46 protein-coding genes and 1 tRNA gene (1 of these 47 cut by a window edge) are annotated in these 50,223 nt (G+C 59.1%); 29 read left to right on the plus strand and 18 right to left on the minus strand.

All coding sequences use genetic code 11. From position 1 onward, the window contains the following. The 5 genes from BLW21_RS04655 to BLW21_RS04675 all read left to right on the plus strand — a co-directional run. Nucleotides 1-1,164: the 3' portion of a site-specific integrase gene (locus BLW21_RS04655; RefSeq protein ID WP_139255080.1), read on the plus strand. The gene continues 69 nt to the left of window position 1, outside the view; the window shows 1,164 of its 1,233 coding nt (coding positions 70-1,233); the start codon falls outside the window, past its left edge; its stop codon occupies nucleotides 1,162-1,164. A gap of 301 nt (nucleotides 1,165-1,465) precedes the next feature. Next, on the plus strand, nucleotides 1,466-1,765 hold the full coding sequence (locus BLW21_RS04660; protein WP_092738270.1) for a helix-turn-helix transcriptional regulator: 300 nt from the start codon (nucleotides 1,466-1,468) through the stop codon (nucleotides 1,763-1,765). A 28-nt stretch (nucleotides 1,766-1,793) separates the two neighbouring features. Then, nucleotides 1,794-2,162: a hypothetical protein gene (locus BLW21_RS04665; RefSeq protein WP_092738271.1), complete on the plus strand. Its 369-nt coding sequence runs from the start codon at nucleotides 1,794-1,796 to the stop codon at nucleotides 2,160-2,162. Beyond that, complete coding sequence (locus tag BLW21_RS04670; protein ID WP_092738272.1) at nucleotides 2,159-3,277, plus strand: AAA family ATPase; 1,119 nt, start codon at nucleotides 2,159-2,161, stop codon at nucleotides 3,275-3,277. Before BLW21_RS04665 ends, BLW21_RS04670 begins: the two co-directional genes overlap by 4 nt. A gap of 394 nt (nucleotides 3,278-3,671) precedes the next feature. Continuing rightward, nucleotides 3,672-4,409, plus strand: coding sequence for a hypothetical protein (locus BLW21_RS04675; RefSeq protein ID WP_139255081.1), 738 nt, complete (start codon nucleotides 3,672-3,674; stop codon nucleotides 4,407-4,409). Nucleotides 4,410-4,471: 62 nt separating this feature from the next. On the opposite strand, the gene BLW21_RS04680 is transcribed toward BLW21_RS04675, so the two are convergent. From BLW21_RS04680 to BLW21_RS04705, 6 genes are all read right to left on the minus strand, one after another. Then, nucleotides 4,472-7,690, minus strand: a complete 3,219-nt coding sequence (locus tag BLW21_RS04680) for a type I restriction endonuclease subunit R (protein WP_092738274.1) — start codon at nucleotides 7,688-7,690, stop codon at nucleotides 4,472-4,474. 22 nt (nucleotides 7,691-7,712) lie between these two features. Further along, nucleotides 7,713-8,966: a restriction endonuclease subunit S gene (locus BLW21_RS04685; RefSeq protein WP_217633835.1), complete on the minus strand. Its 1,254-nt coding sequence runs from the start codon at nucleotides 8,964-8,966 to the stop codon at nucleotides 7,713-7,715. Nucleotides 8,967-8,971: 5 nt separating this feature from the next. Next, nucleotides 8,972-10,561 carry a type I restriction-modification system subunit M gene (locus tag BLW21_RS04690; RefSeq protein ID WP_092738275.1) on the minus strand — a complete coding sequence of 530 codons (1,590 nt, stop codon included), beginning with the start codon at nucleotides 10,559-10,561 and terminating at the stop codon, nucleotides 8,972-8,974. A gap of 74 nt (nucleotides 10,562-10,635) precedes the next feature. Further along, entirely contained in the window at nucleotides 10,636-10,986 is a 351-nt protein-coding gene (locus tag BLW21_RS04695; protein ID WP_092738276.1) for a hypothetical protein, read from the minus strand. A gap of 9 nt (nucleotides 10,987-10,995) precedes the next feature. After that, nucleotides 10,996-11,274: a hypothetical protein gene (locus tag BLW21_RS04700; protein ID WP_092738277.1), complete on the minus strand. Its 279-nt coding sequence runs from the start codon at nucleotides 11,272-11,274 to the stop codon at nucleotides 10,996-10,998. A 217-nt stretch (nucleotides 11,275-11,491) separates the two neighbouring features. Continuing rightward, nucleotides 11,492-11,565, minus strand: a tRNA-Ile gene (locus BLW21_RS04705). Nucleotides 11,566-11,733: 168 nt separating this feature from the next. Between BLW21_RS04705 and BLW21_RS04710 the strand changes: the two genes are divergently transcribed. From BLW21_RS04710 to BLW21_RS04725, 4 genes are all read left to right on the plus strand, one after another. Further along, on the plus strand, nucleotides 11,734-12,372 hold the full coding sequence (locus BLW21_RS04710; protein WP_092738278.1) for an HAD family hydrolase: 639 nt from the start codon (nucleotides 11,734-11,736) through the stop codon (nucleotides 12,370-12,372). Then, a complete protein-coding gene (locus tag BLW21_RS04715) occupies nucleotides 12,356-13,645 on the plus strand; it encodes a site-2 protease family protein (RefSeq protein WP_245711810.1) in 1,290 nt (429 codons plus the stop codon). The genes BLW21_RS04710 and BLW21_RS04715 overlap by 17 nt, the downstream gene beginning before the upstream one ends. An 87-nt stretch (nucleotides 13,646-13,732) precedes the next feature. Next, complete coding sequence (locus BLW21_RS04720; RefSeq protein ID WP_092738279.1) at nucleotides 13,733-14,389, plus strand: hypothetical protein; 657 nt, start codon at nucleotides 13,733-13,735, stop codon at nucleotides 14,387-14,389. 17 nt (nucleotides 14,390-14,406) lie between these two features. After that, entirely contained in the window at nucleotides 14,407-14,991 is a 585-nt protein-coding gene (locus BLW21_RS04725; protein WP_092738280.1) for a hypothetical protein, read from the plus strand. Between the two features lie 76 nt (nucleotides 14,992-15,067). Here BLW21_RS04725 and BLW21_RS04730 read toward each other — a convergent pair whose 3' ends face one another. Then, nucleotides 15,068-16,267 (minus strand): phosphoglycerate kinase, encoded by a 1,200-nt coding sequence (locus tag BLW21_RS04730; protein ID WP_092738281.1) that lies wholly within the window; start codon nucleotides 16,265-16,267, stop codon nucleotides 15,068-15,070. 256 nt (nucleotides 16,268-16,523) lie between these two features. Here BLW21_RS04730 and BLW21_RS04735 point away from each other — a divergent pair, with 256 nt between their 5' ends. From BLW21_RS04735 to BLW21_RS04795, 13 genes are all read left to right on the plus strand, one after another. Further along, nucleotides 16,524-19,292, plus strand: coding sequence for a D-alanine--D-alanine ligase family protein (locus BLW21_RS04735; RefSeq protein WP_092738282.1), 2,769 nt, complete (start codon nucleotides 16,524-16,526; stop codon nucleotides 19,290-19,292). A gap of 170 nt (nucleotides 19,293-19,462) precedes the next feature. Beyond that, nucleotides 19,463-20,248, plus strand: coding sequence for a PASTA domain-containing protein (locus tag BLW21_RS04740; RefSeq protein WP_092738283.1), 786 nt, complete (start codon nucleotides 19,463-19,465; stop codon nucleotides 20,246-20,248). Between the two features lie 212 nt (nucleotides 20,249-20,460). Beyond that, nucleotides 20,461-22,335 (plus strand): hypothetical protein, encoded by a 1,875-nt coding sequence (locus tag BLW21_RS04745; protein ID WP_092738284.1) that lies wholly within the window; start codon nucleotides 20,461-20,463, stop codon nucleotides 22,333-22,335. A 109-nt stretch (nucleotides 22,336-22,444) separates the two neighbouring features. Then, nucleotides 22,445-22,744: a rhodanese-like domain-containing protein gene (locus BLW21_RS04750; RefSeq protein ID WP_092738285.1), complete on the plus strand. Its 300-nt coding sequence runs from the start codon at nucleotides 22,445-22,447 to the stop codon at nucleotides 22,742-22,744. A 123-nt stretch (nucleotides 22,745-22,867) separates the two neighbouring features. Next, entirely contained in the window at nucleotides 22,868-23,329 is a 462-nt protein-coding gene (locus tag BLW21_RS04755) for a MarR family winged helix-turn-helix transcriptional regulator (RefSeq protein ID WP_092738286.1), read from the plus strand. A gap of 31 nt (nucleotides 23,330-23,360) precedes the next feature. After that, a complete protein-coding gene (locus BLW21_RS04760; protein WP_092738287.1) occupies nucleotides 23,361-23,801 on the plus strand; it encodes an organic hydroperoxide resistance protein in 441 nt (146 codons plus the stop codon). A 162-nt stretch (nucleotides 23,802-23,963) separates the two neighbouring features. After that, nucleotides 23,964-24,959, plus strand: coding sequence for an NADP-dependent oxidoreductase (locus tag BLW21_RS04765; RefSeq protein WP_092738288.1), 996 nt, complete (start codon nucleotides 23,964-23,966; stop codon nucleotides 24,957-24,959). A gap of 102 nt (nucleotides 24,960-25,061) precedes the next feature. Next, nucleotides 25,062-26,219 carry an iron-containing alcohol dehydrogenase gene (locus tag BLW21_RS04770; RefSeq protein WP_092738289.1) on the plus strand — a complete coding sequence of 386 codons (1,158 nt, stop codon included), beginning with the start codon at nucleotides 25,062-25,064 and terminating at the stop codon, nucleotides 26,217-26,219. Between the two features lie 20 nt (nucleotides 26,220-26,239). Further along, entirely contained in the window at nucleotides 26,240-26,557 is a 318-nt protein-coding gene (locus BLW21_RS04775; RefSeq protein WP_092738290.1) for a putative quinol monooxygenase, read from the plus strand. A gap of 48 nt (nucleotides 26,558-26,605) precedes the next feature. Beyond that, nucleotides 26,606-27,286, plus strand: a complete 681-nt coding sequence (locus tag BLW21_RS04780) for a type 1 glutamine amidotransferase domain-containing protein (protein ID WP_092738291.1) — start codon at nucleotides 26,606-26,608, stop codon at nucleotides 27,284-27,286. Nucleotides 27,287-27,431: 145 nt separating this feature from the next. Next, complete coding sequence (locus BLW21_RS04785; protein ID WP_092738292.1) at nucleotides 27,432-27,662, plus strand: hypothetical protein; 231 nt, start codon at nucleotides 27,432-27,434, stop codon at nucleotides 27,660-27,662. 81 nt (nucleotides 27,663-27,743) lie between these two features. Further along, nucleotides 27,744-28,343, plus strand: coding sequence for a sce7726 family protein (locus BLW21_RS04790; RefSeq protein ID WP_092738293.1), 600 nt, complete (start codon nucleotides 27,744-27,746; stop codon nucleotides 28,341-28,343). A 291-nt stretch (nucleotides 28,344-28,634) separates the two neighbouring features. Further along, complete coding sequence (locus tag BLW21_RS04795) at nucleotides 28,635-30,119, plus strand: SDR family oxidoreductase (RefSeq protein WP_092738294.1); 1,485 nt, start codon at nucleotides 28,635-28,637, stop codon at nucleotides 30,117-30,119. Between the two features lie 101 nt (nucleotides 30,120-30,220). Here BLW21_RS04795 and katG read toward each other — a convergent pair whose 3' ends face one another. Further along, complete coding sequence (gene katG, locus BLW21_RS04800; protein WP_139255083.1) at nucleotides 30,221-32,434, minus strand: catalase/peroxidase HPI; 2,214 nt, start codon at nucleotides 32,432-32,434, stop codon at nucleotides 30,221-30,223. Nucleotides 32,435-32,873: 439 nt separating this feature from the next. On the opposite strand from katG, the gene BLW21_RS04805 reads away from it, so the two are divergent. Then, nucleotides 32,874-33,560 carry a DUF3885 domain-containing protein gene (locus BLW21_RS04805; protein ID WP_092738296.1) on the plus strand — a complete coding sequence of 229 codons (687 nt, stop codon included), beginning with the start codon at nucleotides 32,874-32,876 and terminating at the stop codon, nucleotides 33,558-33,560. A gap of 304 nt (nucleotides 33,561-33,864) precedes the next feature. On the opposite strand, the gene BLW21_RS21930 is transcribed toward BLW21_RS04805, so the two are convergent. The 8 genes from BLW21_RS21930 to BLW21_RS04840 form a co-directional block, all read right to left on the minus strand. After that, nucleotides 33,865-33,996, minus strand: coding sequence for a hypothetical protein (locus BLW21_RS21930; RefSeq protein ID WP_262490433.1), 132 nt, complete (start codon nucleotides 33,994-33,996; stop codon nucleotides 33,865-33,867). Nucleotides 33,997-34,056: 60 nt separating this feature from the next. Next, complete coding sequence (locus tag BLW21_RS04810) at nucleotides 34,057-35,055, minus strand: Brp/Blh family beta-carotene 15,15'-dioxygenase (RefSeq protein ID WP_092738297.1); 999 nt, start codon at nucleotides 35,053-35,055, stop codon at nucleotides 34,057-34,059. 166 nt (nucleotides 35,056-35,221) lie between these two features. Further along, nucleotides 35,222-36,019, minus strand: coding sequence for a bacteriorhodopsin (locus BLW21_RS04815; RefSeq protein WP_092738298.1), 798 nt, complete (start codon nucleotides 36,017-36,019; stop codon nucleotides 35,222-35,224). A gap of 643 nt (nucleotides 36,020-36,662) precedes the next feature. Then, a complete protein-coding gene (locus tag BLW21_RS04820) occupies nucleotides 36,663-38,573 on the minus strand; it encodes an ABC-F family ATP-binding cassette domain-containing protein (protein WP_092738299.1) in 1,911 nt (636 codons plus the stop codon). A gap of 270 nt (nucleotides 38,574-38,843) precedes the next feature. Next, nucleotides 38,844-40,340: a WD40 repeat domain-containing protein gene (locus tag BLW21_RS04825; protein WP_092738300.1), complete on the minus strand. Its 1,497-nt coding sequence runs from the start codon at nucleotides 40,338-40,340 to the stop codon at nucleotides 38,844-38,846. A 44-nt stretch (nucleotides 40,341-40,384) separates the two neighbouring features. Next, a complete protein-coding gene (locus BLW21_RS04830; protein ID WP_092738301.1) occupies nucleotides 40,385-41,323 on the minus strand; it encodes a cytochrome-c peroxidase in 939 nt (312 codons plus the stop codon). 229 nt (nucleotides 41,324-41,552) lie between these two features. Continuing rightward, nucleotides 41,553-42,062 (minus strand): peroxiredoxin-like family protein, encoded by a 510-nt coding sequence (locus BLW21_RS04835; RefSeq protein ID WP_092738302.1) that lies wholly within the window; start codon nucleotides 42,060-42,062, stop codon nucleotides 41,553-41,555. A 127-nt stretch (nucleotides 42,063-42,189) separates the two neighbouring features. Next, on the minus strand, nucleotides 42,190-43,839 hold the full coding sequence (locus BLW21_RS04840; RefSeq protein ID WP_092738303.1) for an amidase: 1,650 nt from the start codon (nucleotides 43,837-43,839) through the stop codon (nucleotides 42,190-42,192). A gap of 206 nt (nucleotides 43,840-44,045) precedes the next feature. Here BLW21_RS04840 and BLW21_RS04845 point away from each other — a divergent pair, with 206 nt between their 5' ends. The 3 genes from BLW21_RS04845 (at nucleotide 44,046) to BLW21_RS04855 (ending at nucleotide 46,409) form a co-directional block, all read left to right on the plus strand. Next, nucleotides 44,046-44,633 carry a 2'-5' RNA ligase family protein gene (locus tag BLW21_RS04845; protein ID WP_092738304.1) on the plus strand — a complete coding sequence of 196 codons (588 nt, stop codon included), beginning with the start codon at nucleotides 44,046-44,048 and terminating at the stop codon, nucleotides 44,631-44,633. A gap of 117 nt (nucleotides 44,634-44,750) precedes the next feature. Next, nucleotides 44,751-45,212: a hypothetical protein gene (locus BLW21_RS04850; RefSeq protein ID WP_092738305.1), complete on the plus strand. Its 462-nt coding sequence runs from the start codon at nucleotides 44,751-44,753 to the stop codon at nucleotides 45,210-45,212. Between the two features lie 165 nt (nucleotides 45,213-45,377). Then, entirely contained in the window at nucleotides 45,378-46,409 is a 1,032-nt protein-coding gene (locus BLW21_RS04855) for an N-acetylmuramoyl-L-alanine amidase family protein (protein ID WP_092738306.1), read from the plus strand. A 133-nt stretch (nucleotides 46,410-46,542) separates the two neighbouring features. Here the strand turns inward: BLW21_RS04855 and BLW21_RS04860 are convergent, their stop codons facing one another. Then, on the minus strand, nucleotides 46,543-46,884 hold the full coding sequence (locus BLW21_RS04860) for a hypothetical protein (RefSeq protein ID WP_092738307.1): 342 nt from the start codon (nucleotides 46,882-46,884) through the stop codon (nucleotides 46,543-46,545). Between the two features lie 135 nt (nucleotides 46,885-47,019). Here BLW21_RS04860 and BLW21_RS04865 point away from each other — a divergent pair, with 135 nt between their 5' ends. The 3 genes from BLW21_RS04865 (at nucleotide 47,020) to BLW21_RS04875 (ending at nucleotide 49,793) form a co-directional block, all read left to right on the plus strand. Further along, nucleotides 47,020-48,330, plus strand: coding sequence for a cystathionine gamma-synthase family protein (locus BLW21_RS04865; protein ID WP_092738308.1), 1,311 nt, complete (start codon nucleotides 47,020-47,022; stop codon nucleotides 48,328-48,330). Nucleotides 48,331-48,390: 60 nt separating this feature from the next. After that, nucleotides 48,391-48,741 carry a WapI family immunity protein gene (locus BLW21_RS22200; RefSeq protein WP_092738309.1) on the plus strand — a complete coding sequence of 117 codons (351 nt, stop codon included), beginning with the start codon at nucleotides 48,391-48,393 and terminating at the stop codon, nucleotides 48,739-48,741. 227 nt (nucleotides 48,742-48,968) lie between these two features. Next, on the plus strand, nucleotides 48,969-49,793 hold the full coding sequence (locus BLW21_RS04875; RefSeq protein WP_092738310.1) for a DUF3667 domain-containing protein: 825 nt from the start codon (nucleotides 48,969-48,971) through the stop codon (nucleotides 49,791-49,793). A gap of 101 nt (nucleotides 49,794-49,894) precedes the next feature. On the opposite strand, the gene BLW21_RS04880 is transcribed toward BLW21_RS04875, so the two are convergent. Continuing rightward, nucleotides 49,895-50,223, minus strand: a 329-nt coding sequence (locus tag BLW21_RS04880) for a transposase (protein ID WP_139255082.1), incomplete at its 5' end; no start/stop codon positions are given.

A 50,223-nucleotide genomic window follows, 5' to 3' on the forward strand; every position in this document is an offset into this window, starting at 1 on the left:
TATTTAAACGGCAAACGAAAGAAGCTCTACACACCTCTTTCGGTTTCACCCATCCAGTGGGATAGCAAAGCCCAACAGTTCCGAAAGAACTTCACAAGCTTCTCAGATGCCAACAAGCTGCTTAGACGCCTGATTGATGAGCTAGACGCGCATCACTTTGCCATGGCTGCCAAAGGCCAAGCGACAACCATTGACAGCCTGCATGGAATTATCGTGCGGGTGCTAACTGGCGCCGTTCCTGAACCAGTGACTTTTGTTGATCACATCAACAACTGGCTGGAGTCTAGCAAACGTGATATGAAACCCTCCACTGTTAAGGGCTATGTTACGTTCCGTAACCACTTAGTGGCTTTTAGTAAAGCCAAGCATTATAAGCTGGAATTCAGCACGCTGGATGTGGCGTTTTCCGAGACGTTTAAAAACTATCTGCTCAAGACCGTCAACCTGACAAATACATCGGTTAACAATGTTATTAAAAATCTCAAGGTGTTCTTGTCAGTAACGCACAGTCAGGGCTTGCACGAGTTCCAGTATCACACCCGGTTTAGAAAGCTAGATAGGATCGAGCCGGAAGTTGTGTATCTCACCACCGACGAAAAGGCAGCAATAGCTAATCTGAATCTAGATTATATACTCCGCTGGGAGCGAACTCGCGATGTATTTGTTTTCGAGTGCGAAACAGGTCTCCGCTTTTCAGATGTCGCTGCCTTACGTCCTGATCAAGTACACAAAGATCATCTCATACTAGTAACTCAGAAGACGGAAGATTTGCTCAAAATCCCTTTGTCTCCCTTAGCTCAATCTATTCTCAAAAAATACGCAGGGAAACAAGCCAAGGCACTACCAGTCAAAACAAATCAGAAGACTAATGCTGATCTAAAGCAGATAGCTAAGCTAGCAAAACTAGAAGCTCATACATCTACCTCTAAGCTGCGTGGCAAAGATAAAGTCATCACCGTTCAGCCGAAGTGGCAACTAGTTTGCACGCACACAGCGCGACGCACCTTTGTGACTCTGGCATTACAAGGTGGGATGCGTCCTGAAGTTGTAATGCGCATTACAGGGCACAAGAACATCAAGACCCTATTCTCCTACTTGAAAATAAACGATGTAGTCGTGATGCAGGAGTTTGGTGCATACCTCAATCGCGAAGCCAGATTGTAGCTGTAACATTCTCGGAAACGACTCAAAAGTGATGCCCACCTACGTGAGCATCACTTTTTTTCGCTCGAAAAAATTATTTTTTTTCAAAAACTTCTATTGTTATAAAAATCACATTTAAAACTCTCAAATGCACCCTCAGCATCACTAACACAAATATGTTCAAATCTAAGGGGACTACAGCTTAGTCCCGTTAAAAGGCACTTTGACTGCGTTGTTTAATGCTTACTCGATTTCTAGCTTGCTTCATATTTTTTAAATTTCCGTTTATAACCTAACCTTACATATCCTAAACCACAAAAACATGAATATCGAAATACCCGACACTTTCCTGACGCAGCTTCAGGATAAGGTTTTGAGCACGGTACTTAAGGCGTTGAATCAGATCTCTACAGGAAGCGCTCTTGCAGATAGTCCCGATACAAAGCGACTTTACACAAAAGACGAGGTTTGCCAGCAACTCGGCATCTCCAAAACTACGCTCACCGAGTGGATGAAGAATGGCACTGTTCCCTTTCTACGTCTCGGTCGCCGCATCTACTTCAAGCAAGACGAGGTCCTGCAAGCAGGTCGAAACCACGAGAAATATCAGCGTCGCAGATAGCATTTAGGCATACTCTAATCATTTTCCCATGTCCTCCTCCAGATTGCTGCTCGATGAAGAACAGCACCGTACTAACCTCGTCAGTTTTCGCCAAACGCTAGATTATAAAATACGTCAGTTCGAGCTGCTAAAAAGGCCTGCTAATAAAGCACAAGCACGACATATCGAAAAGCTAATAAGATTCTATGAGGGATATGAACTTCTCTTCACCAGCTTGGTCCTGGAGGACACGCTACTTAGAGTTGAGAATCGAGCCCTGAATATGGAAATCGGAAACTTGAAGCGCAGCTTGGCTTTCCGTCATTTGGATCAACCTTATGTAGGTAAGCTAGACAAGCACTTTGACCTCCTCATTGATCTCGTAATAGCTTCCTTAAGCCAGGAAAAACAGCGATGAACTATGAAGCTGATAACTGGAGGGAACGACTGCAGCACCTTGGTGCTGATGTAAGCGAACCAGCCCTGTTTACTGATGCAGCAGCAGATGAAATTCGCATTGATTCAAATATCCCTGACCTAATTCCTGTTGTCCGTATTGCTGGAGAAGTTATAGCCGTCCAAGGTGACATTTCCTTCATTGCAGGTAAGCCTAAGGCTGGTAAAACCGCAGTGTGCACATTCATCGCGGCCAGTGCACTACTGCGCGACAAATCGGGAATCGACACTCTCTCAATTCAGACGGATTACGCTTATGGAAAAGAAGTAATTCTCGTCGATACAGAGCAGCCAAAGGCTAACACACTGAAGCAAGTCAAGAATATCTGTAAGGTGCTGGATGTAGCCGACCAACCTGCCAACCTGCATGTTTTCAATTTTCGCGAGGACAACAAAGCCATTAAGCTGCTAAAAGTCAAACAGTTATTTGAAATCTACCCAAAGGCACACCTATGGATCATAGACGGCTTGGCAGATTTGATTGACGACGTAAACAGCGCGACGGATAGTGGCCGTATCGTGGACATGTTCATGATGTACGCCTCGAAATTGCAGACTACCATCTTGCTGCTCGTGCACGAGAACCCGGGTGGGGAAGGCAAGATGCGGGGGCACTTAGGTAGCGAAGCAGAACGCAAGGGTGGTGGTGTAATTGCCGTAGCCAAAGACAAGGCCAAGCAACTACATACTATCACTAGCCGGATTTTACGAAATGGGCCAGATTTTGAAACTGTTTACTTTCGATGGTCTGACAAGCGACACTTCTTCGTTACGGATGCAGATGCAGCGGAACAAGTAGTTACCGAAAAGCACGCGAAGGAACGGCAACTAGCGCTGGAATGCTTTCCCCTTGGCACAGACGTGCTGCGACATAAAGAAATAACAGCCCGGATTGAGCAATACGCAAAGGTTAAGACAACGAGGGCGGCCAGCTTACTCAAAGCCATGACGAATGCGCAGATGGTCGTCAAAGACAACGTGGAAGGGACTTACACCTTACACGAAAGCCTGACCGCTCTAGCCGGTCCGGACGCTGGAATTCAGACAGATTTGCTGCTTTCCAACCGCGCAGTATAGCGTACCACTCCACTCCAGGCGGGCCTATAAGGCAAGTGGTATGCTTATTCCGATATCAATTTTCACACTTGATCATTCCTTCCTAAACATGGCTCACCCTAATAATTGCCAATCATGTGGCGCCCCTTTTATAGGCAATAGAAATCGTCGATTTTGCCAAGATGCCTGTCGTAAATTCTACAAAGCGAATGGGAACTTGGGCCAGTCCAATGTCACTCCTGACCGGTCAACAATAAGCCGAAACTCCGGAGAAAGGCGGAAATCAGCCAACTCCGGCGTCGCCGGCTATGCCGCTAAACGGTTCATTGACCTCGCAGGAAAAATCGCGCATCATCAGCTCATCCCCTCCCCAACTGAGGCCTCAAAGCCCGGTACGGCGGGTTCAGCAATACCCTTGATTACCGCTACCCTTTCAGAACAAATCCCTGCGGGCAGGCAATCAGGCCAGCATCGACCTGATTTACCACCTGAGCTACGGGCATTTTTGGGCGAACTGATTCATCCGTTCCAGATGCTGATTTGGGGGTTGCCAGGGAGTGGCAAATCCACCATGAGCATGATCATGGCCAATCAAATGGCCTCATTCCGCAAAGTGCTCTACATATCCGGTGAGGAGGACCTCTCCAGCGCCACCTTGCGCCAAAAGCAGGCCCGCACCATTACGCGACCGGATCGTTTCGTTTTCGCCAACCGGTTACCCAACTCCAGGGTTGAATGGCGTCAGCTACTGTTCCCCGGCGCGACCGGTCAAACGTCCGGTCAATTAGCTGGAAACCGCGCTTTACCCGCCAATAGATTGCTCGCTGGCTCCGGTCAGTCCACCGGTCAATCGGCCGGTGGGTACCTGGAGCTTCGGACCATCGTGTATGACTCCATTACGGTACTTGGCATCCACCCTTTCCATGTGAAAGCCACCGCTAACGATTGCCAAATGCCCATGTTCCGCCAGCATATCAGCCACATCTTCATCAGCCACGCCCACAAAGACGGCAAGGAGTACCGGGGAGATGGTAGCTGGGGGCATGAGGTGGACATAATCATCCGGTGCCACGAAGGTGTAGCTACCATCCAGAAGAACCGGTTTGCCACGGCCGAGCAGGGCCGAATAGGCAGCGAGTATCGTATTTATTGAAGGCAGAAATCCCCGCAAAATTGCTTCTGCGGGGATTTCTGTTTTTGCATACGGCGAATCCTCTACTTCTTCGTCAGCTCGTTCGCAATAAGCTCCGCTTGCTTCAACACCGTTTCGGTGGCCAGCAACTCCATATCGGGTGGGTAGCCGAACTGGCGTAGGGTACGCTTCACGATGACTTTGAGCTTGGCGCGCACGCTTTCCTTGATGGTCCAGTCGATGGAGGCGTTGGTGCGGACCCGTTCGGTGAGGACTACAGCCAGCTCGCGCAGCTTCTCTTTTTCCATCAGTTCCTGGGCGCTGTCGTTGTTGGCGACGGCCGTGTAGAAGGCGTATTCGAAGGTGGTCAGGCCGAGGGCTTTGGCCTCGCTGTCCATGTGCACGATGTCCTTGCTCAGCTTGATGAGCTCGTCCATCACTTCGGCGGCGGTGATGATTTTGGCGTGGTAGCGCTTGATAGCGCTTTCCAGCATTTCCATCAGGCTTTTGCTTTTCACCAGGTTCTGCTTGGCGCGGGCTTTCAGCTCGTCGTTCAGCAGCTTTTTGAGCACTTCCAGGGCCACGTTCTTGTGCTCCATGCCCTTCAATTCCAGCAGGAATTCTTCGGAAAGGATGGAGATGTCGGGCTTCTTGATGCCGGCCGCGTCGAACACGTCGATTACCTGCTCCGATACTAGGGCCTTGTCGATAACCTGCCGGATGGTGGTTTCGATTTCCTCGTCGGTGCGGCCCGAGCCGGTGTGGTCGAACTTGGCTAGGCGGGCCTTCACGGCCTGGAAGAAGCCGATTTCGTCCTTAACCGCCAGTGCCCGCTCGTGCGGAATGGCAATGGCAAAGGCCTGCGACAGGGCCATTACCTCGTTGAGGTAGCGCTTCTTGCCATCGGGCAGACCCAGGATGTGCTCCTCGGCGGCCAGGATGGTGGCCAGCTTCTGGCTGGTGCCGGCCTCGTGGTAGTGGTCGTAGGCGAAGCCGTGGTAAAGGGCCTGCACCACTTCCAGCTTTTCTTCCATCAGCACCACGGCCTGCTCCTGGGCAATGGCGGGGTCGCCCTTGCCGCCGGCGCTGGAGTAGAACGACAACGCCTTTTTCAGCTCCGAGGCAATGCCGAGGTAATCGACTATCAGGCCGCCGGGCTTGTCCTTGTACACGCGATTGACGCGGGCAATGGCCTGCATCAGGTTGTGGCCCTGCATGGGCTTGTCGAGGTAGAGCGTATGCAGGCTGGGGGCGTCGAAGCCGGTGAGCCACATGTCGCGCACTATCACGAGCTGCAGCGGGTCGGCGGGGTCTTTCATGCGCTCAGCCAGGGCGCGGCGCTGCTGCTTGGTGGTGTGGTGCTTGGCAATTATGGCCCCGTCGGTGGCGGCGGAGGTCATCACCACTTTCAGGCGGCCTTGGGTGAGGTCGTCGGAGTGCCAGGCGGGGCGCAGGGCCACGATGGCGGCGTAGAGGTCGGCGGCGATGCGGCGCGACATGGCCACTATCATGCCCTTGCCCTCGAACACCTCCTGACGCTGCTCGAAGTGCGTTACGATGTCCTGGGCGATGGTGGCGATGCGCCGCTCGCTGCCGATGAGGGCTTCGAGCTGGGTCCATTTGGCTTTGGCCTTCTGGGTGTTGGTCAGGTCTTCCTGGTCCAGGTCGTCGTCGAGGTCGGCTACCAGCTGCTTGCCTTCCTCGCTCAGGCTTACTTTGGCCAGGCGGCTTTCGTAGTAAATGCGCACCGTGGCCCCGTCTTCCACGGCCTGGGCGATGTCGTAGATGTCGATGTAGTTGCCGAACACGGCGGGGGTGTTTACGTCGGTATGCTCGATGGGCGTGCCCGTGAAGCCGAGGTAGGTGGCGTGGGGTAGGGCATCGCGCAGGTACTTGGCGAAGCCGTACACCACTTTGGTGCCTACTACTTCCCCGGTTTCGTCCTTCACGTCCACGTTTTTGGCCTTGAAGCCGTACTGCGTGCGGTGGGCTTCGTCGGCGATGACGATGATGTTGCGGCGGGCCGACAGCTCTTCGTACACGTTGCCCTCCTGGGGCTGAAACTTCTGGATGGTGGTGAACACCACCCCGCCCGAGCCCACGCGCAGCAGCTCTTTCAGCTGCTCGCGGCTTTCTACCTGCCGGGGCTCCTGGCGCAGCAGCTGGGTGGAGGCGGCGAAGGTGTCGAAGAGCTGGTCGTCGAGGTCGTTGCGGTCGGTTATCATCACCACCGTGGGGTTGGCCATGGCCTGCACGATTTTGCCGGTGTAGAACACCATGCTCAGGCTCTTGCCGCTGCCCTGGGTGTGCCACACCACGCCGCCTTTCTGGTCGCCGAAGGGTTGGGACTGCACGTCGGGCAGGCCGTAGCGCACGGGGGCTTCCTGCACCAGCGTGGGTGCCTCAGGCGCGTAGCCAGCCGCCCGCAGCGTCGATTGCACGGCGGCGTTTACGGCGTAGTACTGGTGGTAGGCGGCTATCTTCTTGACCGTGGTAATGGCAATGACGCCCGTTTTGGGGTCCTCCTTCTTCGACTTCTCGAACACCACGAAATGGCGCAGCAGGTCGAGCAGGGTGGCGGGGGCCAGCATGCCGGTTAGCAGGGTTTCGAGCTGGCTTACCAGGGGCGAAGCTTCGGCCAGGCCGTCGGCCGATTTCCAGGCCATGAAGCGGCTGAAGCCTGCCGACAGCGACCCGGCCCGCGCCTCCAGCCCATCGGACACCACCAGCAGGCCGTTGTAGGTGAACAGGCCCGGAATCAGGGCCTTGTAGGTGTCGAGCTGCTGGTAGGCCGACTTGAGGGTGGCGGCATCGGCGGCGGCGTTTTTCAGCTCCAGCACCACCAGCGGCAGGCCGTTGACGAACAGCACCACGTCGGGGCGCTTGTGGTGGCCGTTTTCGATGATGGTGAGCTGGTTCACGGCCAGAAACTCGTTGCGGGCGGGGTGCTGGAAATCGACCAGCCACACCACCTCGCCCCGCTCCTGCCCGTCTTGCTGCTTGCCCACCGTTACGCCCTCGGTGAGCAGGCGGTGAAACGCCTCGTTGTTGGCCAGCAGCTCGGGCGAAGCAATGTCGCGCACCTGCCGCAGGGCGTCTTCGCGGGCCTCAGGCGGCACGGTGGGGTTGAGGCGCGCAATGGCAGCGCGCAGCCGCTCCAGCAGCAGCACGTCGGCGAAGGAGGCCCGCTCGGCGGCGGGCTCGCCGGGGGCCAGCGCCGGCCCGTAGCAGTACTGATACCCCAGCTGCTCCAGCAGCTCGATGGCGAGTTCTTCGATTGCGTTTTCGGTGAGTTTCGCCATGGGTAGCAGGATAGAAATAGAATTAGTAGGCCACGCGCACTTCGCCGCTCATCAGTTTCGGTAGCAGCGTGTCGCGGAGGGTGGAAAGGGTGCGAATTTGGGTTTGATTGATTCTTATCTTCTCAAAATATGGCTCAACTAAGACATCAAAATCCTCTATAAGTAGCTTAGGGGGAATAGTAAACTTCATCTCCTTAAAAGTAGATTTTGAGATTTCCTGAAATACTGAGCCGTTACCTTGACTTTTGATTTCTTCCAAATTCACCTTGCACCATAAGAACATGAAATAATTAGAAACCAGCTTATCGCATATAATGGCAATGTATCCTTGATTAATAGCCAGTGGAATATTTGTTATCGCCAGATATCCAATTGGTGCGCGGGACGACAATAAGACTGTACCGATTGGCAATAGACCAGAGCCGATTTTCGCTAGACCTTTTTCCGTAATTTTTCTTTCAGTATCAAACATGAATACTGAGGTATGATTTGACAAATCCCTTGGTGTTGTCCAGTGGACGTTGCCCTCCCAAAATTCCGATTCTTTAGTGCTTGGCGTTGTACCACCTTTCACGTTTATAACGTCGCCCAATTTTCCTTCCTCCCACTCCTCCTTCGCCTGCTCCACAAACCACTGCCGAAACAGCGTTTCCGCCAAGGCTTCTAGGGTGGCATTTTGCCGGTGCAGCAGGTCTATTTTGTCATTAAGACAACTCAGCACATTGGCAATTGCACGTTGTTCGGGTAAAGAAGGAACTGTGATTTTCAGCGCTGACATCATCTCATTGTTGAGACTGGCCCGCGTTGTCACAGATGACATACTTGTTACCTCCGCACGGAATTTGGGCGAACGGAAAAAGAAGCCTGCAAATTCTGGCAGAACTTCAATTGTACCTTTTGGGCGTAATCTTTTCGTAAATCCATTAAATGTCGCGTCCGGATAATCTTTCAGTGCCACCGAACTCATTCCTAGTTCCTCTTGGGTTTCACTTGTTCGAGTAAGAAATAGGTCCCCACGCTTTATAGAACCGCTTTTACGTTCCTTCTCGGTTGAATTTACAAGGTTCGACAAAGTCTCCGGCAGGAAGTAGTTATGGAACACATCCTTAAAGGCTAGAAAGCCGAAGCCGAAACCAAATTCTTCTCGTGGTTTTGAAAGCCCAGAAGCAAAATCATACACAAGGTTCAGGTTATACTCCGGCCACTCAGTTGCTTGAGCAGCTACTACTTTCTCTTTGGCTTCTTCCCCCCACATTATTTCTGTCTGCCCGCTCATACTTCCTACGCCGTTAAAATCTTCGCCAGGTTATCCGCAATCAGCTTGTTCAGGGCGCTTTCCTCGCTCAGCTGCGCCTCCAGCTCCGCCCGAAGCGTGGTAAAGCGCTCGGTGAAGTTGAACTCGTCCTCGTCGTCGGGCAGGCCCACGTAGCGGCCGGGGGTCAGCACGTAGTCCAGCTCCTGCACCCGCGCCAGGGGGGCGGCCATGCAGAAGCCGGACACGTCCTCGTAGCTGCCGCCAATGGTGCGCCACTGGTGGTAGGTGTCGGCAATGCGCCGGATGTCGTCGTCGCTCAGCTCGCGGGTGCGGCGGTTCACCAGGAAGCCCAGGTTGCGGGCGTCGATGAAGAGAATCTCGCCGCTACGGTCGCGGAAGCGGGCATCGCCCTGGCGGTTGCGGTTCATAAACCACAGGCCGGCCGGAATCTGGGTGTTCAGAAACAGCTTGGCCGGCAGGTTCACGATGCAGTCGATGACACCGCCCTCCACCAGCGCCCGGCGAATGTCGCCCTCGCCCGAGCTTTTGGAGGTGAGCGCGCCCTTGGCCAGCACCACGGCCGCCTGTCCCGTGGGAGCCAGGTGGTGCAGGAAGTGCTGCATCCAGCCGAAGTTAGCGTTGCCGGCGGGGGGCACGCCATATTTCCAGCGGCCATCGGTGCGCAGCAGCTCGCCGCCCCAGTCGCTCACGTTAAAGGGCGGGTTGGCAATGATGTAGTCGGCCTTTAGGTCGCGGTGGGCGTCGTTGAGGAAGGAGCCCTCGGTGTTCCACTTCACCTGCGAGCTGTCGATGCCCCGGATGGCCAGGTTCATCTTGGCCAGCCGCCAAGTGGTCTGGTTGCTTTCCTGCCCGTAGATGGAAATGTCGTTGACGCGCCCCTGGTGCTCAGTCACGAATTTCTCGGAGTGCACAAACATGCCGCCCGAGCCGCAGCAGGGGTCGTACACGCGGCCCTGGTAGGGCTCCAGCATTTCTACCAGCAGCTCTACTACGCTGCGCGGGGTGTAGAACTGGCCACCCTGCTTGCCCTCGGCCAGCGCGAACTCGCCCAGGAAGTACTCGAACACGGTGCCCAGCACGTCGGCGCTACGGGCCTTGGCGTCGCCCAGGGCGATGTTGCCTACCAGGTCAATCAGCTCGCCCAGGCTGGTGGGGTCCAGGTTCTGGCGGGCAAATACTTTGGGCAGCACGCCTTTCAGCGGGGCGTTGTCCTTTTCAATCCAGTCCATGGCATTGTCCACGGCCCCGCCGATGCCCACGGTGATGTCCTTACCCTCGGGGTCGCGCACCACTATCTGGCTGGCTTTGGCGTTGTTTTGCAGGAACTGCCAGCGGGCGTACTCCGGCACGAAGAAGACGTTTTCGGCTCTGTATTCGTCCTGGTCTTCGGGGTCAGCCCCGGCGTACTCGCCCTCGCCGGCCAGCAGCTTGGCGTAGTGCTCCTCGAAGGAGTCGGAAATGTATTTGAGGAAGATGAGGCCCAGCACCACGTGCTTGTACTCGGCGGCATCAATGTTTTTGCGGAGCTTGTCGGCGGTTTTCCAGAGCTGCTTTTCGAGCGGCTCTTCGGCAACTACTTTCTTCTGTTTGGCCACGGGGCGAAATGACTAAGGGGTAATGCAAAACTGCCCCGCACGGCTGTGAGGGGCAGCTTATTAAAACTACGGTGTCAGACTTTGAATTTCATCAGGAAGCCTTCCTGTACTTCAACGAAACCAAAGTTCTTCAGAGGGTGGTATTCGAAGCGGCGTGACTGGCCCATCCCATTCCAGACCTTATCGAGCAGGAAGGAGTTACCCAGCTTAAGCACGGTACTCTGGCCGTCGTTGCTGACGTCGAGGATATGATAGATTCGACGGATGCCGGGTTCACTGCCATATATCCAGCAGGGAGCCACGTACCGGGCATTCCAGTGCTTGAGCTTTGGGTTGCCCAGACTTAGGTTAATCAGAATCGTGTCTTCGTGCGAAACGGACTCCTTGAATTCGTCTATTTCGGGTACTACAAGTACATGAATCATGGCAGCTAATTATTTCAGCTTTTCAATAGTGATACCATCATCATGGAACAGATAGCTGCCGGGACGAAGGAAGTAGGCGTCGTCGGGTTCGGCTTGCTCTTTCTGGTTGGTGAATTGGTCTCTATCCCAGAAGATGTAGTTCTCTTCCTCGCAGCTGATGCTCCCCTCGAATTTCTTATCGATTACAAACGTCTCGCCTGGCTCCACTTCCATGGTGTCGATGTCGAACCCTCGCTGGTACAACGAGCCGGTAGTGGGCATGATTTGGACTTCTAAAACGTCACTCATAGGTTTTTCTATTAATTGGGGGATAAGCACTAGCTAAATCAGTGATAATAGTTAGCACCGTTAATGTTGAGGTCTGAAAGTAAGTTAAACCCAGCTTTTGGCAAGCAGGACACCCTAGAAAGTTGAGCAAAAGGATTTTTTTGTCCCGCCACCTGTCCCAGGAATAAAAAATGCCGTTGTAAACAACTGATAAACAGCTATTTACAACGGCATTTTGTGGGCCCAACTGGAATCGAACCAGTGACCTGCTGATTATGAGTCAGCTGCTCTAACCAATTGAGCTATAGGCCCGTTGCTTATTCAACTGCCAGGGCGGTTGGTTTCAGCCCTGCAAACTTCGACTTTTGCGGTTGCATTTGCAATTTTTTATCCGGCAAAGCTGGCGGCTACCTGCGTTATGCAGTGGGGCGCCAGCCCGGTCGCCTGCTTCTACGCATACCTTTGCTTCGCTCCAACCCTATGGCTGAAAAACTTCCGCACCTGCTGTTCGATTTCGGCGGCGTCATCATCAATATCGACTACAACCGTACGCTGGAGGCTATGCGGGCCCTGGGCAGCGGCATTGAATTCACGCAGGCCGCCCAAGCCGAGATGTTCGACCAACTGGAAACCGGCCACATTTCGGCGGCCGAGTTCCGGGACGGGCTGCGCGAGCATTACGGCCTGCAGGCCACCGATGCGCAGCTCGACGCCGCCTGGCACGCCATGCTACTCGACGTGCCGGCCGAACGGCTGGCGTTGATAGCCGATTTGCGCCGCCAGGGCTACCAAACGGCCTTGCTTTCCAATACCAACCACCTGCACATCACCGAAATCAACCGGCGGCTACGGGCGCAGTACGGCCTGCAGAACGGTATTGCCGACTGCCTCGACCGGGTATTTTACTCGCAGGAAGTGGGTTTGCGCAAGCCGGGCGAGGAAATATTCCGGCACGCGCTACGCGAAATGAACTGGCAGGCCGCCGATACGTTGTTTATCGAAGACAGCCCCCAGCATATTGCCACGGCCCGCCGGCTGGGGCTGCACACGCTTTTCCTGACTCCGCCCCTTACTTTGCAGGACGCCCTGCCCGCCGCTATCCGTGCCTTTTCCGCCTGACCCCACCCGGCCCGAACCTACCCCGCCGCCGGAACCACTGCTGCCCCTGCCGTTTCCCGACGCGGCCGGAACGCCCACCTTCACGGCGGCGGAGGCAGCGGCTGATGCGCAAGTAGCGTTCCGGCGCTATGAGCGGCCGTGGCCCCGGCCGGCCCGCTACGGGTTGCACCTGCTGCTGTTTCTGGTTACCCTGCTCACCACCACGCTGGCCGGCGTAACGCTCACCGACAACACCTTTCTGCAAACGATGCTGCCCTTCGAGCTGCTGGCGCAGCCGTTGGTGCAAGTGTGGGCAGCGCTGAAGCCGGGCCTGTGGTACGCGGGGCCGTTTCTGGCGGTGCTTACGGTGCACGAGTTCGGGCACTACTTCACGGCCCGCTACAACCGCATCAGCAGTTCGCTGCCCTACTTTATTCCGCTGCCGCTGGGCTTTGGCACGTTTGGCGCAGTTATCCGCATCAAGGAGCAGATTCATTCGCGGCGCGAGTTTTTTGATGTGGGGCTGGCCGGGCCGCTGGCGGGCTTTGTGGTGGCCGTAGGCGTGCTCTGGTACGGCCTCACGCACCTGCCACCACTGGAATACCTGTTTCAGATTCATCCCGAATTACGGCAGTACGGGGCCGAGTACGGCCGCTACGCCTACCAGAATATGCCGGCTGGCAGCGTGGTCACGTTGGGGCAGCCGCTGCTGTTTCAGGCTATGGCCGCGCTGCTGGCCGATCCGGCGCTGCTGCCCCACCCCTACGAACTGCTGCACTACCCAGTGCTGGTGGCGGGCGTGTTTTCGCTGTTTTTCACGGCCCTCAACCTACTGCCCATCGGCCAGCTCGATGGCGGCCATATTGTGTACGGGTTGCTGGGGCCGCGCCGGGCGGCGCGGGTATCCATCCTGCTATTTGTAGCCTTCATTTTCTACGCCGGACTCGGCCTGTTCATCCTGAATACCAGCACCGACGACTGGCTGACCTGGAGCCTGCCCTATGCGCTGTACTTATGGCTGGTGCTGCGCCGGGCAGTGCCCACGGCCCGGCGGGCGCTGCTGCTGGGAGCTTCCGTGTGGCTGGGGCAAATAGCGCTGGCCTCCGGATTTCCGGGTATACAAGGCAACCCCGGCTGGCTGCTGTTCGGGTTGCTGCTGGCCCGTGCCACCGGCATCTTCCACCCGCCTGCGCCCGACGAACGGCCACTCTCGCCGGGCCGTAAGGTACTGGGCTGGCTGATGCTGCTTATTTTTGTCCTCTGCTTTGCGCCTTCCCCTATCATTATCCAGTAATCGGCCTTCGCCCGCTTCATTCAGAAGGCTCCACTCCCATTCTGGGTGCTGCCCGGAACAACAGGTTTTATCGTTTTCTTTCTATAGATGACTTTCCCGCAATTCTCTCAAAAGCATATTTTTCGCGGTTCTTCGCTGCTGCTGCTGCGCCAGCACGGCCTGTACGTGAGCCAGCGCCGCCGCAACGGCACGCCGTGGCTGGAAACCGAGATTCCGTACGAGGAGCTGCTGCCGGTGGGGCTGGAGTTTGAGGCCCCGGCTCCGGTGCGGCTGCCGCCTTCCTGGCTGTGGCTGCTGGTCTGGTTCGGGTTTCAGGGCGTAAGCCGGTTGGTTACCGATAAGGCCGGCGCGCCCGTACCGCCCGAAATGTGGGCCGCCGGCCTGGGCTTTGTACTGGGCCTGGTCGGGCTGTGGCTGGCACGCCGCTACTTCGGCCGCACGGCCACGCTGGCCACCAACCGCATCCGCCTGAGCCTGCACGATAGGCCCGGCCAACGCGCCGCCCTCGACACCTTCACTGAGGCGCTACGCCTGCGCGCCCACGCCTACCTGCGCCAGGAATACGCCCAGGTCAATCCGTTGGGGCCCATTGAACTGCAGCTCCACCGTCTGCATTGGCTCCACAACCTCGATGTGCTGAGTGAGCCCGAGCTGCGCATTCTCAGCACCCGCCTCACCGGCCGCCCCTCCCTGGAGCCCCTCAAACTCATGGGCATGGACCTGGAAACGCCCTATCTGAATTAACCCGCCCTTCTTGCGCGATGGAACTCTACCAGCAGCACCCGATTCGAGGTTACACGCGCCTGACTACTACCGCCGACGGGCTGCTGGTTGACCAGCAGGGACTTTTCCGGCAACTGCGGCTGGAAATTCCGTACGAGCAGCTGCTGCCCGTACGTACGGCCGCTGAAACCTCGTTTCCAATTTACCTGACCTTCTTCGCGGGGGCGCTCCTGATCAGCTACTTTGCGCAGTGGGCCGAAAACCCATTGCCGGCCTGGTCCGAGCAGGTCGGTATGTCGTTGCTGGGCCTGCTGGTGTTGGGGCTCTGCTATTTCACGTATACCCGGTGGCGCTGGACCATTACCTTCACCACAGGCGCCGGCAGCATCATGCTGGGCAACCGCGACTCCGAGCGGGCAACGATTGAGGAGTTTGCAGTAGCCGTGCGCAATCATACCAAGGACTACCTGTGGACCCGCTACGCCCGGTTCAACTCCTATCTGCCCCTCCAACAGCAGCTCGAAGCCTACGCGACCCTATACGAGCAGAAGGTTATTACGCACGAGCAGCTGCTGGACCTGCAGCAACAAGCTAACCGGCCCGGTTCAGCAGGTTTTCGCTGAACCGGCTGCCCCAGACGCGAAACGGCCGGCCACTGGAAGCATCATCCAGTGGCCGGCCGTTTCGCTTGTTCCTGTCTTATGCCTGCTCCGCTTCCAGCGCCGCGACGCCGGGCAGTTCTTTGCCTTCCATGTACTCGAGCAGCGCGCCACCACCGGTGCTGATGTAGCTTACCTGATCGGCGAAACCAAGCTGGTTGACGGCCGCCGCCGAGTCGCCGCCGCCGATGAGGCTGAAAGCGCCCGACTCGCGGGTGGCGTCGGCAATGGCTTGGGCTACGGCCGTGGTGCCTTTGGCGAAAGTGGGCAGCTCGAACACGCCCATCGGGCCGTTCCAGAGGATGGTTTTGGAGTTGCGCACCACCTCGGTGAAGGCCTTGATGGAATCGGGGCCAAGGTCGAGGCCGAGCCAGCCATCCGGAATCTGGTCGTTGGCCGCTACTTTGGTTTCGGCGTCGTTGGCGAATTTATCGGCAATGAGGCTGTCGGTGGGCAGCAGCAGGTTGACACCTTTGGCCTTGGCCTTTTCGATGAGCTCCAGAGCCAGGGGCATCTTGTCTTCTTCGAGCAGCGAACTGCCGATGCTACCGCCCTGCGCTTTGGCAAACGTGTAGGCCATGCCGCCGCCGATGAGCAGGTTGTCCACTTTGTCGAGCAGTTTCTCGATGATGAGGATCTTGTCGGAGATTTTGGCCCCGCCCATGATGGCCGTGAAGGGGCGCTCGGCCTGCTCCAGCACCTTTTTGGCGTTGTCCAGCTCGCTCAGCAGCAGATAGCCGCCCACGCGGTCGGCGGGCACGAAGCTTTCGGCCATAACGGCCGTGGAGGCGTGGCGGCGGTGGGCCGTACCGAAAGCATCGTTCACGTACACGTCGCCCAGCTTGGCCAGCTTGGCCGCGAAATCGGCGTCGCCTTTTTCTTCCTCCTTATAAAAGCGCACGTTTTCAACCAGCAGCACCTGGCCAGGCTGCAGGTTTTTGGCTTGCTCTTCGGCCTGCAGGGCATCCTCAGCAAACTGCACCTGCTGGCCGTACTCCTGGCTCAGGCGGCTTACGATGTGCTTAAGCGAAAACTTGTCTTCGGGGCCGCCTTTGGGCCGGCCCAGGTGCGAGAGCAGCACTACGGAGCCGCCATCGGCCAGAATCTTTTTGATAGTCGGCGTGGCCGCCCGGATGCGGGTGTCGTCGGTGATGGCGAAGTCTTTGTCGAGCGGCACGTTGAAATCAACGCGCACCACGGCCCGCTTGCCGGCGAAGTTGTATTGATCGAGGGTTTTCATGGAATGGGAATAGGGTTGGCTTGGGGCGAAGGTAAGGCTTTGGGGGATGAAGGGCTGGGGTGACGGGGTGGGGAGATTGTCATTCTGAGCGGAGCGAAGAATCTCGCGTGCCAAAGTAATTCCCAATGATAGGGGTTAGCACTGCAAGCGAGATTCTTCGCTCCGCTCAGAATGACAACCTCCCCACCCCGTCACCCCAGCCCTCCTCACCCCATTACCTCCCTCCAATCACCCAAACCCGTACCTTTACCCTCGTATGAAAATAGGCATCTTCTTTGGCGGCCCGTCGCGGGAGCGGGAAATCAGTTTTGCGGGCGGCCGCACAGTGTACGACAACCTCGACAAGGCCCTGTTTGAGGCCGTGCCGGTGTTTGTCGACAGCAGCGGCAACTTCATCCTGCTCAACTGGGAGTTCATTTACAAGGGCACCATCCGCGACTTCTACCCGCCCGTTTCGGCGCTGCCGGCCAGCAGCGTACCGGTGCAGCTCTACTTCGAGAGCCTGGGTGAACTAAGTGCCGCCGAGCAGGACGCCATCATTGCCGAAGTGGGCCGCCGCGTGGAACCGCGCGAGCTAAGCCAGCTCATCGACTTCGCGTTCCTGGCCCTGCACGGGCCAGGCGGCGAAGACGGGGCCATCCAGGGCCTGTTGGAGTGGTACGGCATTCCATATTCGGGCTCCGGCATTCTGCCCTCGGCGTTCGGTATTGATAAGGTTGCCCAGAAGAAGCTACTCAAGGCTTTGGGCCAGCCCACCCCCGATTTTCGGCTGATTACGGCCAAAGAATGGGATGCTGCCGACCCGCAGGCCACGCTGGATTACCTGGTGCGCGAGCTGGGTTTGCCGCTGGTGTTCAAGGCTCCGCGCCAGGGCAGCAGCATCGGTATCAGCATTCTGCGCGAAGCCGACGTGGCCCAGTTCGCCGCGGCCATCGAGCGCAGCCTGTTCCGCAAAACCGTAACCCAGGCCGAGTGGCAGGGCCTGAGCGACGCCCAGAAAATCAGCTGGCTCCAGCGCCTCGTCGATATCCGCGACGGTATTGGCCTGCCCGTTGTTTTAGCTGATAGCGTGGAGCTGTTAGCTGACAGCTCCACGCTGAACGAAGCTAACAGCCAACAGCTAGCAGCTAATAGCTCAAGCATACTCTATCGGCCTGACGAGCTGTTGCATGCGCTGAATGAGCGGCTGGAAACGGCCGAAAGCGTGCTGCTGACAAGCGTGGAGGGCGAAATGCAGGTGTTGGTGGAAAGCTTCGTGCAGGGACGCGAGTTCTCGTGCATCGTGGTGGAAGACTCCAACGGCCAGCCGCTGGCGTTGCCGCCCACCGAGATTGTGAAGGGCGACGAGATGTTCGACTACCGCTCGAAGTACCTGCCCGGCCTGGCTCGTAAAATCACGCCCATTGCCCTGCCCGAGGCCGATATTCAGGCCATCCGCGACGCCTGCGAAACCATGTTCCGCACCTTCGGCTTCCAGGTATATGCCCGCCTCGATGGCTTTATTCAGGCCGACGGCACCCTTTTCCTTAACGACCCGAACACGACGTCGGGCATGTTACCGGCTTCGTTTTTCTTCCATCAGGCGGCCGAAATCGGGCTCAACCCCAGCCAGTTCCTGACTTACCTGATTCGTACCTCGCTGGCGGCGCGGCGGCGCGGCGGGCTAGGGCCGGTGAAGCTGGCGGCCCTGCTGGCCCGCCTCGATGCGGCCGTGGCCGCGCGGGCCGCGGGCGAGCAACAACGCATTCGGGTGGCCGTGATTATGGGCGGCTACTCCTCCGAGCGGCACATTTCGGTGGAAAGCGGGCGTAACATCTACGAGAAGCTCAGCTCCAGCATCAAGTATGAGCCGGTGCCGGTGTTCCTGACCGGCAGCAGCGCCGAATTCCGCCTCTATGTACTGCCCATCAACGTGATGCTCAAGGACAACGCCGACGACATCCGCGAGAAAATTGAGCACCACGAGGCCGGCCACGAAACCCACCCGGTTCTGGCGCGCATCCGCCGCGAGGCCGAGGGTATTACCAGCACCTACGCCGGCCCCGCCGCCACCCAGCCCCGCCGGGTAACGTTCGAGGAGCTGGCCGCCATGGTAGACGAGGTGTTTATTGCCCTGCACGGCCGCCCCGGCGAAGACGGGGCCCTGCAAGCGCAGCTGGAGCAGTTCGGGCTGCCCTACAACGGCTCGGGCGTGGCCAGCAGCCAGGTCACCATCAACAAGTTCGATACCAACCGCCGCCTGCGCGAAGCCGGCCTGCGGGTGGCCGGGCACCGCATGGCCGCCCGCCAAGAGTGGGCCGCCGACGCCGAAAGCTTCTTCCGCGGCCTCGAAACCCAGTTTCCCTACCCCTTCATCGCCAAGCCCGCCGACGACGGCTGCTCTTCAGCGGTGAAGAAAATCAAAAACCGCGCGGAGCTGGAAGCCTTCACCCGCCTCATCTTCCGCGACCAGGAAGATTTGCTGCCCGCCGAGGCCACCACGCTTAGTTTGGGCTTCAAGGAGGAATTCCCGCGCAAGGAGGCCTTTTTGGTGGAGACGCTGATTGACCGCGACGGCGCCGCGCATTTTCTGGAAGTAACCGGCGGCCTGCTTACCCACTGGGGCCCCGGTGGCGAGCTGGAAATCGAGGTGTTTGAGGCCTCCGAGGCGCTGGCGACGGGCGAGGTGCTGAGCCTGGAGGAGAAGTTTCTGGCCGGCGAAGGCCAGAACATTACCCCGGCCCGCTACGCCCCGGAGGCCGCCGAGCGGCAGCGCATTTCGGAGGAAGTGAAGCGGGAACTGCGCCGGGTGGCCGAAATCCTGCATATCCAGGGCTATGCCCGCATCGACGCCTTCGTGCGGGTGCGCGCCAACGGGGCGGTGGAGGTGCTCATCATTGAGGTAAACTCGCTGCCCGGCATGACGCCGGCCACCTGCATCTTCCACCAGACGGCGCTGGCCGGCTACACGCCCTACCAGTTCATCGACCAGATTCTGGAGTTCGGCAAGCAGCGCACCCAGCAGCAGGCCGTGCGCACGATGTAGGGGCAGGGCTTGCCCCCGCCCGCAGCTGAACGGACTCGTTGAATCGGCGCGAATGGTGAGCGGGGGCAAGCCCCGCCCCTACGTCAGGCGGTTTTGGCCTGGCACCGCGCCAATATCCTAACTTTGCCCTTCTGGCTCTCAGCTTCCAACTCCTAGCTTCTCCCAACTAAATGTCTTTTCTCCGCTCCGATACGCCGGCCGATTTGCTCAAGCACCTGCTCCTGATTCTGGTGCTTGTAGGGGCGCTGGGGTTCGGCTTTTTCTTCGTGTATCTGCCCATCACCACCAACCACGGCGAAACGATTGTGGTGCCCAAGGTAACGGGCATGAACCAGGCCGACCTGGAGGATTACCTCGACGAGCGGGACCTGGATTTTCTGGTCGATGACAGCACCTATAACGCCGGAATAAAGCCCGGCACGGTACTGCAGCAGGAGCCCAAAGCGGGCGAGCAGGTGAAGCAGGGCCGCAAGCTTTACGTAACGGTGTCAATGAAAAATCCGCCCGTTATCAAGATGCCCAAGCTCACCGACGGCTCGGTGAAAAATGCTCAGATGATTCTCAAAAGCTACGATCTGATAGTCGGCCAACTCAAGTTTGTGCCCAACATTCAGAAGGACGCCGTGCTGCGGCAGTCGGTGAACGGCAAGGAAATAGCGGCCGGCGACCCCATCACTAAGGGCACCCGCGTAGACCTGGAAGTGGGCGACGGGCTGGGCAACCAGGAGTTTCCGGTGCCCAACCTCGTAAATATGCCCGCCGACGAGGCCACCACCCTGCTCGTGGGCCAGGGCCTGCAGGTGGGCGAAATCTTCTACGAACCCGCCCGCAACGGCGAAACCGACGGCACCATCACCAAGCAGCGCCCCGTACCTGGCGCCGGCAGCACCATCCGCATGGGCCAGCTCGTAGATCTGTGGGTGGCCGGCTCGGGCCCGCTGAAGGGGGTAGAGTAGCTGTTAGCTGTTAGCTGTTAGCTGAATGAACGAAAGCTAATAGCTGTCAGCTAACAACTAATAGCTTTCATTCATTCAGCTGTCAGCGAATAGCTCAGAAAAGCAAGGTTCGTTGCACGCCAGCGGGCCTTGCTGCGTTTATACGCGTATGTGCTGGCGCGACGCGTTACGAAACATACTTCGCCCCGAAACCTGCCTTTACTTTTTTACTTATGAACTACCGCTACTGCTATCTGCTGGCCTCGTTGCTACTACTGATTCCCGCCCTAAGCCGAGCCCAGCAAGTCCGGCCGCTGGGCTCGGAGCCGGCGCACGCACTGGTGGGCGACGCCGGCGCGGCCCAGCGGGCGGTGGTGCTGCCGCTGCCGTTTTTCGATGACTTTGCGCGCCAGCCCGAGGGCCGGCCCGATGCCCAGCGCTGGGAACCAACGGGCGGCGCACTGGTGAACAACCGCTATCCGCGCCGGCCCATTTCGCGCAACGTGGCCACCCTCGATGGCCTCGATGGCCTCGGCCGGCCCCGCGGCGCCATCGGCCGGGTGGGCGACGCCGACTCGCTGACCTCGCAACCCATCGACCTGAGTGGCCTGCAGCCTACCGACAAGGTGTATCTGAGCTTCTTCTGGCAGGCGGGCACCCGGCGCGGCCGGCCCGAATCCAGCGGCACCCGGCCCATCGCGCTCTACGTCGAGTTCAAGCGCGAAGGCCAGGGCGGCACCTGGGATGAGGTGTGGCGGCTCAATAGTCCGGGTGATACGACCAACTTTCGCTTTAAGGCCCTGCCCATCGATCAGGCTGCTTACCTGCACGGCGCCTTTCAGTTCCGGATTCGTACCAGCGGCTACCTCTACAACGCCCGCGACGCCTGGAGCGTGGATTACGTGCGCCTAGACCGTAACCGCTCGGCCACCGACTCGACCTTCCGCGACATTGCTACCAGCCGGGCCCTACCCAGCGCCCTGCGCCGCTACACGGCTATGCCGGTAAACCAGTTCAATGCCAACGTCACCAGCGAGCTGGCCACAACGCGCACGCCTACCACGGCCAACAACCTCGACGGCGGCCCCGCTCCCACGCCCATTACCTGGTTGGGCCTGCTCGATGTGCTGCCTGATAACATCACCTCGCGCTTTCTGCGGGGCAACGCTTCGCTCGATGCCCAGGCCCGGCAGTACCCGATAGCCGGCGAAGCCAGCGTGCCCGCCGTGCCGCTTACACCCGCCCCCAAGCAGCTGCGGCAGCGGGTGGTGCTCATCACCAACGAAACCGACCCGCGCACGCTCGCCAACGACACCATTAGCCGCCGCACCGACCTGAGCGACTACTTCGCTTACGACGACGGCACGGCCGAGGCCTCGCTGAGCCTGGCCCCGGCCTCTACCGGTCCGCCCAGCTACTACGCCCTGCGCTTCGACCTCAACCAGCCCGACCAAGTGCGGGGTCTGCGTTTGTATCCGGTGCTGGCTACTGCTGCCGGGCGCACGCTCACGGCCGCCATCTGGGACGTTGCGGAGGGCAGCAGCCAACCCACAGCCCAGCCCAAGGCCACCAAAACCTTTACTGTGCCCCTCACGCTGCCAGCGGGCCAGCCCTACGTAGACGTGGTGTTTGATACGCCAGTGAAGGTGAGCAGCAACTTTTTTGCCGGTTACGGCCAAGCCCCTACCACGCAGTTCGTGGAGTTTGGCTACGATTTGAACAATGCTTCACCAGCCGATTACCTGTATTTCGGCTCGCAGGGAGTCTGGCAGAAATTCAACCCCGCCACCAATTACAGCCCTGCGGGTGCCCTGATGTTGCGGCCGCTGATGGGCGGCGGCGTGATAACGGCCACGCCCACCGCCGACGTGGCTGCCCGCTACCGCCTCGCCCCCAACCCTGCCCCCAACGGCCGGGTGCGGGTACCCGGCCCCTACCGCCACGCCACCGTGCTCGATGCCCTGGGCCGGGTGGTATGGGAGCAGCCCGTCGCCGAGGCTGGCCAGCCGGAGCTACAGCTACCACTAGCCGCCGGCCTCTACTTTGTGCGCCTGCTGCTGCCTGATGGCCAGATCATCACGCAGCGGCTGGCGGTGGGTGGACAGTAGGCCCACAATGCACTTGGCGCTTATTGTCTGGCTTTTTTGTTATTGTTGCGTTTGAAGCCCTACCACCTTCCTTTCCATGCGGGGCTTTTTCTGCTCTTTTTACTCTGCTATGACCGACATTACTGCCGTTGAACTTAAAGCCCGCTTAGTTCAAGGTACCGCCCCCGTTATCATTGATGTGCGCGAAACCTGGGAAAACGAAGAAAGCCACATTGCCGGTAGCCGCAATATTCCGTTAGGAGAGTTGCCCGGCAGAGTAGAGGAACTGGAAGAACTGCACGACCAGGAAGTAGTGGTGCATTGCAAGGGCGGCAGTCGCTCGGCCGTGGCCAAGGCCTTCTTGCAGCAGCAGGGTTTTACCCAGGTGCGCAATCTGATAGGCGGTTTTCAGGCCTACGAAAAGGCCTGAAGACGGCCTGACCTGCTTTAATAATTGATTGACCAGGTGTCGCTTGAGGCATCTGGTCAATTCTTTTTACATATTAATTGTGCACAATTAAAACTTGTACAACACTTTCTCCGTTTAACTAACATGACTGATTTCGCAGCTCCTCTGTCGCCCGATGCTTCCAACCCGCTGTTGCGGCTGAACAACCAGTTGTGCTTTCCGCTCTACGCCGCCTCCCGCATGCTCACCAAGGCATACCAGCCACTGTTGCAGGAACTGGGCCTCACGTATCCGCAGTACCTGGTGCTGCTGCTACTCTGGGAACACAGCGAACTGACGGTAAAAGAACTGGGCGAGCATTTGCTGCTCGATTCGGGCACCCTCACTCCCCTGCTCAAGCGCATGGAGCAGCGGCAGTGGCTTAGTCGCCGCCGCGCCCCCCACGATGAGCGGTCTGTCATTATCGGACTGCAGCCGGCGGGCGAGGCCCTGCGCGGGCCAGCCTGCCGGATTCCGGAGCAGTTACTAACCCGCCTCGATATGCCGACGGAGGAGTTCGTAGCCCTGCGCAACCAGCTCAATCACTTGCTTACCCGGCTTCAATAGCCCGCTTTTTTTCTCCTTTATTTTTTCCCGTATGAAACTCACCAACAAAGTATTCACGGCGCAGGCCAAAGCCAAAGGTGGCCGCGACGGCGCCATCAGCACCAGCAACGAAGTACTGAACCTGACGCTGAGCACGCCGAAGGAAATGGGCGGCCCCGGCAAAGCTGGCGCCACCAACCCCGAGCAGTTGTTCGCGGCCGGCTATGCCGCCTGCTTCGAAGGGGCCCTCGGCGTAGCCGCCCGTCAGGCCGGCGTGAAACTCCAGGACGTGACGGTGGAAGCCCTCATCGGCTTCGGCCAGGCCGAAGACGGCGGTTACGGCATTTCGGCTGACCTGCACGTGAACCTGCCCGGCTTCGAGCAGGCTCAGGCCGAGCAGCTGGTAGAGGCCGCCCACGGCATCTGCCCCTACTCCCGCGCCACCCGCAACAACATCGAGGTCAACCTAACTACGACCACCTACGCGGCATAACTACCGGGTCTTTTTGCGAGGGTTGACCAGCTGTCACCGCTTTCCAGCGGATGCGGCGGCCGGTCAACCTTCCGCTTTCACTGCCTCTGTAACCATCATTCGTCCCGCCGGCCACCCCTTGTTCCGGGCGCGGATTATCGTTCCTCCTTTCTACCCTCAACCATGCAAACCAACACCATTCTGCTAGCCAGCCGCCCCCAAGGCGAGCCCACCGAAGCCCAGTTCCAGTTTGAAACCCGGGAGCTGCCCGCCCTCAACAGCGGCGAAGTGCTGCTTAAAACCCGCTACGTAAGCGTCGACCCCTACATGCGGGGCCGGATGAGCAGCGCCAAATCGTACGTGGCGCCCTTCGAAGTGGGTGAGCCCATTGCGGGTGGCGTAGTGGCCGAAGTGATGGAAAGCCAGGAGGAGAAGTTGCCGGTGGGCAGCATCGTGGTGGGCAGCCTGCCCTGGCAGGAATACAGCGTGGCCCCGGCCAAAACGCTGCAGCAAGTACCCGCCGACCAGGCCCCCATCAGCTACTACCTCGGCCTGCTGGGCATGACGGGCCTTACCGCCTATTTCGGCCTGCTCGACATCTGCGACCCCAAGGAAGGCGAAACGGTAGTGGTATCGGGTGCGGCCGGCGCGGTGGGGATGGTAGTGGGGCAGCTGGCCAAAATCAAGGGTGCCCGCGTGATTGGCACGGCCGGCTCCGATGAAAAAGTAGCCTACCTCAAGGAACTGGGCTTCGATGAGGCCATCAACTACAAAACCGCCGATCTGCCGGCCGCTTTGGCCGCCGCCGCGCCCAACGGCGTGGACTGCTACTTCGACAACGTGGGCGGCCCCATCACCGATGCCGTGTACGACCTGCTCAACAAGCACGCCCGCATTGCCGTCTGCGGTCAGATTTCGATGTACAACGCTACCGAAGTGCCCATGGGTCCGCGCCCCGAAGGCAAGCTTCTTAAAACCAGCACTAAACTCCAGGGCTTTATTGTGAGCGACTATCTGAGCCAGTGGCCGGCGGGCGTGAAGCAGCTCGGCGAGTGGTACAGCCAGGGGAAGCTGCAGTTCGAGGAAACCGTCACCGACGGCTTCGAGCAGATTCCGGCCGCCTTCCTGGGCCTGTTCCAGGGCGACAACACCGGCAAGGCCGTGGTGAAGGTGGCCTAACGGCCCCTTGCTCACTGTTCTCCAACTTTTTCGCGGCTCTGCGGAGCTGCCACGGGCATACGCCGCCGGCCCGCGTAATGGCGCATCTTTTTTTCCTGACTTATGAAGAATTTCCAGTTTTATAATCCTGTCCGCATCCTGTTTGGCAAAGGTCAGATTGCGGCCCTCACGGCCCAGATTCCGGCCGGCGCCAAGGTGCTCATCACCTACGGCGGCGGCAGCATCAAGCAAAACGGCGTCTACGACCAGGTAAAGGCCGCGCTGGCTGACTTTGACACCGTCGAGTTTGGCGGCATCGAGGCCAACCCGCACTACGAAACGCTGCTACGGGCCGTGGAGCTGGGTCGGGCCGAGCAGGCTACCTTCCTGCTGGCCGTAGGCGGGGGCTCGGTGCTCGATGGCACCAAGTTCATTGCCGCCGCTATTCCGTTTGAAGGCGCGGAGCCCTGGGATATTCTGGCCGGCAAGGCCAAGGTGGCCAGTGCCGTGCCGTTTGGGGCGGTGCTCACGCTGCCCGCCACGGGTTCCGAAATGAACTCGGGCGCCGTGATTACCCGCGTTTCGACCCAGGAGAAGCTGGCGTTCAGCTCCCCGCTCACGTTCCCGAAGTTCTCGGTCCTCGACCCTGAAACGTGCTTTACGCTGCCCCCGCGCCAGATTGCCAACGGCATTGCCGACGCCTTCACCCATGTGCTGGAGCAGTACCTCACCTACCCTATCAACACGCCGCTCCAGGACCGGCTGGCCGAGGCCGTGCTGCTGACGCTGATTGAGGAAGGGCCCAAGGTGCTCGAGAATCCTACTGATTACGACGCCATGGCCAACTTCATGTGGAGCGCCACCAATGCCCTCAACGGCACGCTGGCGGCCGGCGTGGTTACCGACTGGAGCACGCACTACGTGGCCCACGAGCTGACCGCCCTCCACGGCATCGACCACGCCCGCACCCTGGCCATTGTGCTGCCCTCGATGCTGCGCTACCGCCAGGCCGGCAAGCTCGAAAAGCTGGTGCAGTACGGCCAGCGCGTCTGGAACATTACGGCCGGCACCGACGAGGAGCGCGCCGAAGCCACCGTGCAGGCTACCGTGGACTTCTTCGAGCGCCTCGACATCAAAACCCGCCTCAGCGACTACGACGTGGGCCCCGACACCATCCGCCAGATTGTGCAGCGCTTCACGGAGCGCGGCGTGAAAGACCTGGGCGAGCGGCAGGATATGCAGATTGCCGACGTCGAAAAGATTCTGACCTTGGCCCTCTAGGCCTGCTTTCCCTCCCGATTATGTCCGCTTCCCCCTCAACCATTATCTGCGTAGCCGCCGAGTGGCGCGTGCAGCCCGGCCACGAGGCCGAGGTGCTGCGCCTGATGCAGCAGGCCGCCGCCGCCGTGCGCCGCCTCGAGCCGGGCAACCTCCTGTACACCGTGCACGTGGACCCCACCGACGCCACCCACCTGTTCATGTATGAGCAGTACGCCGATGCCGAAGCCCTCCAGGCCCACATCGACTCCGACCACTTCCAGCAAATCGTAGTGGCCCAGATTGTGCCCGTGCTGACCGAGCGCACCGTTGCGCGCTACGCGCTGGCCCCCGTATTCTAATTTCTTCGCTTACCGCTCTTTTTTTTCAAAACCCTAAATACGATTCCCATGAATATTCTGATGGTGCTCACCTCGCACGACCAACTTGGCAACACTGGCGAAAAAACCGGTTTCTGGCTCGAAGAATTTGCCGCTCCTTACTACGTGTTCAAGGATGCCGGCGCGACGCTGACCGTGGCCTCGCCCAAAGGTGGCCAGCCGCCTCTCGACCCCAAAAGCGACGTCGCCGACGCCCAGACCGACTCCACTAAGCGCTTCAAGGCCGACAACGACGCCCAGAAAGTGCTGGCTTCGACCGTGAAGCTCGACTCGGTTTCGGGTGCTGACTACGACGCCGTATTCTACCCCGGCGGCCACGGCCCGCTCTGGGATTTGGCCGAGGACAAGAAGTCGATTGAGCTGATTGAAACCATGTACGCCGCTGGCAAGCCCGTAGCCGCCGTGTGCCACGCCCCCGGCGTGCTGCGCCACGTGAAGGCCGCCAACGGCGAGCCCCTGGTGAAAGGCAAATCAGTAGCCGGCTTCACGAACACCGAAGAAGAAGCCGTGCAGCTGACCAACGTGGTACCCTTCCTGGTGGAAGACATGCTGAAGGAAAACGGCGGCAACTACTCCAAAGGTGCCGACTGGGCCCCTTATGTAACCCAGGCCGGCAACCTCATCACGGGCCAGAACCCCGCCTCCTCGGAGCCGGCCGCCGAAGCACTGCTTCAGCTACTCAAGAAATAATCGGCTTTTCTTGCAACCGTTTAACGGCCCCAGCTACTCCAGTCGGAGTAGCTGGGGCCGTTTTTTGTGGTGGCGGCCCGCTGGCGGCGTGGCATAACTGCGCGCATCTTTCTATATTTCCTCCGCATACCCGTCCTTTTGAGCTATGAGTAAGATTTTGGAAGAAATTGACCAGGCCCTGGCCATCTTCGATTCTGACCAGGGCCGCCCGGTGGCCATTGAACTGGGCGAGCGGAAGTATACCCAGCTGGTGCTCGACGTAGCGCATCTTTACGAAAACGACGGCCTGACTCACAACACCGGCCGGCCGCTGGCTTACAAGGGCCTCGAAATCCTGCGCGACGACACCCACCACGACCGGGTACGGGTGATTTAGCTGTTAGCTACTAGCCAATAGCTAACAGCTGCTAGCCACAAGCTGATGTTAAACGTCAGCCAATAGCTAATAGCTCCTAAAATGAACGACGCGGATATCCGCCCTTTGCTGTACCCGCTGCTGGCCGGTGGGGTATTTATTGATGAGTTGCCCACCGGCACCACCCGCGCTGACGTGGTGCACATTACCGAGCAGTTCATGCACGGCTACGAGCTGAAGGGCGATGCCGACACACTGCAACGCGTGCCGCGGCAGCTGCCCTGCTACGGCCGGGCCTACGATTTCGTCACATTCGTAGTCACCGAAAAGCACCTGGCCAAGCTGCTGCCACTGTTGCCCGAGTGGGTGGGCATTTTGGTAGCCTCGCCGGCCGGTTTACGCGTTTATCGGCCGGCCGAGTACAACGCCACCGTCGAGCGCCCCGCCGTAGCCGGGCTGCTGCGGGTGTCCGAAATCAAGCAGTTTCTGCTGGCCCAGGGTCTGCCGGGCGTCAGCGTGCTGCGCCGCCGCGACATTCTCAGCTTCCTGCGCACCACCCGCCTGGTTTCGCTGGCCGATCTTGCCCACTTTGTGCGCCGCCAGCTGCTGGCCCGCTATGAGGAGCGCCTGCTGCTGCGCGCCGAACGCAAAGCCGAGCGCGACCGGGTGGCCTGCCGCCGCCAGCGTCGTCCGAGGCATTGATTTTTAGCTGTTAGCTGAGAGACATTAGCTGTTAGTTTTTTTTGCCGGACGTGAGCGTCATTCAGCGCGTAGCGAAGAATCTCGCTCGGACTTATTGCACGGCTGTATCAACAAACCCGGGCGAGATTCTTTGCTATGCGCTGAATGACGTGCTGGATTTTCCATTTTCTATAAATAACCTCTGCCCCATATTACCAGTTGAACTGTAGGAAGCACTTGTCCGCCAGCAAGTCCCGTAGTTGTCAGCCTAAAAAGCTAATAGCTATTAGCTTTCAGCTAACAGCTTGAAATATGCATATTCTACTCACCGGAGCCACCGGCTACATCGGCCAACGCCTGCTGCCCCTGCTCGTCGAGGCAGGCCACCACGTTACGTGCCTGGTGCGCGACGCCCGCCGTTTCGAGTTTCCCGAGCGGCTGCGCGCCAGTATTACAGTGGCCGAGGGCGACCTGTTGCGGCCCGACTCACTGGCCCATATGCCGCTCGATATCGACGTGGCCTACTATCTGGTGCACTCGATGAGCGGGCACGACAAGGACTTTTTCCGGCTCGAACAACTCTCGGCCCGGCGCTTCGGCCGCTACCTGAGTCGCACCGGCTGCCGGCAGGTCATCTACCTGTCGGGCATCGCCAACGACCGGGCGCTAAGCGTGCACTTACGCTCTCGCAAAGCCGTGGAAAAGGTACTCAGCCGGGTAGAAACCACCCAACTGACAGTGCTGCGGGCCAGCATTATTATTGGCTCGGGCTCGGCTTCGTTCGAAATCATCCGGGATTTAGTGGAGAAGTTGCCGGTGATGGTGACGCCGCGCTGGCTTAACTCGCGCTGCCAGCCCATCGGCATCCGCGACGTGATGTTCTACCTGATGCAGGTGCTCGACAACCCCGCCTGCCTGGGCCGCTCGTTCGATATTGGCGGGCCCGACATCCTCACGTACCGGCAGATGCTGCTCGGGCTGGCCCAGGCCCGGGGTCTGCAGCGCTACATCGTTACGGTGCCCGTGCTCACGCCCCGCCTCTCATCGTGGTGGCTGTATCTGGTTACCAGTACTACGTTTTCGTTGGCCCAGAGCCTGGTGGAAAGCTTGCGCAACGACACCGTGGCCGACCCGGCCCGCAGCATTGAGGCCGTAGTGCCGCACGCGTGCATGAGCTACGATGCGGCCGTGCGGCTGGCCTTCCAGCGCATCGAGCAGAATGAAGTAGTGAGCAGCTGGAGCGACGCGCTGAGTTCGGGCGTGATGGAAAAACAGTTCATGGACCACATTCAGATGCCCCAGTTCGGCCTGTTTCGCGACCGGCAGACGGTGTGCTTTACGCGCCCGCCCCAGCAGGTAATCCAGAACGTGTGGAGCATTGGCGGCGAGCGGGGCTGGTACAAAGTGGACTGGCTCTGGCGCATTCGGGGCCTGCTCGACAAGCTGGCCGGCGGCGTGGGCCTGCGCCGGGGCCGCCGCTCCCCCACCGACCTGCGCGCCGGCGACCCGCTCGATTTCTGGCGCGTGCTGGTCGCCGACCGCGCCAACGGCCGCCTGCTACTCTACGCCGAAATGAAGCTTCCTGGCGAGGCCTGGCTGCAGTTCCGCATCCTGCCCGACCCGCTCAACGACGATGTATACACGCTCGAACAACTGGCCGCCTTTCGCCCCCACGGTCTGGCCGGGCGGCTTTACTGGTACGCCATGGTGCCCTTCCACTCCATCATTTTCAAGGGCATGATTGAGAACATCGTACACTATAACGGTCCTAAAGCAGTGGCTAAATCGGTCGGTTAAGCAGTTGAACAGCCGGAGCTTCGCGCTACAACCGTTCTACTGCTTCAAAAAAAGGGTGGCCCATTTCCGGGCCACCCTTTTTAACTTAGAATGCAAACAGCTTACCGATGCAAATCGAAACGGTCGGCTTCCATCACCTTGTTCCAGGCGGCTACGAAGTCGCGCACGAACTTGGGCTCGGCCTGGTGGGTACCATACACTTCGGCAATGCCGCGCAGCTCCGAGTTCGAGCCGAAGATGAGGTCGACGCGGGTGCCGGTCCATTTGACCACGCCGGTTTTCCGGTCGCGGCCTTCGAAGAGCTGGTCTTCCTTGCTGGTGGCTTTCCAGGTGGTGCCCATGTCGAGCAGGTTCACGAAGTAGTCGTTCGTGAGCTGGCCCGGCCGGTCGGTGAACACGCCGTTGCGCGAGGAGTCGAAGTTGGTATCGAGCACCCGCAGGCCACCGATGAGCACGGTCATTTCGGGGGCGGTCAGCGTCAGGAGCTGGGCCCGGTCGATGAGCATGGCTTCGGGCGACGCCTCGTGGCCGAGCTTCAAGTAGTTGCGGAAACCGTCGGCATGGGGCTCCAGGGCGGCAAACGACTGCACGTCGGTTTGCTCGGAAGTAGCGTCGGTGCGACCGGGCCGGAAGGGCACCTGCACGCCCTCGTGGCCCGCCTGGCGGGCTGCTTCCTCGATGCCGGCTGCGCCACCCAGCACGATGAGGTCGGCCAGCGACACGCGTTTACCGCTGGTCTGGCCGTCGTTGAACTCCTGCTGGATGCTTTCGAGCGTGTCGAGCACGGTGCTCAGCTCGGCGGCGTTGTTCACTTCCCAGTACTTCTGGGGGGCCAGGCGCAGGCGGGCGCCGTTGGCACCGCCCCGCTTGTCGGAACCGCGGAACGTGCTGGCCGATGCCCAGGCCGTACGCACGAGCTGGGGCACCGATACGGCCGAGGCCAGCAACATGCCTTTGAGCTTGGCCACATCGGCCTCATCAATCTGCTCATAATCGGCTACCGGCACCGGATCCTGCCACAGCAGCTGCTCGGCGGGCACTTCGGAGCCGAGGTAACGCTCGATGGGCCCCATGTCGCGGTGGGTGAGCTTGAACCAAGCGCGGCTAAAGGCATCGGCGAATTCCTCGGGGTTCTCGTGGAAACGGCGCGAAATCTTCTCGTAAATCGGGTCTTCGCGCAGGGCGATGTCCGAAGTCAGCATGAAGGGCGCGTGCCGTTTGGCCGGGTCGTGGGCATCCGGAATCAGGCCTTCGCCAGCATTACCCTTGGGCTTCCACTGGTGGGCGCCGGCGGGGCTCTTGGTCAGTTCCCACTCGTACTCAAACAGGAACTTGAAGTAGTCGTTGCTCCACTGGGCGGGCGTCGAAGTCCAGGCACCTTCGAGGCCGCTGGTAATGGTGTCTTCGGAGTGCCCCTTGCCAAACGAGTTCAGCCAGCCCTTGCTCTGCTCGGCAATACCGGCGGCAGCGGGCTCGTGCTCGATGTACTTGGCGGGGTCGGCGGCGCCGTGGGTTTTACCGAAGGTGTGGCCGCCGGCAATCAGGGCCACGGTTTCCTCGTCGTTCATGGCCATGCGGCCGAAGGTTTCGCGGATGTCGCGGGCCGAGCCGAGCGGGTCGGGGTTGCCGTTGGGGCCCTCGGGGTTCACGTAGATGAGGCCCATCTGCACGGCGGCCAGCGGGTTTTCGAGCTGCCGGTCGCCGCTGTAGCGCTTGTCGCCACCCAGCCACTCGCGCTCCGAGCCCCAATAGATTTCGTCAAGCGGCTCCCACACGTCGGCCCGGCCGCCGGCGAAGCCAAAGGTGGGCAAGCCCATAGATTCGAGGGCACAGTTACCGGCCAGAATCATGAGGTCGGCCCAGGAAATCTGCTGGCCGTACTTCTGCTTGATGGGCCAGAGCAGTAAGCGGGCCTTGTCGAGGTTGGCGTTGTCGGGCCAGCTGTTGAGCGGGGCGAAGCGCTGCATGCCCGAGCCGGCGCCCCCACGGCCATCGGCGATGCGGTAAGTGCCGGCGCTGTGCCAGGCCATGCGGATAAAGAACGGACCGTAGTGGCCATAGTCGGCGGGCCACCAGTCCTGGGAGGTGGTCATCAGCTCAAACAGGTCGTTTTTAACGGCCGGCAAATCGAGCTTTTTGAACTCCTCGGCGTAGTTGAAGTCCTCCCCCATCGGGTTGGAGAGGTTCGATTGCTGACGCAGGATGTTAAGCCGGAGCTGGTTGGGCCACCAGTCGCGGTTGCGGGTTCCGCCGCCGGCCGCCTGCGTGGTCGAGCCCCCGGCAAAGGGGCATTTGGCCACGGAGGTATCGTTCATGAAGTACTCGGTGGTGTTGTTTTCGGGCGCGCGCCCTTCTTGCTCGTGAGCCATAAAAGTCAGGTTGATGAGTAGAATTTGGTGAACAGGCCAGCGTTGCGGCCGATTTCGGCCAACCGCCGCCGCGCCTTGCGAAGCTGCTGATGTTGTTTTTGCCTTCTGTAAAGGTAGGCAACACTTTCTAGATAAGAATTATTCTCATCTAGAAAAATTCGGGCCTACTACCGCTCTTCCCTATTGTGCTTGGCCGGGCCCGGGAACCCGTAATGCCACTGGAAGCATGTAGTTTCCGGTGAAGCGCTGTATAATTGGGGGCTTGATAGGGAGTGGCAGTATCGCTGCTACTGCAAGCTAAGCGCCCAACTCGCCCGCCTGTCTTCTTCGTTCGGTAAGTTGGGCTGTAAGAAGCCGGCGTTTCGTTTACCATACCCAAATCGGTATGATAAACGAAGGTTTTTTGCGGATAGAAGGCGGGTTAGCGAAACTCGCACTTTCGCTAACCCTAATGTTGGCAGTAATTGTAACAGACCTCATGACAGCAGAACAATTCAATAATTTTTGGAAGTCTACTTACCCCGACACAACTCTTATTCAACATCACTTCAGACACGACTTTGCTGACAGATGGTTTAGAATTCACAGTTTACCAGAATCAAAACGTTATGCCGAGGACGACAACGAATGGAGCATATTACTTGACAGACAAAATGAAATTATCTCCGACATATTAAATGGTCATTCAAATTTCTTATTAGTAACAGGCGGACATACTTCTGAAGGTTATACAGAGTTACATCCAATAGATGAAGTAAATTCAATTAAGGAATTTGCTTTTATTTCATTAGACCCAATCGACTTAAATAAAATTAGCCCAGACGAATATGACCAGGGGCAATTTTATACGCCTATGTTTAGTGACCAAATCTGGCAAGCAAAAAAGTTTGACAATTTACTTAAAGACATCGCCGAAGACAATTTGAGAGCATTTTTCATTTCAGTAGACAAAGAACTTATAATAGCACCTTATGACGGCGGAGTTGACTTTATACTTAAAGACACTAAAACAAGGAATTTCTATAAACAAAAATATAGTGGTTGGCTATCGGGAAGACAAGATGGATTGTAAAAGAATATGGACACAACTACTGCCAACATTGGGTTTTATGCAAGTTGGGCTTGACCAACAAACATCAGCCAATTGCAAATCCAAGCTGTGGTTCGGGCTCGACGAATAAATCTCAACTTTAGTTCTTAAATTCAACTTTATATTTTCAATCAGCAGCGGTTGTCGGCAGACGGAATACTAATTCCCAACCTGCATAAAGCCCTGCTCGTCGCGCCGCCGCCGTACCCAAAATCACCACCACGAAAAAGCCTCTCCCGAAGCACTATGCTTCAGGAGAGGCTTTCGACTTTAAGCGGTGTCGCGGCTATACTTCGGCCAGCATTTCCCACCGGTCGTTGAGCCGGGCCGACTCCTTTTTCACCTGCTCGAACTTGAGAGTAGGCCACCCTGCCATACGACCAGCGCGCCGCCCAGGGAGCAGCAGTTCTGACGACATAAACCAAGGGCAGAACTATTGTCGAAACATGCTCAACCGGTTGGTGCAGCCGCCCCGGGCCTAATGTCGGGTGTGTCGGGTCTTCCACTGCGCCGCATCCATGCCCAGCGTGACGAGCAAGGCGTGGGGCAGCGTGACGACGGAAGCGGCCAGCAGCGCCAGGCTCACCAGCACCGGTCCGCTGGCTGTTTGGGTCCAGGCCAAGCCAAACACTACTACCAGCCCGGCCAAGCTGATGAGTAGCAGCGGTGCCGAGCGGCGCAGGAAGAAGCGCAGCTCGGCCCACAAGCTACGCTTAGGTGCGGTTGGGCTATGGTCCATCAGCTGGTTCATGCGCAGCACATGCTGCAGGCTGTGCCAGAAAACGAAGTACACGCCCGCCGCCAGCACCGGCGGCAGCACCACCAGCAACACAATTAATAGTCCGGTTTCCAGCGCGTCGGTACGGGCCAGCTGCCCCTGCTGCTGCCAGTAATAGCTCAGCCACAGCAGCACTAGTCCCGCCAACACCACGGGCAACAAGCCAACGCTTAAGATACCGGGCGTGGCGGGTAGGTTGGCGGCCCCGACCAGCGCCAGCAACCCCCGCACAATATCCAGGGTTTCGGTGGGCCAATGCCAGAGGGGCACGGCAAACAGTAGCGTGCCCCGCAGCAGGCTATGGGCCAGCCACTGGCTGCGGTGGTGTGCCTGAGTCGGGGCATCGCCCGAGCCCCAGTGCCAGGCCGTAAGCCCGAAAAATAGGGCTACCGCCGCCGCCGGCTGCCACCACCACAACAGGCCCACGGCAGCAGCCAACCCCAGGTAGCCCGCCAAAAAGCCCGCCCAGTAGCGGCTCCGGCTCCGGACCAACCCCGGGTGCGTGGCCGGCACCACAAACTGGTCGCAGGCGCCGTGGGCCACGCCTAGCACCACCATACCGCCCAGTAGCACCGGAGCCAGCAGCCAAGCGGCGGCCCCGGGGGCCAGTAAGCCCACGGCTACCGCCCCCAACACCGCCGCGTAGGAGTAGCGTCGGTCGGGGCCCGACGTGGCCGTAGCAGAGGTTGATGGAGTCATGTTGATAAGGAAAGTATTTCCAGGTACGTGGCTGGAATGCTACGGGCCGGGTCTAAAAAAGACATTCCCGCCCCCCTGCATCATGCTGGTGGAGGGCGGGAATGGGTGAACCAGTCGGGACATCCAGACCCTACGAAATGGGCCTGCAATCAACCCCGCGCCAAAATCAGGCGGGCAACGTAGTACCTTTGGTGGGAGCAGTAGGCATGGTTTCGTTCACGGCAGCAGCACTCTTACCCGACACGGCAATACCATAGATTACCAAGCCAAAACCGATTTTATTGATAACATCGGCAATGTTGTAGAACAGGTCGACGCTCGACGCCTCCCAGCCCAGACCCGTGTTCAGCCAGCCGCCCTTCATGCACATGTAGCCGATGGGGTAAATGGCCCAGCCTACCAGCACGAACCAGCCCAGCGCCCGGATGCCCTTGATAACAATTGGGTCGCCCGTGGATTTTGCCAGTTGAGCGACTTCGCCTACCCAGGCCGTGTACAGGATGTATACATAGCCAATTGTGGAGATGCTACCCCACAATACCGAGTGGAAGGTCGAACCGTCGGTGAAGGCCTCACCGATGTAGCCGGCCACCAGCATCAGCACCGAAGCAGCAATCAGCTTCCACAGCAGGCCGATTTTAGCGCCGGCCGCTTTGGTGAGCAGGTAAAACTCAACGCACATCAGCGGTACGGTCAGCGTCCAGTCGATGTAGCGCAGGGCCGTGGGAGTTTGTTGCGTGGCCAGGTAGTAGTCGCGCATGTAGTAATAATGCACGGCGGCGATGCCCGTAATCAGGGCCGACACAAGCAAGGACAGTTTCCACTTGCCCTCCACCGCGCTTCGCTCGGCGAAGAAGAACACAGAGGCCGCCAGCATGGCCATGTAGCCAGTGAAGAAGGTAAAGGCAATGGGGTCGTCAACCCGGATGTCAAGCATTTCGGCTAGAAACAAAGGATTTGCCATGGGGAATGTGGGTTTGGGGAGTGAGAACTGTTCAACTTTTGCACCTAAATATATAAACAACAATTTTCAATATTTGATAAAGCTTTTTTTAGATATGTGTTCATTCTGCTCCTCATACTGAGAAGCTTAGTGCCCTTCACCGCTTATGGCAGGGGTAACAATGTGCACGAAAAGGCCATTAATGAGCTACAAACCCAATCTATTGAGCAGTATCCAGTAACAATGCCCACTCCAGAACACTCCTGATGAGACTGTAGTGAATGCTATAAAAAATGTGGATGCCTGACACTTTTCCCTTCAAAGCTCCGAGCACCCTTAAATGCACCGCGGGTTCCCAGTTCGGTATACAGGTCGTAGGGGTACGCCCATACAGCGCCAGGACTGGACCTGTAGCGTGTGGACGCTTAGTGAGAAAAGCAGCCATGCGCTATCTGGCTGCCGCACGCAATAGGTAGCAGCAACGCAACCGGCCAAACCGATATAACGACTTGATAATTAATATGTTTATAAGGCAAAGAGAATATCATGCTGATTGATTCCGGGAATTTTGTAAAAAGCTTCAATAGGAAAAGACCCAACGGAAAAAGCCTCTCCTGAAGCACTACGCTTCAGGAGAGGCTTTCGATTTTAAGGGGTGGAGCGGCTACATTTCCGCCAGCATTTCCCACCGGTCGTTGAGCTGAGCCAGCTCCTTTTTCACCTGCTCGAATTTGAGGGTGGCATCCTTGAGTTGGGCAGCGTTGTCGTAGATTTTGGGGTCGGCCAGCTGCTTTTCGTACTCGGCCAGCTCCTTTTCGCGCTCATCGATTTTCTTCTCTACCTCAGCCAGCTCTTTGAGGGCCTTCTTCTGGTCGGGCGAGGGGGTTTTGGCGGGCGTGAGGTCGGCTTTGGGCTCCTCTTTGGGCAGCGGCTTGTTGGCCGAAGGGCTGGGCAGTCCGGCTTTTTTGGCGTCCTTCTCGCGGTCTTCCTGCCACTGCTCGTACTCGGCGTAGGTGCCGGGGTACTCCTTGAGCTGGTAGTCCTCGATAAACCAGATTTTGTTGGCCACATTCTCCACGAAAAACCGGTCGTGGCTGATGACGATGTAGGTGCCCTGATACTGCTCCAGCGCCTGAATCAGGATATTGACCGACTGCATGTCGAGGTGGTTGGTCGGTTCGTCGAGCAGCAGGAAGTTGGCTTCCGAAATCAGGGTTTTGGCCAGCGCCACCCGGCTTTTCTCGCCGCCGCTCAGCACCTTGATTTTCTTGTACACTTCCTCGCCCGAGAACAAGAACGAACCCAGCACCGAGCGCAGCTCCATTTCGTTGCGCTTCGAGCCGGCCTCAATCATCTCCTGCAGAATCTCGTTTTCGATGCGCAGGCTTTCGAGCTGATGCTGGGCGTAGAACGACATGATGACGTTGTGGCCCAGCTGGTGGTTGCCGTTAGTGGGCGCCTCTTGGCCCGCCACCAGCCGCATAAGCGTGGATTTGCCCTTGCCGTTGGCCCCGATAAGCGCGATTTTGTCGCCCCGCTCGATGTGCACGGTGGTGTCGCGGAAGATGATTTTCTCGCCGTACTTCTTACCCACGTGCTCCATGCGCAGAATGTGGCGGCCGGGATGCACGGTGAAGTTGAACTTCATATTCACCCGGGCATCGGCGCTGGCCACGTCCTCCACGCGCTCCAGCTTGTCGAGGGCTTTCACGCGGCTCTGGGCCTGCTTGGCCTTGCTGGCCTTGGCCTTGAAACGTTCAATAAACCGCTCGGCCTGCTTTATCTGGGCCTGCTGGTTCTCGAAAGCACCCTTCTGAATGGCATTGCGCTCCTCTTTTTCTTCGAGGTAGTAGCTGTAGTTGCCGGCGTAGGGAACGAGCTTGCCGCCGGCCACCTCTACGGTGGTGTTGGTGGTGCGGTCGAGGAACTCACGGTCGTGGCTCACGATAATTACCGCGCCCTCGTAGCCGGCCAGGTAGTTCTCAATCCACTTGATACTCGGGAGGTCCAGGTGGTTGGTGGGTTCGTCGAGCAGCAGCAACGAAGGCTGCTGAAGCAGGATTTTGGCCAGCATCACCCGCATCCGCCAGCCGCCCGAAAACAGCTTCAGCGGCCGCTGCAGCTCCTCGGTGGTGAAGCCCAGACCTTCCAGAATCTCCTCGGTGCGGGCCTGCATAGTATAGCCGCCCAGCAGCTCGAACCGCTCCTGCGCGTCGGCCAGCTTCTCGACCAGCTCGTCGGAATAGTTGGTTTCGAACTCCAGCAGAATTTCGTCAATCTTCTTCTGGATATCCAGCGCCTCCCCGAAGGCCTGCATGGCCACCAGCAGGATGGACTCGTGCGAGTCGTAGCTGAGCAAATCCTGGTTCAAAAAGCCCAGGCTCACGTCCTTGCTCATCGAAATAGAGCCGCCGTCGGGCTTGTACTCGCCCACCAGAATGCGCAGCAGCGTGGATTTACCCTTGCCGTTGAGCCCAATCAGCCCGATTTTGTCCTTGGGCTTGATGTGCAGGCTGGCCTTGTCGTAAAGGGCGCGGGAGCCAAAATGGAAATCGAGGTCGGAAATGGAAATCATCTACTATCTATGCGAAGGCGCTATGAGGCCGCAAAGGTACGGGTTTGGGCGCGGGGTTATGGATGAGCGAAGATTTTTTCGCAGATGCCCGCCCTAGCCGCACTTGCCAGCCTTGGCCGTAACATACGCGAGCCACCCCGCCAACACGCTTTGCTTACGAACGGCGAAACCCCGGCTGCTGGCGCAGGCCGGGGTTTCGGAAACGGTAGCCGGAGCGGTCGGACTTTTCCTTTATTGAGAAAGTACCATTCAAACCCCAGCCAACTCTTTTTAGCGCACAATGGTGTACTGGCGGGCCGGGCCGCTAGTACCGGGCACCGAGGCGCTGACGTTATCGAGTTGAATATTTCCTCCTCCGTACGTGAAAATCGGTGTTCCATACGACACCCGTGCGAAGTTGCTGCGGAACTGCTCGGCCTCGCGCGGTGCTACCTTAACGCGGAAACTGGCCGTTGGGAACAGCGCCGAACTGAGCGCATAGTATTCGGTATCAGCATTGTACTCCTTCAGCGTGAAGTTCGACCAATCGGCCGCGTTGCCGTAGCCTTTTAATATCAGGTTCAGTCCTTCCTGCTGAAACGCTTTGAGTTGATCGGGGGAACGCGCCATGCGGGCATCAAATTCAGCCGTTTTCTCGAATTCGCCTTTGCGGCTCCATTTCTCGAAGTTGTACTGCACGTAGGCACCAATGCGGACGGCAGTGCCCGGCACCTTCCAGATTTTCAACGTTCCGTCGCGACTGACACTCGCCAGGCTGTTTCCATCGGGGCTGAAGACCAGGTTTTCTACTTCGGCCGTGTGCAAATCGCCCGACAAGTCCTGCACGAGCATTCCCGTCACTACGTCCCAAATCCGCACTTTCCGGTCGCCGCCGCCAGTGGCCACCAGCTGCCCATCGGGGCTGAAAGAAGTAGCCCAGACGTCGGATACGTGCGCGGGCAACACACGCACGGTTCGCTGGGTTTTGGTTTCCCAGATGCGGGCCGTATTGTCCCAGGCACCGCTCACTATGTACTTTCCGTTGGGAGCATAGCGGGCATCCCACACTTCGTCGGTGTGGCCGGCCAACACCATTTTCGGGGCCCAGGTAGCTGTATCCCAAATGCGCAGCATATGGTCGCCGCTGGCCGTGAGCACCTCCGTACCGTCGGGACTGAACGCAACCGACGTGACGTTGCCTATGCGCCCTTTCGTTGTTTTGGCCCGGTCGTAGGCGGCCGGTACGGGCGGCGCATCGGCTAATGCAGGGGCTTTCAACGACGCCAGGCGCTGGCCGCTGAACGTTTCGAAAACCAGGGCCTGCCCATCCCAGCCGGCGCTGGCCAAGTACTTACTATCGGGGCTGAAGGCAACATCCCGGACGTAGTCTTTGTGGTCCGTGTTTTTACGGATGAGCTCCCCCGTAATGGCGTCCCACAGAATCAGGGCCCGGTCCACTCCGCCAGAGGCGATATAGCGTCCGTTGGGGCTGAACTTTGCGCTTACCACATCGTCGGTATGGCCTTTCAGCGTTAGCACCGGCTGTTGGGTAGCCGCGTCGTAAACCACAATATCGCGACCCAGCCCGCAGGCTACCAGGCGCTTACCGTCCGGACTGTAATCGACGCCCAACAGCGCCGCTTTCGTCTTGATATCAGTCCGCAGCCAGGAGGAGTTAGCGTCAGCATCCGGGGCGGCCATTTGGGCGTAGGCGCCGGCCGTGCTGTGAAAAAGAACAACGCCCAGGGCGGCGGTGCGTAGCAGAGTAGAGGAAGCGGTGAGGCGCATAGGTAAGCGACAAAAAGGCGTGATGGTGAATAAAAGGCAAAGGATTAGTACAACCCTCCCACCCGGCGGTCGGGCAAGCTAGGCAAGTCGGGCAGGGAAGCGGGCGCCCGGTGCTCGTAGGAAGTTGTATCGGTAAGCGTCTGCAGAAAAGCAACCAGATGGTCCTGCTGCTGCGGGGTCAGGGGCTGAGCCAGCTGCCGCCGATGAAACGGCGTGTTCAGCGCCTGCGCCAGCGTTGCCGCCTGGCCATCGGCTCCGTAAGGGGGCGTAACGGCTACATTGCGCAGGGTCGGCGTTTTCACCCATTCTCCGGGCCGCACCTCGTGGCGTTGCCCGTCGCGGAAGAGGGGGCCACTGTGGCAGCTTGCGCAGCCCAGCGTGCCCGCAAACAGCTGCTGACCAGCTAATGCCGGCTCGGGCAACAGACCTTCGCCGCGCCGGGCCACATCATAGGGGGCGTTGCGGCTGCGCAGGCTCTCCAGATAAGCTACCAGGGCCGCGTTGATGCTGGCCTCACCGATGGGGGCCCGCAGTGCCTGCTCAAACCAGCGACGATACTGCTCGCTCCGGTTCAGCCGCTCGGTAATCAGGGCGTAGCTGCTGCCCATCTCCACGGGGCTGATAATCACCTGCCCGATAGCTGCTTCCAGCGTGCCGGCCCGGCCATCGTGAAAGTAGTACGGCTGGCCGGTGGCGTTGAGCAGTGTTGGCGCGTTGCGGGTGAGGTTGGCGGTAAAACGCAGCGCCCGGGACGTAATGCGGTGGTCGGTGAAAGCCTTGTCGGGCCGGTGGCAGGAAGCGCAGCTACGCTTGCCGTTGATAGCCAGCGCAGGCTCAAAAAACAGAGCTTCACCCAAATCCCGAGTCAATTCGGGGTTGCCCGGCCGGCCAGGGCCCGAGGCGGAAGCAGCGCAACTACTGAAGCCCACCGCCAGGATAACGCCTGATAGCCAGAGCAGCAAGGCAGGGTAAAGCTGCATCATTTGTTTAAGTTTTTATGCCACAAACTTAAACAAACAACCTAAACAGGTGAGCTATTTTCGCCAGAAGGCGCTTTCAACCAAGCAAGCAGGCGTATTTACCGGATGGACCAACCGTCAGGCCAATACCCAAATGATGCCAACGGTTCTGCTGGTATGCTAACTGTAACGCACCAACGGCCCGGCAGTGCGAAACTGCCGGGCCGTTGGTGTATTGGTACGACAACCGGGGCTATGCTTCGCCGCGAGCCGGGTACTTCTTCTCTTTGACGAACTTGAGGCCACCGAGCAGGTCCTCAAAATCGGGACGGGTAAAGGGCATGGTCTGGATGGAGGAGGCGTAGAGTGTGCCGTCGGGATTCACCAGAAACAGGCCGGGCTCACTGAACTCGGCCGGCTCCGAGTCGCTGATGCCTTTGGAAATGTACAGGCCCCACTCGCGGGCTTTTTCGATGGACAGGCCGTAGCCCAGCGGTACGTCGGCAATGGTCCAGTCCTGCTTGGTTTTCTCGGCCAGCTCCTGGGTGTTGGTTGAAATGGCCACGGCTTTGATGCCGAGGGCCTCGAAGTCGGCGAGCTTGGTTTGCAGCTGCTGGATATTCTTTCTGCAAACGGGGCAGTGGTGGCCCCGGTAAAAGACCAGCATGGTCATAAACTCGGGTTGGGCGTCGGCAAGGCTGAAACTGCCGCCACCTACCAAATCGACAGTGAGCGTGGGTACCTGGGTTCTGGGCTTAGTCATGAGGAAGTGTTTGGGGGTAAATATGGATGTAGCTACATGTGTATACTATACCGCCCCCGGATTGTTCCATCGGCATCCTCCCAGAGCCTCGGCCCGGCTCGCCCCCTGCCACCAGCGGCCCGCTCCCCTACCCCACAAACGGCCCCTTGAATTGCGGGGCGGCACGCTTTTTCGAGGCCTGCTCGTAGGCGTAGGCCAGGCCCAGCAGCGGGCCTTCCTGCCAGGCCGCCCCCACAAACGAGAGACCCACCGGCAGCCCGTAGGCCTGGCCCATGGGCACCGTTACGTGGGGGTAGCCGGCCATGGCGGCCGGCGACGAGAAGCCGGGCCCGCCGCCCGAGTCGCCGTTGATCAGGTCGATGCAGCGGGCGGGGGCGTTGGTGATGGCTACGATGCCGTCGAGGCGGTTTTTGCTCAGCACGCCGTCGAGGGCGGCGCGGGCTCCTTCGTGCGACTTTTTCAGGGCTTTCAGGTAGGCGGGGGTTTTCAGGTCGCCGAGCTTTTCGGAGGCTTCCAGAATTTCCTGCTGGAAGAAGGGCATGGCATTGGCCTTGTTGTCGGTGTTGAATCTGATGACGTCGGCCAAAGTCTTGACCGAGGCATCGGTGCCAGCCAGGTACTGGTTCACGCCGTCCTTGAACTCGTAGAGCAGCACATCGTACTCGGCCTGGCCCAGCGGGTCGGTGAGCTTCTCGACTTCCACTTCTACAATAGTCGCGCCCTGGGCCTTGAGCACTTCCAGCGCCGCCAGCAGCAGTGGCACGGCCTCGGATGAGCCCGTGAGGTGGCCTTTCTCCACGCCCAGGCGCTTGCCCTTCAGCGCGTCGGTCTTGAGGAAGGTGGTATAATCGGCGGCGGCCTTGCCCTCGCCGGCCCTGGTGGCGGGGTCGCGGGGGTCGGGGCCGGCGAGGGCCGCCAGCAGCAGAGCCGCATCGTGAACCGAGCGGGTCATGGGGCCAGCCGTGTCCTGGGTGGCCGAGATGGGGATGATGCCCGCGCGGCTCCAGAGGCCCACCGTGGGTTTCACGCCCACCAACCCACTGCACGAGGCCGGCGACACAATGGAGCCATCGGTTTCGGTGCCAATGGCGGCGGCGCAGAAGTTGGCCGAGGCCGCCGCCCCCGAGCCGGCCGACGACCCGCTGGGCGTGCGGTCGAGGATGTAGGGGTTTTTGGTCTGGCCACCCACGCTGCTCCAGCCGCTGGTGCTGCGCGTAGAGCGGAAGTTGGCCCACTCGCTGAGGTTGGTTTTGCCCAGCACCACGGCCCCGGCGGCGCGCAGCTTCTGCACAATAAAAGCGTCCTGCTTCGCCTTGTGGCCAGCCAGGGCCAGCGAGCCGGCCGTAGTGGGCTGCTGGTCGGCGGTGTCGATGTTGTCTTTGAGCAGAATAGGGATGCCGTGCAGGGGGCCGCGGATTTTGCCTTCTTTCCGCTCCTGATCGAGGGCGTGGGCCAGGTCGAGCGCGGCAGGGTTGGTGAGCAGCACCGCGTTCAGCCGGGGGCCCTGCTTATCGAGCGCTTGGATGCGGTTGAGGTAGAGTTCAGTGATGCCGCGCGACGTCATTTCGCCGCGGGTCATTTTGTTCTGCAATTCGGCCAGCGTGAGTTCAAGCAGCACAAAGTCGGGGGCTTCGGGGGCAGTTTCGGCGGCGGCCGATGGGGCGGTTTCGGCAGACGGCGCCTGCTCGGCTGTGGGCGTGGAGCAGGCGGTCAGCGAGAAAACAGACAGACTCAGACCAGTAAGCGAGCCTTGACGCAGGAAGATTCGACGGTTCATAGAGGGGTGGGGTTTGGGGCTTCAATATAAGGCGGACGCGGCTTGTAACCGGGCGGAAATTTGTGGCGAGTATCTTCGTTGCCGCGACCAGCAGGCTGCACCGCCACATCCGCCGCATTCTACGTAGTAGGTGGTCGACTTTTCTTCTGCCCTTTCCCCATACGCCGCCGGCTACTTCCTTGTCCGTGTTTTCAGCCCCTTCGCCGATGCTCGCCATAACCTCGCTGCTCAATCCGCAGAATGCCGACCGCATCAACTCCATTATCCGCAGTCTGGAAACGGAGTTCGGCCTCGACGATGTGCAGGCCACACCCGACCCGCACATCACCTACCAGCTGGCGGGCGTGCGCAAGGGGGCAGCCCTGCAAGAGGTGCTGCGCGACGTGGCCCGCAACACTCGCCCGTTCGAGGCCCATACCACCGGGCTGGGTATCTTTCCAGGGCCCAACCCCGTCATTTACATTCCGGTGCTGCGCTCCGACGCCCTCAACCAACTCCATCACCGCGTGCGGCAGGCCACTGAGCCGCTATGCCTGCGCACCGATAAGTTTAGCGGCCACGACTGCTGGCTGCCCCATATTTCGTTGGCCCTGCACGACACCACGCCCGAATTGCTGGGCCCGGTGATGCAGTATCTCAACCAACAGACCTTCGATTTAAAGCTCACCATCACCAACCTGGCCATTTTGCGGCAAGAGGGCGAGAAGTTTACAGCTGAAAAAATCTTCCGTTTCGAGGGCCACAAACAGGAACCGGCTCCATCGTTGTCCGGCTCCGAAAACCAGCACCTGTAGCGCCCGGCTGCTGGCCGAAAACCCGCTTCTGAGGGGTACGGTATGCCCCCGTAATGCGTAGTTGCGCAAAACTCCTGCGTATCTCCGACCTTTGCCCCGTCATCATTTCTGCTGCTTATGTATTCTGCCCTACTTCTTGTCCATTCCTGGTCGCGCTGGCTCGTGCTCGTTTTTGGTTTGATTGTCATTTTCCGCGCCTTTACGGGCTGGCAAAACCGCCGCCCCTACGTTGGTGCCGACAATGGCATGGCCGCCTCGTTCGTGGGCTCCATGCACCTGCAGCTGCTGGTAGGCCTGATTCTGTACTTCATCAGCCCGGTGGGCTACAAGGCGATAGAAACCGGCGGCGCGGCAGTTATGAAGGATGCCACGGGCCGCTTTTTCGCCATGGAGCACATGGTGATGATGCTACTGGCCGTGATTATTGCGCAGGTGGGCCGCATCATATCCAAAAAGGCAACCGACCCGGTGCTCAAGCACAAAAAGGCCTTTATCTGGTTCACCATTGCGCTGATTATCGTGCTGTTGATGATTCCGTGGGGCATCTGGAACCCGGCCCGGCCCTTTTTCCGGTTCTAGCGGAACGCGCGGAGTGAATGCGTTGCACGGCGTTCTGCAGTCCGCTTTTTGAGTGGCGCTCCGCGCCGGGTTGCCTGCTTGGGCCATCCGGTACGGAGCGCTGCCGTTTTACCCTGGCCCCGTTGTTGCGGGCCGGGCAGGTTTTTGGTCCGATACTTCTTTGGTTTGCGTTTAGTCGTTCTGTTCTTTCTGCTGGTGCTGGCCAGTTTTCCGGCCTTCAGTCAGCGGGCCGCCACGGTGGTAGCCCGGCCCGGCGACGGGATTCATAGCCTGCTACGGCGCCACGGCCGGTCCGCTTCGGGCCATTATCAGCAGTTTCTGGGGCTGAATAAAGGCCGCCTGACGCGCGGCAACGGCCTGGTAGCCGGCCGCAGCTACCAGCTGCCCCCGCAAGGCCCGCCGCAGAATCAGTCAAAAAAAACCACCCCGAAAGCTGCCTCGGTAGCCGGCAGCTCCGCTTCCGTGCTGCACGTTCCCCTTTTCGGGGCTGGCCACAGCCGGATGCGGGTGCTCGACCGCACGATGCGCGGGGCCGTGTACTACCTCTCGCCCGGCCACGGCGGGCCCGACCCGGGGGCAGTGGGCAAGTATGGCACGCATAAGCTGGCCGAAGACGAATACGCCTACGATGTAACGCTGCGCCTGGCCCGAGTGCTGATGGAGCACGGCGCTACGGTGTACATGCTGGTGCAGGACCCCAACGACGGCATCCGTGACGAGCAGTTTCTCAAAATCGACCGCGACGAGGTAACATACCCGCGCCAGCGCATCCCGCTCAACCAGCTGGCTCGCCTGCGTCAGCGCATAGCTCAGGCCAATAAGCTGTACACCCGCCATAAAGGTGCTTACCAGCGCTTGCTGTCGCTGCACGTGGATAGCCGGAGCCAAGGCCAGAAAATCGATGTTTTTTTCTACCACCACGCCAATAGCGCGGCGGGTTTGCGCACGGCCCGCAATATCCACCAGGTATTCACCAGCCGCTACGCCCGCTCGCAGCCCAACCGCCCCTACTCGGGCAACGTGCTACCCCGCAGTTCGCTCTACGAAGTACGCACCAGCCATGCCCCGGCCGTCTTTATGGAGCTGGGCAACATCCACAACGCCCGCGACCAGCCCCGCTTCCTGCTCCCCGACAACCGCCAGGCCCTGGCCAACTGGATTTACGAGGGCCTGCAGGCAGATTTTAAAGGACGGTGAGAAGTGAGTTGCCCGTGTTCAGCCAGCCAAGAGTCCCAGGGCTAAAGCCCTGGGCTACGGAGAGAGCGGCTGGGGTAACATACTGACTAGCCCAGGGCTTTAGCCCTGGGACCCTCGGGCTCCTGGCAATACCCTACGGGTTCATCAGCAGGAACAGCAGGTTGTGGTAGAGGATGCCCTGCTCGCCGTCGTGGATGCCGTCGAGGCCGGCGTCTTCCAGGATGGCTTCCACTTCTTCGTAGTCGCGCAGGAAGTCGGTTTCGGGCTCCTGTTCGCCGGGGATTTGCGTGTGCGTAAGGTAGCGGCGGGTAGGTTCGAGAGTAATGTAGAGCTTCTGGTGCTCGGTTTGGGCAATGAGCAAGGCGGAGCACGGAATCAGTACCTCGTCGCCGTCTTCATCCTCGCCGCGCGTGTACACGGTCGTCTTTTCGGCGTCGGTGGTGTGCTGCAGGAAGGTGTGGGTATCGAGGGACATGGCGCGGCGCTAAAGGGTCGGTGGTAGGCCAAGATACGCGTTTAGGGCCGGAAATGATGGGTTTTCGGGGAAGGTTGACAGAATCGGTACCTTTGGGCTACCCACACTTTCCCCCCACCCTTCAATTCCAACCCCATGACGAACCCCGCCGACCACGCCTGTATCAATGGCCAGCGCCTGAATCCGGAGAGCCTGATGATGAGCTACGGCTATACGCCCGCCTGGAGCGAAGGCGCCATCAAACCGCCCATTTTCCAGACGTCCACGTTCGTGTTCAAGAACGCCGAGGAGGGCAAGGCCTTCTTCGAGCTGGCCTACGGGCTGCGCCAGCAGAGGCCCGATGAGGAAATGGGCCTCATCTACTCCCGCCTCAACAACCCCAGCCTCGAAATCCTCGAAAACCGCCTGACGCTGTGGGACGAAGCCGAGGAAGCTGCCAGCTTCGCCTCGGGCATGGCCGCCATCAGCACCACCCTGCTGGCTTTGCTGCAGCCCGGCGACGTAGTGCTGCACTCCGAGCCAGTGTACGGCGGCTCCGACTTCTTCCTGAAAAACGTGCTGCGCAAGTTCGGCATCGAGGCCGTGGGCTTCCGCCCTACTGCCACGCCCGAGGAAATGCAGGACCAGGCCGCCGCCATTGCCCCCGGCCGTTTGGCCATGATTTACGTGGAAACACCCGCTAACCCCACCAACCACCTCATCGACCTGGACGCCTGTGCCGCCCTGGCCCGCCAGTACGCCACCCCCGACAAGCCCGTGCGCTTCGTGGTCGACAACACCTTCCTGGGCCCCGTGTTCCAGCACCCGCTCAAGCACGGCGCCGACGTTGTGCTGTACTCGGCCACCAAGTTTCTGGGTGGCCACTCCGATCTGATTGCCGGGGCCGCGCTTAGCAGCCATGCCCTGATGAAGGAAATCAAGGCAATGCGCACGTTCATGGGCACCATGTGCGACCCCAACACCGGCTGGATGCTCATGCGCAGCCTCGAAACGCTGAAGCTGCGCATGGAGCGCGCCGCTCAATCGGCCCAGGTTATTGCCGACTGGCTGCGCGAGCACCCGCTGGTTGAACGCACCCACTACCTCACCCACCTCGAACACAACCCCGCCCAGCAGGATATTTACAACCGCCACTGCCTCTCACCGGGCTCCATGATTTCGTTCGACATTAAGGGCGGCGAGGCTGAAGCCTTCCGCTTCCTCAACGCGTTGCGCCTCATCAAGCTGGCCGTGAGCCTGGGCGGCACCGAGAGCCTGGCCGAGCACCCCGGCACCATGACCCACTCCGACATCACGCTCGAAGACCAGAAGGAAATGGGTATCACTCCCCAGATGATTCGCCTCAGCATCGGCGTGGAAGACCCCCAGGACCTGATGCTGGATTTGGGTCAGGCCTTTGAGGCCGTGGGCGTGCCGCAGGAAGCCGCAGTGGCGGAAATGGCGTAGGAATTTATACCTGATACCTCACCATTGTTCGGCTGGCCCGGGTGGCGGTGGGGTATTTTTATGCCTGACGAGGTGCAAGAAGAATCCTTTACCCTGGCCGGAGAGTCCGGCATTTTTTTTCGAATCACGTTTGCGGAGGTGTATAATTTTCCGGAATCGACCTGCGCCTGGGGTAGCTACGAAATGCGGGCTATAGTGGAAATCAAGTCGGACGGCTTCGCGGTAACCTCGACATTACATACGTCCACCGGCGAGCTGTTTCAGCTATTTCAGCATCTTCGTTCGTGTCAGGCAGCAGTGGCGGGCATTGCACGGTACGAATCGTACGAACACCACCTGGCCCATTTCCTACCAGACAATGGGCCAGGTGGTTATCGGAGGCAAATTTTCGGGCTATTGCAATACGCTTGAATTTGAATTTCCAAGTGACCAGTCGTTCATACGGAGCACCCTTGCCCAGCTTCAGCGAATCGTGAGTAAGTACGGCGACATGAAGGGGATCGGGCCTTCGTAACTCAGCGCCCACGTTCGCACCCTATCATACAAAAGAGGCCCGCCGCTGACATTCAGCGGCGGGCCTCTTTTGTATGAGTGACGAATTTGAGTAGATTTACAGCTTAATCCTGTAACTCTGTCTTATGCGGTTGACTCCTACTATTGCTGATACGCAGGAGCTTAAATCAGCACCTTCGGGTCCCGCTCCAACACAGATTTTACCGCCAGCTGCCCCGGCACATAGCTTGGCGCACAGCCCGGCTGAGTGCCTGAACTGCGGGCAAGGCGTGCCCGACCGCTTTTGCGGGCATTGCGGGCAGGACGCGCACCATACGCACCGGCTCACTATGCGCCACTTGGTATTGCACGACTTGCCCCACTCTGTCTGGCATGTTGACAAGGGCATAGCCTACACCCTCCGGCAAATGCTGACGCGGCCCGGCGACACGTTACGCGAGTACATGGCGGGCCAGCGCGCTCAGCATTTTCGGCCTGTTACCTATCTGCTGCTGATTACGGCTGTCGCCGTGCTACTGATGTCGTCTATTCACTTCAACCCGGTTTCAGCCAATGAGGCGGCAGACATGCCTCGCCTCGTAAAGCTGACCATGGAGCGTTATCTCCAACTCTACTACAAGTACCCGACGCTTATTTACGTGATTTTGCTGCCCGTTTACGCCCTGATAGGGTCCTGGCTACTGCGGCCGGCCCGGTTCAACTTTGCCGAAATACTTATAAGTCAGACCTTCATTTCTGGCACAACCACGCTCATCTCCACCATCGTAGGCCTGCCGGCAATGTTGCTGGTCACGCGTTTTCCTGAGTTGAAATCACTCATGTACGTCTCCATGCTGCCTTTTATGGTTTACAGTGCCTGGGTCTATTACCAGTTGCTCGAACCAACCCGACTGCTTGCGGAGAAGATAAGTGGGTGCGGAGCATTGGTACGGTTGTGTTGCAAATGGTAGCGGTGCTCCTCAGTAGCTTCGCCATTATGCTTGGCATCATGTTCACGTTAATCCGTCAGGACCCTAGTTTGGTAAAAGAGTTGACCAGACTGTGTGGACAGTCATCGGAGCCAATCGAGGGCGGCGAGCAGGTGAGCGCCGGCTAAGAAGCAGGTGGCGGTTTTCTCGTAGCGGGTGGCAAAGCCCCGCGCCTCCTTAAGCCGGCCAAAGAAGCGTTCGACTTTGTTGCGGTCCGCATACAGGTTCTCATCATAGGCCCGCTGGTCTATCCGGTTGGCCTTAGGCGGAATCACGGCTTGCGCGTGTTGCCCGGCCACAGCCGCTAGCACGGCGTTCGTGTCGTAGGCCTTATCGGCCACCACAGCGCCGGGCTTTTCGGGCAGGGCGGCCAGCAGTTCCGGTAGCACGGTGCAATCGGCTTGTTCACCTG

It is taken from the genome of Hymenobacter psychrophilus, assembly GCF_900107135.1.
GTDB classification, from domain to species: domain Bacteria; phylum Bacteroidota; class Bacteroidia; order Cytophagales; family Hymenobacteraceae; genus Hymenobacter; species Hymenobacter psychrophilus.

Bases quoted from the DNA above. Each gene is read 5' to 3' on its own strand.
- BLW21_RS04670 (WP_092738272.1), top strand. From the start codon at position 2,159: ATGAACTATGAAGCTGATAACTGGAGGGAACGACTGCAGCACCTTGGT.
- BLW21_RS04840 (WP_092738303.1), bottom strand. From the start codon at position 43,839: ATGAACCGTCGAATCTTCCTGCGTCAAGGCTCGCTTACTGGTCTGAGT.
- BLW21_RS04775 (WP_092738290.1), top strand. From the start codon at position 26,240: ATGTCCGCTTCCCCCTCAACCATTATCTGCGTAGCCGCCGAGTGGCGC.
- BLW21_RS04695 (WP_092738276.1), bottom strand. From the start codon at position 10,986: ATGATTCATGTACTTGTAGTACCCGAAATAGACGAATTCAAGGAGTCC.
- BLW21_RS04860 (WP_092738307.1), bottom strand. From the start codon at position 46,884: ATGTCCCTCGATACCCACACCTTCCTGCAGCACACCACCGACGCCGAA.
- BLW21_RS04740 (WP_092738283.1), top strand. From the start codon at position 19,463: ATGTCTTTTCTCCGCTCCGATACGCCGGCCGATTTGCTCAAGCACCTG.
- BLW21_RS04770 (WP_092738289.1), top strand. From the start codon at position 25,062: ATGAAGAATTTCCAGTTTTATAATCCTGTCCGCATCCTGTTTGGCAAA.
- BLW21_RS04830 (WP_092738301.1), bottom strand. From the start codon at position 41,323: ATGATGCAGCTTTACCCTGCCTTGCTGCTCTGGCTATCAGGCGTTATC.
- BLW21_RS21930 (WP_262490433.1), bottom strand. From the start codon at position 33,996: ATGTCGTCAGAACTGCTGCTCCCTGGGCGGCGCGCTGGTCGTATGGCA.
- BLW21_RS04875 (WP_092738310.1), top strand. From the start codon at position 48,969: ATGCGGTTGACTCCTACTATTGCTGATACGCAGGAGCTTAAATCAGCA.
- BLW21_RS04825 (WP_092738300.1), bottom strand. From the start codon at position 40,340: ATGCGCCTCACCGCTTCCTCTACTCTGCTACGCACCGCCGCCCTGGGC.
- BLW21_RS04835 (WP_092738302.1), bottom strand. From the start codon at position 42,062: ATGACTAAGCCCAGAACCCAGGTACCCACGCTCACTGTCGATTTGGTA.
- BLW21_RS04735 (WP_092738282.1), top strand. From the start codon at position 16,524: ATGAAAATAGGCATCTTCTTTGGCGGCCCGTCGCGGGAGCGGGAAATC.
- BLW21_RS04765 (WP_092738288.1), top strand. From the start codon at position 23,964: ATGCAAACCAACACCATTCTGCTAGCCAGCCGCCCCCAAGGCGAGCCC.
- BLW21_RS04805 (WP_092738296.1), top strand. From the start codon at position 32,874: ATGATAAACGAAGGTTTTTTGCGGATAGAAGGCGGGTTAGCGAAACTC.
- BLW21_RS04665 (WP_092738271.1), top strand. From the start codon at position 1,794: ATGTCCTCCTCCAGATTGCTGCTCGATGAAGAACAGCACCGTACTAAC.
- BLW21_RS04850 (WP_092738305.1), top strand. From the start codon at position 44,751: ATGTATTCTGCCCTACTTCTTGTCCATTCCTGGTCGCGCTGGCTCGTG.
- BLW21_RS04790 (WP_092738293.1), top strand. From the start codon at position 27,744: ATGAACGACGCGGATATCCGCCCTTTGCTGTACCCGCTGCTGGCCGGT.
- BLW21_RS04685 (WP_217633835.1), bottom strand. From the start codon at position 8,966: ATGAGCGGGCAGACAGAAATAATGTGGGGGGAAGAAGCCAAAGAGAAA.
- BLW21_RS04700 (WP_092738277.1), bottom strand. From the start codon at position 11,274: ATGAGTGACGTTTTAGAAGTCCAAATCATGCCCACTACCGGCTCGTTG.
- BLW21_RS04820 (WP_092738299.1), bottom strand. From the start codon at position 38,573: ATGATTTCCATTTCCGACCTCGATTTCCATTTTGGCTCCCGCGCCCTT.
- BLW21_RS04660 (WP_092738270.1), top strand. From the start codon at position 1,466: ATGAATATCGAAATACCCGACACTTTCCTGACGCAGCTTCAGGATAAG.
- BLW21_RS04810 (WP_092738297.1), bottom strand. From the start codon at position 35,055: ATGACTCCATCAACCTCTGCTACGGCCACGTCGGGCCCCGACCGACGC.
- BLW21_RS04785 (WP_092738292.1), top strand. From the start codon at position 27,432: ATGAGTAAGATTTTGGAAGAAATTGACCAGGCCCTGGCCATCTTCGAT.
- BLW21_RS04725 (WP_092738280.1), top strand. From the start codon at position 14,407: ATGGAACTCTACCAGCAGCACCCGATTCGAGGTTACACGCGCCTGACT.
- katG (WP_139255083.1), bottom strand. From the start codon at position 32,434: ATGAACGATACCTCCGTGGCCAAATGCCCCTTTGCCGGGGGCTCGACC.
- BLW21_RS04755 (WP_092738286.1), top strand. From the start codon at position 22,868: ATGACTGATTTCGCAGCTCCTCTGTCGCCCGATGCTTCCAACCCGCTG.
- BLW21_RS04745 (WP_092738284.1), top strand. From the start codon at position 20,461: ATGAACTACCGCTACTGCTATCTGCTGGCCTCGTTGCTACTACTGATT.
- BLW21_RS04760 (WP_092738287.1), top strand. From the start codon at position 23,361: ATGAAACTCACCAACAAAGTATTCACGGCGCAGGCCAAAGCCAAAGGT.
- BLW21_RS04680 (WP_092738274.1), bottom strand. From the start codon at position 7,690: ATGGCGAAACTCACCGAAAACGCAATCGAAGAACTCGCCATCGAGCTG.
- BLW21_RS04780 (WP_092738291.1), top strand. From the start codon at position 26,606: ATGAATATTCTGATGGTGCTCACCTCGCACGACCAACTTGGCAACACT.
- BLW21_RS22200 (WP_092738309.1), top strand. From the start codon at position 48,391: ATGCCTGACGAGGTGCAAGAAGAATCCTTTACCCTGGCCGGAGAGTCC.
- BLW21_RS04795 (WP_092738294.1), top strand. From the start codon at position 28,635: ATGCATATTCTACTCACCGGAGCCACCGGCTACATCGGCCAACGCCTG.
- BLW21_RS04845 (WP_092738304.1), top strand. From the start codon at position 44,046: ATGCTCGCCATAACCTCGCTGCTCAATCCGCAGAATGCCGACCGCATC.
- BLW21_RS04730 (WP_092738281.1), bottom strand. From the start codon at position 16,267: ATGAAAACCCTCGATCAATACAACTTCGCCGGCAAGCGGGCCGTGGTG.
- BLW21_RS04865 (WP_092738308.1), top strand. From the start codon at position 47,020: ATGACGAACCCCGCCGACCACGCCTGTATCAATGGCCAGCGCCTGAAT.
- BLW21_RS04750 (WP_092738285.1), top strand. From the start codon at position 22,445: ATGACCGACATTACTGCCGTTGAACTTAAAGCCCGCTTAGTTCAAGGT.
- BLW21_RS04710 (WP_092738278.1), top strand. From the start codon at position 11,734: ATGGCTGAAAAACTTCCGCACCTGCTGTTCGATTTCGGCGGCGTCATC.
- BLW21_RS04720 (WP_092738279.1), top strand. From the start codon at position 13,733: ATGACTTTCCCGCAATTCTCTCAAAAGCATATTTTTCGCGGTTCTTCG.
- BLW21_RS04815 (WP_092738298.1), bottom strand. From the start codon at position 36,019: ATGGCAAATCCTTTGTTTCTAGCCGAAATGCTTGACATCCGGGTTGAC.